This window comes from Brevundimonas sp. FG8 (assembly GCF_057808845.1).
Window position 1 is genome coordinate 56,533 of sequence record NZ_JBMDIU010000002.1, and the last position, 56,082, is coordinate 112,614.

Here is a 56,082-nt window from a genome sequence, read left to right on the forward strand (position 1 = left end):
ACCGAGTTTGAGGGTCCGGGCGAGCCCGGCACGATCTTCAACTCCGACGGTCAGGAAGGCCGGATCGATCTGGTCCAGCGTGAGCGGAACGGCTGGAACGGGGCGATCGGCGTACAGGCGCTGTCGCGCACCTTCGAGGCGATCGGCGATGAGGCCTTCGTGCCCTCCAGCAAGATCGAGGAGACGGGCATCTATACGGTCCAGCGTCTGGACAGGGACGGTTGGGGGCTGGAGGGCGGCCTGCGTTATGATCGCCGCACCCTCGCCGCCGATCCGTTGGACGGCAGCGCCCGCGTGGATCGCAGCTTTGACAACTGGTCCGGCTCGGCGGCCGCCTTCATCCGCCCGACCCACAATCTGTTCCTGGGCCTGAGCCTGGCGCACAATGAGCGCGCGCCGTCCGAAGTCGAACTGTTCGCCGACGGCCTGCACGTCGCCACCGCTGTCTACGAGACAGGCGATGTGACGCTGGACAACGAAAAGGTCACCACCCTCGAAGGCACCATCCACTTCGACGCGGGCCGCTTCCGCGGCGACCTGCACGTGTATGCGTCGAAGTATGACGGCTTCATCGATGAACGCCCGACCGGCGCGACCTTCGTCGACGACGGCGAGGAATTCCCGATCTTCCAGTTCACCCAGACAGACGCGGAGTTCCGGGGTTTCGAGGCCGAAGCCTCGTATGAGCTGTGGAGCTCGGGTGATCGCGCGCTGTCACTTGAAGGCGCCGCCGACTACGTCCATGCCGATACCGATCTGGGGCCCGCGGCCCGGATCCCGCCGTACAGCGTGACCGGCCGTCTGGCCTGGACCTCGACGCCGTTCGACGCGACCTTCGAAGTTCGCCACGTCGGCGAGCAGGATCGTCTGGCCGACTACGAACTGGGCACCGACAGTTACACGCTGGTGAACCTGTCGGGCGCCTGGCGGCCCTTCGCCGACAGGAACGTCTCGGTCTTCGCCGAGGCGCACAACCTGACCGATGAGGAAGCGCGGGAGCACGTCAGCTTCCTCAAGGATGTGGCCCCGCTCCCGGGCCGCAACCTGCGCGTGGGCGTCAGCTACCGCTTCTAGGACACAAGAGGAAGGCGAGCCCGTTTGCCGCCCGCTGATCTGTGGGCTAGAACGCCCGCCTTCCTCTTTTTTACAGAGCCTGACCGCGTCCATGACCGACACTATCGCCCAGAATGCCGGCCTGTCCGGAAACGTCCTCTTCTACAGCCAACCGGAGCCGCTGTCGGTCGAAGCCCACGGCACGCTGGGCGTCGATGCCGTCGCGAAGCCCTATGCGTTCGCCGGCTCGTCGAACCTGGTTCCGCTGACGGTCACCGAGTTCGCGCCCGCCGCCCTGTCCTACCCGGTCATCTTCGCCGGTGAATCCAAGCAACCCGTCGCCGTGATGGGCCTGCGTCAGGGCGAGAACCTGTTCGTGAGCGACGAAGGCGACTTCCGTCCGGAAGCCTACATCCCGGCCTACGTCCGCCGCTATCCGTTCGTCTTCGCCAATGACGACGTCCAGAAGCGTCTTATCCTGTGCGTTGATCGCGCCGCGTCCTTCATCTCGGAAGGCGGCCAGACGCCACTGTTCGTCGACGGCCAGCCGTCGCCCTACACCCAGCAGGCGATGGAGTTCTGCAACAATTTCGAGCAGGAGCGTCAACGCACCGACGCCTTCGTAAAGCTGCTGACCGATCTCGACCTGTTCGAAAGCAAGGAAGCGGTCTTCACGCCGCGCAACCCGGACGGCACCGCCGGCACGCCGCAGAAGCTGGCCGAGTACTTCGCCATCTCGGAAGACAAGCTGAAGGCCCTGTCGCCCGAGAAGCTCGTCGAACTGCGTGACAACGGCGCCCTGGGCCAGATCTACGCCCACCTCGTGTCGCTCCTGGGCTGGGACCGCCTGATCGCCATGGCCTTCCAGAAGGCCGCGACGCAACCGGCCGCCGCCAACGCCTGATCCGTCCGGACCGGATGAGAAAAGCCCCGCCGTCACCGGCGGGGCTTTTTGTTATCTGCGGGCGAGCAAGGACCGGGTGAGGCAGGAGAAAACCAGTCGCCCCGCCTCGTCCAACAGGTCCTGCTGGGCGATGACGATGCCTTTCTCATCTCCGACCGGATCCTTGCCCATGATGGTCACGCGCCCGCGCAACAACTCGCCGGCGGGTGGATTTCGCATGTAGCGCAGCCCATCGACCGCCAGCACCTTTGATTGGGCCCAGCCCGCGGCCTTGTCGGCGTAAAGCCGGCTCCACAGGGCGTAGACCATGGCGTCCGGAGCCCCGTAGGCGACGTCCCAGCCGGGGAGAAAGCGCTCAACAAACACCTCCAGCGCCGCCTGATCGACCATGCAGGCCCCCAGCGGCACCACCTCGCCCACGCCCAGATCCTCGAAATGGACGTGCAGGGGTTCGGTCATGCGATGCGCTCCGTCAGGCGGCCGGCTCTTCCGACACCCTGACCAGCAGCTTGCCGTCATGGTCGCCGGTGAACAAGCGGTTCAGCGAGTCCAGCGCGACCTCCAGTCCGTCATCGACGTGGACCTTCCATTGCACCCGACCGTCGGCCAGCATCGGCCCCACCTCGGCCACCATTTCCTTCGCCCGATGACCGTAGTCCAGAACCAGGAAGCCCTTCACGTCGAGGCGGTGGGTGATGATCCGGCTGAAGTTCGGCGATGGCGGCGCCTTGGTCGCATTGTACGAGGAGATCAGGCCGCAGACGGCCATGCGACCGTGCACCTTCAGGCGATTGAAGACGGCCATCATGATGTCGCCACCGACATTCTCGAAATTCATCTCGAACCCGTCGGGAGCCAGACGGTCCAGCGCCTCGCCGACGTCTTCATTCTTGTAGTCGATGGCGGCGTCGAACCCGAGGTCGTCCGTCAGCCAGCGGCATTTTTCGGGACCGCCCGCGATGCCAATAACGCGCGCGCCGTGGGCCTTGGCGATCTGGCCCGCGATGGAGCCGACAGCGCCCGCGGCGGCGGAAATGACGATGGTTTCGCCGGCCTTGGCCTTCAGTACATCGGTGACACCCGCCCAGGCGGTCATGCCGGTCATGCCCAGCACGGACATGTTGGCGGTCAACGACAGGCCCGGCGCGCGATGAACGCGTGAGGCCGTGCTGTCCGGGATCACCGCATAATCGGCCCAGCCGCCCGCCGCTGTCGTGACCACGTCGCCGACCTTGAAGCGCTCGGACCGGCTTTCCTCGACCACGCCCAGGGTCAGGCCGCGCATGACCCCACCCAGCGGCACGGCGGGCAAATAGCCCTCCGCCTCGTTCATCCAGGTGCGGTTGGTCGGATCCAGCGACAGATAGATGGTCCGGACAAGAATTTCGGATTCGTTCAGCTCCGGCAGGGTCCCTTCGATCAGCTCGAGATCTCCGGGCTGGATCAAGCCGCTGGGACGCTGGCGGAGCACCCACTGACGATTGGTTCGAGCCATTGACGGTTCCTCCGGGTTTTCTTTCTGGACGCGCATAGTGGCTTGCCCCGCGCCGCTGTCCAGTCGCGCCAAAGAAAAAGGCGGACCGCATATGGTCCGCCTTGAAGTGGCATCATCGAGAATGAGGTGCGGAGGCGACAGACCGGCTGGCGCCGGTCTCAAGTCGGGGGGGCGTCGCCGCCTCCGCAGTCAGATAACGAGGCCTCCCCGCCCGGGTTCCTGCGGACGCTGAATATTTTCACGTCAGGCGAGAGTTCGGAACAGCGCCGCCGGGCGCAGCGTTGAGGCACCACATATTCTGGAAAACAACGGGAGGCCGTCATGAGCCCGCAATCCCCCCACGACAAGGTCGCCGACGCCGTACATGAGGGTCGGCCCGCCGACGCCCAACTGGTCCGGCAGGGCCGAAGCGGTAGACGCATCCTGCTTCTGCTGATCGTCTCTGCTGGCGCCGCTGCGGTCCTGTTGCTCGGGCTGTGGGCAGCGACCAACGGCCGCTTCGCGGACCTTGAGCCCAGCCGGGCCGAAAAGGCGGCCGAGGCGCAGACCTTTGATCAGGAACCGACGGCGACGGCTCCCGTCACGGCCGCCCCGGCGCGGTAGCGGACGAGAAAAGGCCCCGGCTACGCCACCGGGGCCTTCTCTTTTCAGACAGGGCGACAGCGGTCAGGCCGCTTCCTTCTGGCGCGACGGATGGAAGAACAGCGCCTGACTGATCGCCGCCTTCACCGTTTCGGGCTGGAAGGGCTTGGTGATCAGGAAGGTCGGCTCGGGCCGCTCTCCGGTCAGCAGACGTTCAGGGAAGGCGGTGATGAAGATCACCGGCACGTCGATCCGCTTAAGGATGTCCTTCACAGCGTCGATGCCCGAGGAACCGTCGGCCAGCTGGATATCGGCCAGCACCAGCCCCGGACGATGGCGCGCGACGGCGTCGACGGCTTCGTCATGGGTGGTCGCGATGCCGGTGACGTGGTGGCCCAACTCCTTCACCAGACTTTCGATGTCCGCGGAAATGATCGCCTCATCCTCGATGATCAGGACGTCCGTCGCGAGCTCCGCGTCGATGTCCGATTGCGCTTCCGAGATCAGTCGCTCGACGTCCAGCGCGTCGGCTTCCAGGATCTGGGCGGCTTCCGAGGGGGTGAACCCTTCGAGGGCGGTCAGCAGAAAAGCCTGACGCGACTTGGGCGCGATCCGCATCAGACGGCCCGCGGCGTCATCGCGGCCTTCGATGCCGCTCTTGTCTTCCAGCTGTGCGCCCGTCGAGGCCCAGATGGCGTGGAACACATGATACAACGCCACGCGCGGCGTCATATCGGTCGGCAGTTGCCGCTCTCCGGCGGCCAGGGCCTCAAGGGCGACACGGACGTAATTATCGCCCGTCGTCTGATCGCCGGTAAGCGCGCGAGCGTAACGGCGAACATAGGGCAGGTGCGGCGCAAGGCGGGCCAGCAGGCTCATACTCGAAATCCCCGACAGGTTCGCAGCCCGGAAAACAGGCCGCAGCAGTCACCCGAAACGTATCAAATCAGCCACGGTTCCCTTCGTCGCCCGAAAGCTTGAGCATATTTTGGTTTCCCGCCCGGAACCCCAAGGCCGGCGTGGCGTTCCGGCCTTCTACAATAGCGTCTGGGTGGCGACCTTATTCAATGACAGACAACTCCAACCCTCCGGGGAAACCGGCCAAGGGCGGCGCCGGCCTCGAAGAGGCCCGCCTGCGTCAACAGGCCATCGGCGTGAAGCTGAGGCATATGTTCGACGAGGTGGTGAACGAGCCCGTTCCCGATGAATTCCTCGACATTTTGCGTCGCGCTGACGAGCGGTCCGAGGGAGGCGGCGCATGAATGCCGCCCCCAAGCCTCCGTCGGCTGATGACAACGCCTTCAAAAAGGAACTCGTCACCCTGATCCCGCATCTGCGGGCCTTCGCGCGCACCCTGACGGGAGACCCTACGGCCGCCGACGATCTGGCGCAGGACGCGATGATGAAGGCGTGGGACGCCCGCGCGAGCTATCAGATGGGCACCAACATGAAGGCCTGGACCTTCATGATCCTGCGCAACCAGTTCTATTCCGAGAAGCGTCGGTCGTGGCGGCAGTCGCAACTGGATCAGGAGGCCGCCGAACGGACTCTGGTCGCGGTGGACGATCCGGAATCGCCCGTCGCTCTGGACGAGTTGCGTCTGGCCCTCGCCACCCTGCCCGAGGAACAGCGTGAAGCGTTGATCCTGGTCGGCGCCGGGGGGTTCGCCTATGAGGAGGCTGCCGAAATCTGCCAATGCGCGGTCGGCACCGTGAAGAGCCGGGTCTCCAGAGCCCGCAAGGCGCTGCAGGCGACGCTCGAGAAAGGCGGGTATGCCCGCGACGGCCGCTCCGCCGGCGACGCCATGCGTTCCATCCTTGCAGACGCCGACCGCCTGAGCAGCGTCCGGAACTGATCGGGTGGTGCGACTGGGGCGCGCATTCGGCCGGGGCCTGTCCCAGCCGAAATTCCAGGGCATCCGCTTCCGGCTGGGTGTCGCCCTTGCGCTCGCCCTGTTGCCGATCCTTCTGCTCGGCGCCTTTCAGGCGCAGCAGCAGTTTCGTGCTCAGGATCTGGAACGTCGCCAGGATCTGCAACTGGCCGCCGAACGCACGGCCGCCAGCGCCAAGTCCCGTCTGGACAGCACCAGTGTCCTCCTTCAGGCCCTGCGCCCCGAAGCGCTGGAGGTCTTCTGCGAGCCAAGGTTGACGGCTCTGGTCAGCCGGCTGGATGGTCTGGACGGATTGGCCCGCGTCACCGCGACCGGCTACACCACCTGCGCCTCCCGTGGTCTGGTGGACGACACGCCGCCATGGCTTGCGCAAGCCCGCCAGAGCGCCTGGTTCCAGCGGCTGCGGGCGGGAGAAGGCACCGTCCTCGCACGCGCCCCTGCGGCGCCCGGCCAGGAACCGGGCCTGATTGTAGCGCTGCGGCTGGAACGTCCGCTGGGCGCCTTTGACGGCGCCATGATCGCGGTCATTCCGCTGGCCTCTCTTCAACCCGATGTCGCCGATGCCGCCCTGCCTGAAGGCTCACAGGCCGCACTGACCGACTCCGCCGGACGCATCCTGACCGCCACCGACACCACCGCCTTCACCCTCAAAGGCGATATGTCCCTGACCGGTTGGGTGGAAAGGGCGCGCACGGAAGGCTCGTCCATCTTCGAAGCGGACTCCACCGACAACCGCCACCGGGTTTTCGCCGGCGCCGCGCTGGCGGGCCGGGACGTTTACGCCCTGCTGTCGGCGCCCTCGCCCGGCCTGCTGTCCTGGGCCCGTCTGAACCCGGTCGGTCTGCTGTTCATGCCGCTGGCGGCCTGGCTGGCCGCCTTCGCGTCGGTCATGCTGTTCAGCGAACGGATCGTGGTCCGCTGGCTGGACTATCTGGAGCGGATCGCCGCCATCTACGCCCGGGGTCGCTTCTCGGTCCGGGCGGTGCAGGCGGTGAACGCCCCGTCCGAAATTCGGGTGCTGGCGCGAACCTTGGACGAGCTGGCCGACACCATCACCACCCGCGACGCCGCTCTTCTGGCCTCGGTCGATGAGAAAGACGCGCTGATGCGCGAGATCCATCACCGGGTGAAGAACAATCTGCAGATCATCTCATCCCTGCTGTCGATGCAGCAGCGGGCGCTGACCGATGAACCCGCCAAGGCGGCCGTCGGCGACACCCGGCAGCGGATCGCCGCCCTGGCCCTGATCTATCGGACACTCTACCAGAGCGACGACCTGCGCTACGCCGACGCCCGCATCTTCCTGACCGAGTTGGTCGGGCAGCTGATCGCCAGCGAAAGCGGGCGCGGCCATCTCGTGACCTCATCGGTCGAGGCGGATTCGCTGGTGGTGGACCCCGACAAGCTGGCCCCGCTGGCGCTTTGGCTCGTGGAGGCCGTAACCAATGCGCAGAAGCACGCCTTCGCCGGACGCGGCGGCGACCTCAAGGTCCGATTCAGAGTGCAGGGCGACCGTAGCGTACTTGAGGTTCAGGACAACGGACCGGGGGTCAGCGAGACCGAACGCGCCGGTGTCGGGCGAACCCTGATGGGCGCCTTCGCCAAACAGCTCCGAGGCGAGGCGGAGATGATCCCCGCCGAAGGGGGGGGAACCATCGCCCGCATGACCTTCGCCACGCCTGAAGCCGTCATTCCGGCCGACCCCGCGGATCTGGGAACCGCACCCGCGCCGCGACGTTGATACGCCACAGCCTCCCCAAGGGCCTCAAGGAGTAGAAACCATGCGCAAGATTTTCATTCTGGTCGCCGCCGCCGCCGCCCTGACCACCGCCGCCTGCAACACCGTCGCCGGCGCAGGTCGTGACGCTTCCGCCGCCGGCAGCGCCGTCACCGAGGCCGCCGAAGACGCCAAGAACTAAACCGCTTTCACCGGTTCCCGACTGCGACATCCCCCCGACGCGCAGTTCGGTTGAAGAAGGCCCGTTCGCTTCCCCGCGGACGGGCCTTCGCCTTGTCGGAACACCGGTTGCCGCTTGCGCCTGACGCAGGCCGCTCTAGCATCCCTGCGGGAGGCGTCCGCAGATGACGTCCACGATGCGGGGAGGCGTTGAATGACGGAAGTGGCTGAGCACCGGGACGGACCGGGCCTGAAAACAGTTGTCGGCGCCTCGGCGGCAGGCACGGCCTTCGAGTGGTACGACTTCTTCGTCTTCGGATCGCTGGCGACCGTGATCGCCAAACACTTCTTCGCCGACGCCGGGGAGACCGTCAGCTATATTCTGGCGTTGTTGACTTTTGGTCTGGGCTTCGTGGTCCGTCCGCTGGGCGCGCTGGTGTTCGGCTGGTTCGGCGACAGGACCGGACGCAAGACCACTTTCCTTGTGACCATCACCATGATGGGGCTGGCGACCGTGGCCATCGGCTTGCTGCCGGACTTCAACGCCATTGGTCTGGCCGCGCCAATCCTGTTGCTGATCATGCGAATGCTGCAGGGCTTCGCGCTGGGCGGTGAGTATGGGGGGGCGGCGATCTATGTGGCCGAGCACTCCCCGCCGAGGAAGCGCGGCCTGCTGACCGGCTGGATTCAGACGACGGCGGCCACGGGATTGATCGGTGCGCTGGCGGTCATCCTGATCACCCGCGCCATTCTCGGGAGCGAGGCATTCGACGAATGGGGCTGGCGCATTCCCTTCCTGCTGTCGGCCCTGCTTCTGGCGGTGTCGCTGTGGATCCGGCTGAAGCTGAACGAGAGCCCCGCCTATCAGCGCATGGAGGCCGAAGCCGGTGAGAACCGCGCCCCCTATCGCGAGGCCTTCCTGACGTGGAAGAACGGCCGCTTCGTCCTGATCGCCCTGTTCGGCATCATGATCGCCCAGGGGGCGGTCTGGTATTGTGGGTATTTTTATACCCGGTTTTTCATGGAGAAGGTGCTCAAGGTCGATACGAACACCGTGGACCAACTGGTTCTGATGGTCACCGTGGCCTCGGCCTTCCTCTACATCTTCTTCGGCTGGCTATCGGATCGGCTGGGACGCAAGCCGGTCATGCTGTTCGGCATGATTCTGGCCCTGATCGCCTTCTTCCCCGGCTTCCACGCCCTGACCCGCGCCGCCAATCCGGCGCTGGCCGAGGCGCAGGCCGTCAGCCCGGTGACCGTCATCGCCGACCCGGCGGATTGCAGCCTGCTGTTCGATCCCATCGGCAAGGCGGTGTTCACAAGCTCCTGCGACATCGCCAGAATCGCCCTGTCCAACGCGGGCATCCCCTACGAGACGACGAAGGCCGTCGCCGGATCGGCGACCGCGATCCGGGTGGGCGGGGTGGATGTCGCCTCGGTTGACGGCGGCGGTCTGGACGCGGCCGCGCTTAAGGCCGCCCGGACGGATGTCGAAACCCGCGCCCGCGCCGCCCTCACCGCCGCCGGCTATCCGCAGAAGGCGGATCCGGCACGGATCAACATGCCGCTGACCTTCGGCATCCTGATGATCTTCATGGTGGCGGCCTGCGCCCTGTACGGTCCGCAGGCCGCGGCTCTGGTCGAGTTGTTCCCGACGCGGGTGCGCTACACCGCGATGAGCCTGCCCTACAACATCGGCACCGGCTGGGTCGGCGGGCTGTTGCCGGCGGCCAGCTTCGCTCTGGTGGCGGCGTCCGGGAATATCTATTTCGGACTCTGGTACTCGGTCGCCTTCACGGTCGTGGCCGTCATCGTCAGCCTGATCTGGCTGCCGGAGACCAAGGGCCGCGACCTGGACACGATCGGCGACTGACGCGTTCCTGACGTTCCTCCCCAGAACCGGACGAAGACCATGACGATTTCTCCCCGCGACGCCGGACTGAAGCTCCTGCGCGAGCATGCCTTGATCGCGGGGGAGGTCGTGACCGGCGCCGCCCGGATCGCGGTCGATGACCCCGCCACCGGGGAGATCATCGGCCATATCCCCGACCTCGGCGTCGCCGAGACACAGAAGGCCATCGCGGCGGCGGTCAAGGCCTTTCCCGACTGGTCGCGATCCGACCCGCACAAACGCGCCGCCTTCCTGCGAGAATGGGCGCGGCTGATCGATGAGAACACCGAGGGACTGGGAGCCCTGATGGCGCTGGAGAACGGCAAGCCGTTCGAGGAGGCCAAGGGCGAGGTCGCCTACGCCAACGGCTTCATCAAATGGTTCGCGGGACAAGCCGAGCGCCTGATTGGCGAGACGCAGGACAGCCCGCTGGGCCACGTTATCCTGACCTTCCGCGAAGCGGTCGGGCCATGCGCCCTGATCACGCCCTGGAATTTCCCGGCGGCCATGCTGACCCGCAAGCTGGGGCCGGCCTTCGCGGCGGGCTGCACGGCCGTGGTCAAGCCGGCCAGCCAGACGCCGTTCACGGCTCTCGCGCTGGCGGAGTTGGCTTATCAGGCAGGCCTGCCCAAGGGCGCGCTGAGCGTCATCACCGGGGATGCGGCGACAATCGGCGGCGCGCTGACCGCCTCACCGGATATCCGGAAGCTGAGCTTTACCGGGTCCACTCCCGTGGGCCGCAAGCTGGCCGAGCAGTCCGCTCCGACCCTGAAGCGGGTGTCGATGGAATTGGGCGGCGCGGCCCCCCTGATCGTCTTCGCCGACGCTGACCTCGATCTGGCGGTGGCAGAGACCATCAAGGGCAAGTTCCGCAACTCGGGCCAGACCTGCGTTTGCCCGAACCGGGTGTATGTCGAGGCGTCGGTTGCGGACGAATACGCGACGAAGCTGGCCGCCGAGGTGGCGAAGATTCCGGTCGGCGCAGCCTTCGAGCCCGGCGTGAAGGTCGGCCCGCTGATCGAGGACAAGGCGCTCGACAAGGTCGAGGATCACCTGAAGAGGGTGCGGGCGGCGGGTGGCAAGGTGCTGACCGGCGGCGCCCGCCATGAACGCGGCGGGCGTTTCTTCCAGCCCACGGTGACCTTGGGCGGGGACGACACCCTGTTCCGCGAGGAAGAGACCTTCGGGCCTCTGATTCCGGTCTTCCCGTTTGAGACCGAAGACGAGGTGCTGACCAAGGCCAACGACAGCGAGTTCGGCTTGGCCTCCTATCTGTTCACCCGCGATCTGGACCGCGCCTTCCGTATCGGTCGCCGGATCGAGGCGGGGATGTGCGGTGTGAACACCGGTCTGATCTCAACCGCTGTGGCGCCGTTCGGCGGCGTTAAATCCTCCGGCTACGGCAAGGAGGGTTCGATCCACGGGATCGACGAATACGTGGACATCAAAGCCGTGACGCTGGCGCTGAAGTAGGCGTCATACCGGCAACGCCCCGCGCTTGACCACCGTGCGCATGGCGACGCTGGACGAGACGCGGGTGACGCCGGGGATGCGGGTCAGTTCGCGGGAGTGGATGCGTTCGAGGTCATCGACGTCGCGGACGACGAGGCGCAGCAGGTAGTCGGAACCGCCGGTCATCAGATAGCACTCGACCACCTCAGGCACGGTGGCGATGGCGGTCTCGAAGGCGGTCAGGGAGGCCTCGGCCTGTGAGGACAGGGTGACTGTGACGAAGACGCTGATCGGCAGGCCGACAGCGCGCTCGTTGATAATGGCGGCGTAACGGCTGATGACGCCCTCCGTCTCCAGCGCGCGCAGACGACGCAGGCAGGCGCTTTCAGACAGGTTCACCGCGCGGGCCAGATCGGCGTTGGTCATGCGCCCGTCGCCCTGAAGCGCGCGAAGCATCTTTCGATCCGTCTCGTCCAGGGCGACGGCGGAAATTGTCTTCATTTGGCACCTCGTTCGCAGATTCTGCGACTGTACGCCGTTCATTCAGCGAAAAGAACAGGAACCTGCGCGGAAAGCGCCGCTAGATTGCGTGCCAGGCGCGACCGGCACAGGGCGGCGCGTTCACCGGTTCAGGCGAGGAAATCCCATGCGCGTTGGCGTCCCCAAGGAAATCAAGAAGAACGAGCACCGCATCGGCCTTACGCCGACCGCCGTGCGCGAATATGTGGCCCACGGCCACGCGGTCTCGATCGAAAAGGGCGCCGGTCTGGGCGCCGGCTTCACCGACGCCGACTACGTCAAGGCGGGCGCGAAGATCGTCGACACCGCCGCTGAAATCTTCGCCGCCAACGACATGATCGTTAAGGTGAAGGAGCCGCAGAAGGTCGAGTGGGAGATGCTCCGCGAAGACCAGATCCTGTTCACCTACCTGCACCTGGCGCCCGATCCCGAGCAGACCAAGGGCCTGATCGCGTCGAAATGCGCCGCCGTGGCTTATGAGACCGTGACCGACGCCCGTGGCGGCCTGCCGCTGCTGGCCCCGATGTCGGAAGTCGCCGGCCGGATCGCCGTCTTCTCCGCCGCCGAAACCCTGCTGAAGCACAACGGCGGCATGGGCCTGCTGTTCTGCGGCGTGCCGGGCGTGGCTCCCGCCCGCGTGCTGGTGCTGGGCGGCGGCGTCGTCGGCCTGAACGCAGCCCGCATGGCCATGGGTCTCGGCGCCGAAGTGGTGGTTATGGAACGCTCTATCCCGCGCATGGCCTACATCGACGAGGTCACCAACGGCCGCGTCATCACCCGCTACTCCTCGATCGGCGCGATCGAGGAAGAACTGGTCAAGGCCGACGTCGTTATCGGCGCCGTGCTGGTGCCGGGCGCCGAGGCGCCGACACTGGTCAGCAAGGCTCAGCTGAAGTCGATGAAGCCGGGCTCGGTCCTGATCGACGTCGCCATCGACCAGGGCGGTTGCTTCGAAACCAGCCACGCCACGACCCACGAAGACCCGACCTATGTCATCGACGGCGTCGTCCACTACTGCGTCGCCAACATGCCCGGCGCCGCCCCGCGCACTTCGTCCGAAGCCCTGAACAACGCCACCCTTCCCTTTGGCCTGGCGCTGGCCAACAAGGGTCTGGACGCGCTGAAGGACAATGCGCACCTCGCGCGCGGCCTGAACGTTCTGAAGGGCGAGCTGACCTATCCCGCGGTCGCCGAGGCGCTGAACATGCCGTGGAGCGACCCCTACGGCGTCTGGGCGAAGTAAGGCTTCGACCTCGGTGGAAAAGACAGGGCGGAATCGGAAGCGGTCCCGCTCTTTTCACATCCGGCTAAACGATCAGCGACACCAGCCCGCCGCCGAGATCGGTTCCCGCCTGCTGGATCGCGCGATCAAGATCGACGGCGGCGTCATCCAGTTCGCGCGCCTCATGGGATGAGAGCGAGTCGTCTTCCCCTGCCCCGGCCTGTTCCGTCGCCCGGCGGATCATCCCTTTCAGCTCGGCGGCCATGCGGCGGACGTCGGCCATGAACTCGCTGTCGGCGCGCTTTTCGCCATTCCGGCGAGACATCTCGGCGGCCTGTGACTTCTGCTCGTCGATGGCGTGCTGATAGGGGTTGGCCGACTTCGCCTCCCCACCTGCCGTCGCCTCCCCCCCGGACCCGGCGTCGCCAGACACGCCGGCCTCAGCGGATTGAGCCTGAGCCTGCCCAGCCTGCGCCTGCGCTCCCGCGTCTGCCGAAGCCGCCGCCGCCGCATCGCCCGAAGCGATGGGCGCCGCGCCCGTCGCGCTCATGCCCGCCGTGTTTCCGCCCGCCGAAGCATAGGCCTTCACCGCCGCGCCGAGTTCACGCGCCAGCTGGGCCGCCAGACGGGCGATGCCTTCCGGATCCATGCCCGCCATGGAGCGGAGCATCTGCAACCGGGCCTTCAACCGCTCGATGGTCTGGCGAGCGGCGGCCTTGCGGGATTCCGAAGCCTCATCAGAGCGCGTTTTCAGCGCCTCCGACGCCGCCTTCGCCTTGCGCAGCGTCTCGTCAGACGCCGCCTTCAGCCGATCCGCGCGCGTGTCAGCCGACACCTGCAGCGGCTTCATCAGATTCATCAGGGTGTCGGACGAAATCTTCACGACCCGGGAGGGTGAGGTGAGCCGCGGAATCCGGCAAGAGCGCGCGGAACCGGACCTTTCCGGCGTCGGCCTGTAAATCGCCGCTCTCTTGGGGTATATGCCCGGCGCTCAAACAGCGAGCGACCGCGTCGCGAGCGGCAGCGTCCCAAGAAGTCCCGCGATGAAGTTTCTCGACCAGGCCAAGATCTATATCCGCAGCGGCAACGGCGGCGGCGGAGCTGTCTCGTTCCGGCGCGAGAAATTCATCCCCAACGGCGGGCCGGACGGTGGTGACGGCGGTCATGGCGGGAACGTCTGGATCACGGCCGTCGATGGCCTGAACACCCTGATCGACTATCGCTATCAGCAACATTTCAAGGCCCAGACCGGCCATCACGGCCAAGGCCGCCAGATGCATGGCGGCAAGGGCGAGGACATCGTCCTGCGCGTTCCCGTCGGCACCCAGGTGCTGGACGAGGACAAGGAGACCGTCCTGCTGGATATGGATCGCGCCGGCATGACCGAGATGCTGCTGAAGGGCGGTAACGGCGGCTGGGGCAACACCCGGTTCAAGGGCCCGCAGAATCAGGCCCCCACCTACGCCAATCCCGGTCAGGAAGGTCAGGAGCGCTGGATCTGGCTGCGCCTGAAGCTGATCGCCGACATCGGCCTGGCGGGCCTGCCGAACGCGGGCAAGTCGACCTTCCTGTCGGCGGCCTCGGCGGCCAAGCCGAAGATCGCCGACTATCCTTTCACGACCTTGGCGCCCAATCTCGGCATGGTGGACCTGAGCCCGACCGAACGGTTCGTCATCGCCGACATTCCCGGGCTGATCGAAGGCGCATCGGAAGGCGCGGGCCTCGGCACGCGATTCCTAGGGCACGTCGAACGCTCCGCCTCGCTGATCCATCTGATCGACGGAACGCAGGAGGATGTGGTCGAGGCGTGGCGCATCATTCGCGGCGAACTGGACGCCTATGGCGAGGGGCTGGCGGACAAGACCGAGCTGCTGGCGTTGAACAAGATCGACGCCTTGTCGGAAGAAGAACGCGAAGAGAAGGCCGCCGCCCTGAAGGAAGCCTCGGGCAAGACGCCTTATCTGGTGTCGGGCGTGTCGGGCGAGGGTGTGAAGGAACTGCTTCGGGCCGCCTGGAACGAGGTCCGCAAGACGCGGGGCGAACTGACGCGCGTGGATGAGGAAGACGAAGGCGTCATCGAAACGCCCGGCGGCTGGCAGCCTTAATCTTGCCGCGAAACGCGGCTGCCCTTCCCGCCGAACGTGAGGGCTTCCGATGTTTCGCTTCGCCATAGTTGCTGTCGCAGCGCATGTGATGGCCTTCCAGGCCGCGCCGGCGGAACGGCCCCGGCTAACCCCGCAACTGGAGGCCTTGGCTGGAGACGCGTCCGCGGCGCGGACTTTTGACTACATGACGCTCAAGGCCGAAGCCGCGGACCTCGCGAGTTTGTCCGCTGCGGTCTACATGCGGACCATGCCGGTCGCTGGCGGCGCCCGGCGTTGCCTGACCGAGGCCGAGGCTGAGGTCCACATGGGCCTCGCCGCGGCCATGGTCGCCCCGGATGCCGTCACCTTCGAAAACGACCGCGCAGCCGCCTCCGAAGCTTGGGGAAAATGGAGCCTGTTCATTAAGGGCCTGGCCAGCGGCCAGATCGCGACCGATCCGCCATTCTCTTATATTTCGACCCGCTATGCCGAAGCCGAAGCAGCGGCCGATCCGCGCGTGCGCGAGCTACTGGCGCGCAGCGGCAAGGACCAGCTCGTCCGGAGAGGCTTTGAGGGCGGCGTACAAGTCTGGGGAGAGCTTTCGCCCGGCGCCAAGGGGCGGATCGACACCCTTCTGAACCGGCAGATGTGCGAGACTGACGGCGACAACACCGCGTGGCTGAAGGCGGATCTTGAAGCGAACGGCTGGTACCGGATTTCTGCCTTCGGAGACCTGCCGAGCCGGGCGGCGTGGGTCATGATCCAGCATGCGGACCGTGACCCCGCATTTCAGCAACAGATGCTGGCGCTGCTGCAGCCGCTTGCGCTCGAGAAAGAGGTCGAACCGTGGGATGTCGCCCTGCTGTATGATCGTGTCGCGATCAACGCCGGTCGCCCCCAGCGCTACGGCAGCCAGGGGCGCTGCGTTGCCCGTAATGTCTGGGGCCCTCAACCGTTGGAGGACGAGGCGCGCGTGGACGAGTACCGCGCTTCGGTAGAGCTCCCGCCCCTCGCCGAATACGCCGCGCACATGCACCGCTATTGCGTCGACTTCACGGGTTAAAGAAGCCACGGGTGGCCCGATGACCCGACGTCCCGGGCTGCAGTGATGCTTGTCCGCGAGGCCTCGCCCCGCACAGCTGGCCCGGACGATCCGAATGGGGCCGGGGTCGCGATGCCTTCAAGCGCCCTCCGCATTCATCAGACGCGACACGGACGATCCGGCGTGTTAGGGCGCGGGTGAGCATAAGTCGCGCGAGCCCGCCTTGACCTTCTTCCACGCCGGTCCCGCGCCGCAAAAAACCGGTCCTCGCCCGGGAGCGCTGCGCGACGGTCTGGACCTGACGCCCGGTATGGCCGTCGGCCTGTTCGGCGGTTCGTTCAATCCCGCCCACGACGGGCACGCCCACGTCGCCGAGACCGCCCTGCGTCGTCTGGGGCTGGATCGGGTGGTCTGGCTGGTCTCGCCGCAAAACCCTTTAAAAGACGCGCGTGACAGCGCGCCTCTGGCCGACCGGATGACCTCCGCCGCCGAGGCCGCGAAACTGGCGGCCAGCGGACCGTCGATGATCATTTCGGATGTCGAGACCCGCATGGGCACCCAGTGGACCGTCGATACCCTGCGCGCGCTGGTCGCGCGGCATCCGGGCGTGCGGTTCGTGTGGTTGATGGGATCGGACAATCTGGCGAGCTTCCACAAATGGCGCGGCTGGACCGACATCATGCGCCTGATGCCCATGGCGGTGATCTCCCGGCCGGGTTCCCTGCTGGACAGCCGGACCGCCCCCGCCGCATCTCGTTTCGCGGGCGCGCGGGTCGCTGCGGAGAAGGCCCGCCTCCTGCCTGATCTGGAGGCTCCGGCCTGGACCTATCTGACGGCGCCGCTCAATCCGCGGTCGTCCACGGCCCTGCGCGCGGCGGCGCAAGGCCGGGGCGGGTGACGCCCGGCGGGGTTTGTGCTAGACTGCCGCTTTAGTAACCACCCCCGGAGCCCTCCGCTGACCCCCTCTACCGCGTATGACGCGCACGACGACGCCGTTTCCAACACGGCGCACGAGATGGACGAGATCGAACCCGTCCACTCCGAAGATGGTCACGAGACGCCCCTTCCCGTCGGCCTGACCGAGCTCGAGAACGCCATTGTGGCCAAGCTTGACGAGGACAAGGCGCAGGACATCGTGCTGATCGACCTGCGCGGTAAAAGTCCCATGTCGGACGCGATGATCGTGGCCTCGGGCCGTTCGCACCGCCACGTCGGCGCGCTGGCGGACCATCTGCAGCGCCTGATGAAGGAAATGGGTCTGGGCCGGGTCAAGGTCTCGGGCCTGCCGCACTGCGACTGGGTTCTGCTGGATGCAGGCGACGTGATCGTCCACCTGTTCCGCCCCGAGGTGCGTACCTTCTACAACATCGAGAAGATCTGGTCGGTCGACAGCGGCCACCGCACCGACAGCCGCGTCTGATCGGTCGAATACTTCATGAAGCTGGGCGTCATCGCGATCGGCAAGCCGGGGCGCGGCCCTGAAGCCATGCTGGCGGATGACTACGCCCAGCGCGCGACCCTGGCGGGGCGGGCGCTGGGGCTTGGCCCGCTGGAGCTGATCGACCTTGAGCCCCGCAAGCCCGGCAAGGCGCCGGAGGCTGAACTGATCCTCAAGGCCGCCGAGGGCGCATGCCTGATCGCCTGTGACGAGCGGGGCAAGACCTACTCCAGCCGCGCCTTCGCCGATCATATCGCCATGCTGCGAGACCGTGGCGAACGACGGCTGGTCTTCGCCATCGGCGGGGCGGACGGGCTGGACGCCAGCGTGCGCGCGGCCGCGAGTTCGACCCTTGCGTTCGGCCCCCAGACCTGGCCGCACGCATTAGCGCGGGCCATGCTGGCGGAACAGCTGTATCGGGCCGTGACCATTCTGGCCGGCTCGCCCTATCATCGGGACTAGGCGAAATCGGCCCGGATGCTTCGCATCCGGGCTCAGATTTCGCTCAAGTTTAATCCGGACCATTTTTTGGATTCGGATTGGGATTCAATCCGAAGCAAAAATGATCTGATGCGTCCCGTCCTTCCTATCCTGCTGGCGAGCCTGATCGCCCTGCCCGTCGCCGCCGCGGCCCCGCAGGAGCAGGGCGAGGTCGCGCGCCTGCAGACTGAGTATCGGGATGAATTGGCGCGGGCGCGCCGCCTGCGGGCCGAGGCCGATGAAGCGGCGGCCGAGATCGCCGGGCTGGAGCGCGAACTGTCACGCCTGACCGCCGCCGTGAACGCCGACGATCAATTGATCAGCGCCCAGCGGACGCGGTTGCGTGAACTGGGTCAGCGGGAGGCCGCTCTGGTGGCGAAGCTGTCGGCGGCGCGCGGACGACAGGCCCGGCTGCTGTCGGCGCTTCAGATGATGAGCCGCAAGCCGCCGCCCCCTCTGCTGGTCCCGGCGGACGAAGCCGTCGACGCCGTTCGCGCCTCCATCCTGATGCGCGCCATCGCGCCGGAACTGCGGGCGCGGACACAGGCTCTGATGGACGAACAGTCGGAACTGACCCGGGTCCGACGGCTGGCCGCGCTGAACAGCGAGCAACTGTTCACGACCGAGAGCCAGCGCGGCGACCGCCGGGCCGAGATTGAGACGCTGAGCGCACGCAAGGCCGCGCTGCGGGCTGTACTGCGTGCGGAAGCGACCCAGGCCGAACGCTCAGGTCGGGCGCTGGAAGCCCGACTGAACACCCTCGGAGCCACCGTTCCGACCATCGACGCGGACGCGCCCGCGACGGTGGCGCGCTTGCCCGCGGGTCGAAACCGTCTGACCGCGCCCGTCGATGGCGCGCCCTCGATCAGGTTCGGCCCGGGCGCGGCAGGATGGCGCTGGCGAGCGGACAGACAGGAGGCGCGCGCTCCGGCTGCGGGTCGGGTGGTCTTCGCGGGACCGCTGTCAGGATGGGGCGAGGTGGTTATCGTCGATCTGGGCCCCGGCTGGCGCGCGGTGATCGCAGGCATGGAGGAGCTTTCGGTCACGACCGGCGCCCGCGTCGCGGACGGGCAGGCCCTGGGCCGAACCGGCGCCGACGGCGAGGTCTGGTTCCAGTTGCGTCGCGACGAACGCGCCATCGACCCGGCGCCCTGGCTGGATTGAGCGCGCCTTCTCCGCGAATCCGCTTTCCAACCGACGATGACGCTGATTTTATCCACCGTGCCCGGACAGGCCACGATTTGGTCGCGCGCCGGTATGTTACTGCCGCCCACAAGGTCGCCTCCCCGGCCCGCTGAAGAAGAAGACGAATGCGTAAGCTGCTGATGATCGGCGCCGCCGCCGCCACCGTGATCGGCCTGGGGGCCGCCACCGCCGCAGGGCAGACGCCGCGCAACGAGGCCTTCCGCATGATCGGCCTCTTCGGCGACGTGCTGGGCATCGTTGAGCAGGCCTATGTGGTGCCGGTCGATGACAAGAAGCTGATCGAAGCCGCCCTTCAGGGGATGATGGGCGCGCTGGACCCGCATTCCAACTACCTGCCGCCGGACGGCTATGGCGAACTGCGGGAGCGTACCGAGGGCCAGTACTCCGGCGTCGGCCTGACCATTTCGTCGGAAGGCGGGCTGGTGAAGATCATTTCGCCGATGGACGGCGGCCCGGCGGCGCGCGCGGGCGTTAACGCCGGCGACGTCATCTCGGCCATCGACGGCCAGAGCGCTTCGGGCCTGACGGTGAGCCAGGTGTCCGACAAGCTGCGCGGCGCGGTCGGCACTTCGGTCAAGGTCACCTTCCTGCGCGACGGCGAGGAGCCCCGCGAGGTCACCCTGACCCGGGAGATCATCCGCATCGATTCCGTCACCGGACGGGTCGAGGGCGAGTTCGGCTATCTGCGTATCTCGACGTTCAACGAGAACACCGGCCGCGAACTGACCGACACCATCAACCGCCTGAAGCGCGAGAACCCGGCCATCAAGGGCTATGTTCTGGACCTGCGGAATAACGGCGGCGGCCTGCTGGACGCGGCCATCGCGGTGTCCGACGCCTTCCTGGAGCGCGGTGAGATCGTCAGCCAACGTGGTCGCAAGCCGGATCAGATCCAGCGCTACGCCGCGCGCCCGGGCGACCTGACGGGCGGCCTGCCGCTGGTGGTGCTGATCAACTATGGGTCGGCTTCGGCGTCGGAGATCGTGGCGGGGGCCCTGAAGGACCACCAGCGCGCTACCGTTGTCGGCCTGACCAGCTTCGGCAAGGGTTCGGTGCAGACGGTCATCCCGCTGCGCAACGGCGCGGACGGCGCCCTGTCGATCACCACGGCGCGCTACTTCACGCCGTCGGGCGCCTCCATCCAGAAGATAGGCATCGAGCCCGATCTGGAAGTCGCCCGCTCGGAAGCCGAGGCCCGGATCGTGTCGCGGTCCAGTTTCATCTACTCCGAAGCCGCCTACGCCACGGCGCTGGACGCCTCCATCGGCGCCGAGCGCAAGGGCGCCCACGTGCCGCACGAGGCGCCGGGCGAGTCCTACGACAAGGACAAGGACTACCAGCTGGAGCGCGCCTTCGACGTGCTGCGCGCCGGTGGCGTCCTGACCCGACTGGCGGCGGCTCCGGAAGGGATCGTCATCTCGGCCCCCGGCACGGTTCTGGCCGACAACGGATCAACGGAAACCCCGGCGCAATAACAGCTTGCATGGCTAACGCGCCGTTAGGATTTCTTAACCGGCGCCCGGCAATGTGAGCCTCGAAGGGGTCCGCGTGGGCCCCACCCTCGAGCGCGCTCATTGTCCATGTTCGCCAAGCGTCAGTCCGCCCTCGCCGCCACCGCCGGAGCCCCGCCGGTGAAGGTCCCCCTGCGTGATCGCCTCGCACCGGTCGGCCGCATTCTGAAGAAGCCGCCGATCGCCGTGGCCGGCGCCGGCCTGCTGCTGATGGGCGCCGCGGCCCTGTTCATCACTGTGTTGGGCGATCCTCGCGCAGGCGCGCCGTCAGCCCGCGCCACCCTGCACCGCCAACCTGAAGCGCCCGCCGCCGCACCCTCGGGCATGGAAGCCTTCTCCATGGGGGCCTATCAGGACCTGACCGGCGACGGAACGCTGGACCCGGCCCTGATGGGTCAGGCCGTGATCACCCTGCCGGACGGCGCCACGGTTTCGGGCGACGGCGCCCCTGTGACGGCTCCGCGCATCCCGGCCCAGCCCCTGACACCGGCCCCCATCGCCGCCCTGCATCAGCCGGGCCCGGACGGTCAGCTGCCGCGCATCGCGCCGGATGGCCGCGTTCCCGCCCAAGCCTACGCCCGCCCCTTCCGCTCGAACGGCAAACCCCGCGTGTCGGTGATCGTCGGCGGTCTGGGCCTGAACGCCGTGACCACCCGCGCCGCCATCGAACGCCTGCCCCCGGAAGTGACCCTGAGCTTCGTCCCCTACGCCGAAGGGCTGCAGGGCTGGATCGACGCCGCCCGCGCTCAGGGGCACGAGGTCATGATCGAGATGCCGATGGAGCCCACCGGCTACCCGGCCAATGATCCCGGCCCCTACACCCTGCTGTCGTCGGCGGACGACGCGGAGATCACCGCCCGGATGAACTGGCTGCTGAGCCGGGCCACCGGCTATTTCGCGGTGACCAACTATCTGGGCGACCGCTTCGCCACCTCGGATCAGGGCATGAACACCTTCCTTGGCCTGCTGCGGTCGCGCGGTATCGCCTTCATCGATGACGGCTCCATGAGCCGTAAGCCGGGCGCCTGGGCCCGCGCCAGCGCCAATCGTGTCATCGACGAGGAACAATCCCCCGCCGCCATCGTCGGCCAGTTGAACGCGCTGGAAGCCCTCGCCAAGGCGCGTGGCTCAGCCATGGGCTCGGGCTTCAGCTATCCGGTCACGGTCGAGGCGGTGGCCCGCTGGACCGCCGGTCTGGATGCTCGCGGCCTGCAACTGGCCCCCGCCAGCGCGATGGCGTCACGGCCGGGGCGTTGAGGCGCAGGAATTCGGGCTTAGGAATTAGGAATTAGCGGCGCAGACGGGCGACCTGATACCGTCCTCCCTAATTCCCAATTCCTAAGCCCCAAGCCCTCCTCCCATGACCGACCTGTCCCAGTACCGTCCCAACGTCGGCGTCGTGCTGTTCCATCCGGACGGGCGCGTCTGGTACGGGCGGCGCGCCGGAACGCCGGGGCCGCATAATTGGCAGTTCCCGCAAGGCGGCGTGGATGAAGGCGAGGATTATCTGACCGCCGCCCGCCGCGAGCTGGCCGAGGAGACGGGCGTCTCTTCCGCCGAGCTGATCGGCGAAATCAGCCAATGGATCGCCTACGACTTCCCCGAAGGCTACGGCGGAACCAAGCAGGCGCGCGGCTGGAAGGGCCAGAAGCAGAAATGGTTCGCCTTCCGCTTCACCGGCGAGGACTCCGAGATCGACCTCGAACAGCACGAGGAGATCGAGTTCGACGCTTGGCGCTGGGGCCGTCTGGACGAGGCCCCTGACCTGATCGTGCCGTTCAAGCGCGAGGCCTATCAAGCGGTGGTGTCGACGTTCAGCGCGCTGCTGATCTGACTGCCGAACGGAAGATCGCTGGCCCCCGGACGTGACGACGGGCCAGGTTGATCAAACGGCCACACATCCCTGCCGGATGATCCGCTTCGTCGACGGTGGATATTTCGCCAACCTGTCCGCCGGACGTATCGGGCGAGGCGTGAAGCCGCCGCCGCAGTTGGGGCAAACATCCTTCAGTACGCCCTCCACGCAGTCAGCGCAGAAGGTGCATTCAAAGGTGCAGATACGGGCGTCCGCGCTCTCGGGCGGCAGGTCGCGGTCACAGCATTCGCAGTTCGGGCGCAGTTCGAGCATCAGGGCCTCCCTGCGGAGACCCTGACACCCGCTCTGGCTCACCGCAACGTCAGTGCGCGCCACCACCCGGGGCCAGACGGAACAGCACCAGTCCCGACACCACCAGAACCGCTGCCAGAATGCGCAGCGGGTTGATCTCCTCGCCCAACAGGACGACGCCGACGATGAAGGCTCCCACCGCACCGATGCCGGTCCACATGACGTAGGCCGTGCCCATGGGCAGGGTCTTCATCGAGAAAGACAGCAGGGCGAAGCTGACGCCCATGAAGCCGAGCGTGGCGACGCTGGGCCACAGGCGGGTGAAGCCGTGGGACTGTTTCATGAAGTAGGCCCAGACGATCTCGAGAACGCCGGCGATGAGAAGTGAAATCCAGGCCATCGGAATACGGCCCTCCTTGCAAAGGGCCGGGCCGTCCCGGACTTGGTCCACACCCGAAGGCGCGGAGCGAGGACGTGGCCTCGTCTTGCAGGGCTATCTAGGGCGCCCTGCCCGGGGGTCAAGGGATGGCATGCACGACCAATCACCGCGCGCCGGCCAAAGAAAACCCCGGCCAGCAAGGCTGACCGGGGCTTTTCATATGCGATACGTCAGCCTCAGGCCGAGGCCACTTCCGCGGCCTGTTCGGCCAGGATGGTGAGGCCGGCAGGGGTCACGTCGGCGAAGCCGCCGTGAACCTCGAACTGACGACGGTTCGAACCGTCGATGATGGTCACCACGCCTTCGCGCAGGGCCGTCATGAAGGGCGCGTGATGGGCCAGGACGCCGAAGTCGCCCTCGACGCCCGGCGCGTCAACCTGGTCCACGAGGCCCGAGAAGACCTCGCGTTCCGGCGAGACGAGGGAGAAGTTCAGCTTGTCGGCCATATCGATCAGGCTTCCGAAGCCATCTTCTCGGCCTTGGCGACGGCCTCCTCGATCGGGCCGACCATGTAGAAGGCGGCTTCCGGGAGGTGGTCGTATTCACCGGCCACGATGCCCTTGAACGAGCGGATGGTGTCTTCCAGCGAGACGAACTTGCCCGGCGAGTTGGTGAACTGCTCGGCGACGAAGAACGGCTGCGACAGGAAGCGCGAGATCTTCCGGGCGCGCGAGACGATCAGCTTGTCCTCTTCCGACAGCTCGTCCATGCCCAGGATGGCGATGATGTCCTTCAGGGCCTTGTACTGCTGCAGCACTTCCTGGACCGAACGGGCGACGCGGTAGTGCTCCTCACCGATGACCAGCGGGTCCATGATCCGCGAGGTCGAGTCCAGCGGGTCCACGGCCGGGAAGATGGCCTGGGCGGCGATGTCACGCGACAGAACGGTCTTGGCGTCCAGGTGGGCGAACGAAGCGGCTGGGGCCGGGTCGGTCAGGTCGTCGGCCGGGACGTAGATGGCTTGGATCGACGTGATCGAGCCCTTCTTGGTCGAGGTGATGCGCTCCTGCAGGTTGCCCATCTCGGTCGCCAGGGTCGGCTGATAGCCCACCGCCGACGGGATACGGCCCAGCAGAGCCGACATTTCCGAACCGGCCTGCGTGAAGCGGAAGATGTTGTCGACGAACAGCAGCACGTCCTTCCCTTCCTCGTCGCGGAAGTACTCGGCCTGGGCCAGGCCGGTCAGGGCGACGCGGGCGCGGGCGCCGGGCGGCTCGTTCATCTGGCCGTAAACGAGGGCGCATTTGGAGCCTTCGGTCGAGCCGTTGTTCTTGGTCGGGTCCACGTTCACGTTGGACTCGATCATCTCGTGATACAGGTCGTTGCCTTCGCGAGTGCGTTCACCCACGCCGGCCAGAACCGAGTAACCGCCGTAAGCCTTGGCGATGTTGTTGATCAGTTCCTGCATGGTCACGGTCTTGCCGACGCCGGCGCCGCCGAACAGGCCGGTCTTGCCGCCCTTGGTGTAGGGGCACATCAGGTCGATGACCTTGATGCCCGTGACCAGGATTTCCGACGAGGTCGACTGCTCTTCGAACGAAGGCGCCTCGCGGTGAATCGGGCGGTACATGTCGGTCTTGATCGGGCCCTGCTCGTCGATCGGCTGGCCGACGACGTTCATGATGCGGCCAAGGGTGCCCGGTCCGACCGGCGCCATGATCGACGTGCCGGTGTCAGTGACCGGCTGACCGCGGGTCAGGCCTTCGGTGGTGTCCATGGCGATGGTGCGGACCATGTTCTCGCCGAGGTGCTGGGCGACTTCCAGAACCAGGGTGAAGGGTTCGCCCGTCTTCTGGTCAGTGTTCTGCGTGTGCAGGGCGTTCAGGATCGCCGGCAGCTGGCCGTCGAACTCAACGTCGACGACGGCGCCGATGACCTGGGCGATGCGACCCGCGCCGGCGGCTGCGACAGCCTTCGGAGCGGCGGGCTTCTTCGCCACAGCCGGCGCCTTCGGGGCGGCGGGCTTCTTGGCGGCGGGTTTCTTCGGGGCGGCGGTGTCGGTCATCGGTTCGTTCCGTTCGGAAGGTCTTGTCTGTGCGGGGTCGGGATCAGAGCGCTTCAGCGCCGGCGATGATCTCGATCAGTTCGGTGGTGATCTGGGCCTGGCGCTTGCGGTTGTACTGCAGGGTCAGGCTGTTGATCAGGTCACCGGCGTTGCGGGTGGCGTTGTCCATGGCGCCCATCTGGGCCCCGAAGAAGCTGGCCTGGTTCTCGTAGAGGGCGGCCAGCACCTGGGTCGTGATGTTGCGCGGCAGGAGCGTCTCGAGGATTTCCTCCTCCGAGGGCTCGTATTCATAGACGGCGCCGTTCAGATCGATCGGGGCGGCGTCGCCGTCCACCACGGCCGGGATCAGCTGGCGCGGGGTCGGAACCTGCGAGATCACCGACTGGAAGCGGCTGTAGAACAGGGTCACGACGTCGGCGTGGCCGGCTTCGAACTCTTCCGCGATCAGGGCGGCGATCGGTTCGGCCGCAGCCATGCCGATGACCTTGTGTTCGCTCAGCTCGAAGGTGCGGATCAGCTTGTCGCCGTACAGGCGGGTCAAGCCGTCACGAACCTTGCGGCCCACGGCGACGATGCGGACATCCTTGCCGTTGGCGATCAGGCTGTTGATCCGCTCACGCGCGGCGCGGATGACGTTCGAGTTGAAGCCGCCCGCCAGACCCTTGTCGCCGGTTGCGACGACGATCAGGTGCTTCTGATCCGCGCCCGTGCCGGCCAGCAACTTGGGCGCACTGTCGCCCGAGACGCCGGCGGCCAGGTTGGCGATGACCGCGGCCATCTTCTTCGCATAGGGACGGGCGCTTTCGGCCTGATCCTGGGCGCGCTTCAGCTTGGCCGCGGCGACCATGTTCAGGGCTTTCGTGATCTTCTGCGTGGACTTCACGCTGTCGATCCGATTGCGCATTTCCTTGAGGCTGGCCATCGGGCGCTACTCTTTCAGCTTCCGGGGGTCAGACTTAGGCGAAGGTCTTGGTGAAGGCTTCCAGAACGCCCTTCAGCTCAGCTTCGAGCTCGGCGGTCAGGTCCTTCTTGGTGCGGATGCCTTCCAGCAGGCCCGGGTTCGACGACTTGATACGGGCCAGAAGTTCCGACTCGTAACGGCCGATGTCCGAGACGGCGATGCCGTCCAGGTAGCCGCGGGTGCCGGCGTAAACCGACACGACCTGCTCTTCCATGGTCAGCGGCGAATACTGCGGCTGCTTCAGCAGCTCGGTCAGGCGGGCGCCGCGGGCCAGCAGCTTCTGGGTCGAGGCGTCCAGGTCCGAGCCGAACTTCGCGAAGGCGGCCATTTCCCGGTACTGGGCCAGTTCGCCCTTGATGGTGCCGGCGACCTTCTTCATCGCCTTGGTCTGGGCCGACGACCCCACGCGCGACACCGAGATACCGACGTTCACGGCCGGACGGATGCCCTGGTAGAACAGGTCCGATTCCAGGAAGATCTGGCCGTCGGTGATCGAGATCACATTGGTCGGGATGTAGGCCGACACGTCGTTGGCCTGGGTTTCAATCAGCGGCAGGGCGGTCATCGAGCCCGAGCCGTAGTCGGCGTTCAGCTTGGCCGAACGTTCCAGCAGGCGCGAGTGCAGATAGAAGACGTCGCCCGGATAGGCTTCACGGCCCGGCGGGCGGCGCAGCAGCAGCGACATCTGGCGGTAGGCCACGGCCTGCTTCGACAGATCGTCATAGACGATGAGGGCGTGCATGCCGTTGTCGCGGAAGAATTCGCCCATGGCGGTGCCGGCGAACGGAGCCAGGAACTGCAGCGGGGCCGGTTCCGACGCGGTCGAGGCGACCACGATGGTGTATTCCAGAGCGCCCGACTCCTCGAGGGTCTTCACGATCTGGGCCACGGTCGAACGCTTTTGACCGATGGCGACGTAGATGCAGTAAAGCTTGGCGGACTCGTCGTCCGTGGCGTTGACCGACTTCTGGTTCAGGATGGTGTCGATGGCGACGGCGGTCTTGCCGACCTGACGGTCACCGATGATCAGTTCGCGCTGACCACGGCCGACGGGGATCAGGGTGTCGATCGCCTTCAGGCCGGTCTGCATCGGCTCGTGCACCGACTTCCGCGGGATGATGCCCGGAGCCTTGACGTCCACGCGGCGGCGTTCGGTGGCGACGATCGGGCCCTTGCCGTCGATCGGCTCGCCCAGCGGGTTCACGACGCGACCCAGCAGACCCTTGCCGACCGGCACGTCCACGATTTCGCCGAGGCGACGGACTTCATCGCCTTCCGCGATGGCGGTGTCCGCGCCGAAGATCACGGCGCCGACGTTGTCGCGCTCGAGGTTCAGGGCCATGCCCTTCACGCCGGCCTTGGGGAACTCCAGCATTTCGCCGGCCTGAACATTGTCCAGACCGTGGATGCGGGCCACGCCGTCGCCGATCGACAGCACCTGACCGACGTCGGAAACGTCGGCTTCAACGCCGAAGTTGGCGATCTGCGACTTGAGGATGGCCGAGATTTCGGCGGCGCGGATGTCCATTTGGATCTCTCTGTCTTCGTCTCTTGGTGCGCGGTGAGGCGCCGTATTGGGTTAGGCGCGCTTCAGCGCAAACTTCATCTGGTCGAGCTTGGTCTTCAGCGAGGCGTCGAAGAGCTTCGAGCCCACCTTGACCTTCAGGCCGCCCAGGATCGCCGGGTCGACACGGGTCGTCAGTTCCGGATCCTTGCCCAGCGAAGCGCGGAGCGTGGTCTGGATGGTCTTGAGTTGCGCGACGGTCAGCGCCTGGGCCGACACGACCTCGGCGGCGACCAGACCGGTCTTCTTCGCGTACAGCGCCTCGAAGGCGGCGATCACGGCGGTCAGATCACGGGCGCGGCCGTTCTGGGCCAACAGGCCGAGGAAATTCGCGGTCACGCCGTTGAACTTCGCCTTGGCGGCGATGGCGACGAGACCCTTGACCTGATCCTCGGCGGCCAGCACCGGCGAGGTCGCCAGGCGGCGCAGGTCAGCGCTCTCAACCCAGGCGGCGCGCAGGGACTTCAGGTCCGCGCGCACGGCGTCCAGCGCGCCCTTTTCGTCTGCCAGGTCGAACAGCGCTTGTGCATAGCGCTCGCCGACTTCCGTCGTTCTGAAATCGTCAGCCACTTATAAGGTCCACGCGAGTTAGCGTTCGGGTCGTGGCCGACAGCGCGCCCGCGCCGACCAAAGGCTTGAAATGCTTTGAGAAAGCACTTTGGGGACGCGTTCACTAACGCGCCCTCCGGCTCAGCCGGGCGCCTGATAGCACCCCTGCCCTTCCGTCGCAACCGGGACAGGCCGCCACATTGGGCCGCATTGCCGCACCCGCAACCGCAACGCTACACAGGCATTTCAGCCCAAACCTCACAGGATGATACGCCCCCGATGTTCGACTTCTCCGTCTTCTTCACCGATCCGACCGTATGGGCGGCGCTCATCACCTTGGTGGTGATGGAGGTGGTGCTGGGCATCGACAACCTCATCTTCATCTCGATCCTGTCGAACAAGCTTCCCCCCGAGCATCGTCAGCGCACCCGCCGGATCGGCATCGGCCTGGCGCTGGTCATGCGCCTTGGCCTGCTGGCCACCATCGGCTGGATCGTGGGCCTGACCGCGCCGGTCTTCGATCTGGGCATCCAGGGCGCCGTCAACAGTCATGGCGAAACCAGCTTCGACACCGCCTTCAGCTGGCGCGACCTGATCCTGATCGCCGGCGGCCTCTTCCTGATCTGGAAGGCCACCAAGGAAATCCACCACGCCACGGACACCACCCCGTCCCATGACCTTCTCGAGAAGGACAAGAAGGACGTCGTCATCAACAACGTCGGCTCCGCGATTTTCCAGATCATCCTGCTGGACCTGGTGTTCTCGATCGACTCGATCCTGACCGCCGTCGGCATGACCGACCACGTCGTCGTCATGATGATCGCCGTCGTCGTCGCCGTCCTGACCATGCTGCTGGCCGCCGACCCGCTGGCCGAGTTCATCGACAAGAACCCGACCGTGGTCATGCTGGCGCTGGGCTTCCTGCTGATGATCGGCGCGGTTCTGATCGCCGATGGTTTCGGCGTGCACGTGCCGAAGGGTTACATCTATGCAGCGATGGCGTTCTCGGCGATGGTCGAGGGCCTGAACATGCTGTCCCGTCGGTCCTCCGCGCGGAAGGCAGCCGCTGAGCAGGCCCATCAGGACAAGCTCAACAAGGCCGAGACGGCCGAACCCGGAGTGTGAGCATGAGGCGGCTGTTTCTTCTCGCGGCCGCCCTTCTCCTCCCCACCGCTGCACTGGCGCAGACCCCTGCGTCGGCGGCGCCCCCGGCCGCCCAGGCGGCTCCCGCGCGTGCAGCGGTCCCGGTCTATGGCGTCGAGGTGGTACGGACCTATCCCCACGACCCCCACGCCTTCACCCAGGGCCTGATCTGGCGAAACGGCGTCCTGTACGAGAGCACGGGCCGGTCTCCCTCGACCATTCGGAAGGTTCGGCTCGAGGATGGGGCCGTCCTGCAACGCCGCGAGCTGGATTCAGCCCTCTTCGGCGAGGGCCTGACCGAACTGAACGGGCGCCTGATCAGCCTGACATGGACCACCGGCAAGGGCTATCTCTGGAACCCCGCCGACCTGCGCCTGATGGGTGAGTTCGACTACGAGGGCGAAGGCTGGGGCCTGACCACCGACGGAACCCGGCTGATCCTGTCCGACGGCGCCCCGCATCTCCGCTTCCTGGACGGGCAGACGCTGCAGCCCGTCGGGACGGTGCCGGTCACGCTGGACGGTCGCCGCGTCGGTCAGTTGAATGAGCTGGAATGGATCGACGGAGAGGTCTGGGCCAACATCTGGCAGACCAACTTCATCGTCCGGATCGATCCGCGGACCGGAAACGTCGTCGGCATCATAGACCTGACCGACCTGCTGCCTGACCGGACCGGCATGGACCCTCGCGACGATGTCCTGAACGGCATTGCATGGGACGCGGAAGGTCGCCGCCTGTTCGTGACCGGCAAGAACTGGCCCAGCCTGTTCGAGATCAGACTGACCGGAGCGCGCTGATCTCGCTTCGCAAATTCAGCGCACTTATGTGGGGCCGCAGTCAAAAGGCTCCGCCTTTTCGACCCGGCGCGGCCTGGCGCTTCGCGCGCCGCCAGTCCCTGAAGGTTGGCCGATCTGCGCTCGAGCAGCGAGCCGCCGCGCGGCGAGCGATAGCGCCCTAAAGGAATGAATACGGATCCACGTCCACGTTCAGACGCACCGAGGCCGGCACCTTCACCCGACTGAGCCAGACGCGCAGGAAGCCCTGCAGGTCCACGTCCCGGTCGGCGCGCACCAGCAGGCGCTTACGGCGACGCCCCCGGACCAGGGCCAGCGGAGCGTCGGCGGGGCCATAAACTTCCAGCCGCTCGGCGTTGGGAATGGCCTCGGCAAGATCGCGGGCGACTTTCTCGACTGCTTGCGCGTTCTCGCCGGACAGGATCAGGGCGGCCAGCCTGCCGTAGGGCGGCAGGGAAGCCGCCTCGCGCTCGGCCATCTCGGCGTCAACGAAGGCGTCCCGGTCACCGGCCGCCAGAGCCATCAGCACCGGATGTTCAGGCGTCCAGGTCTGTAGAAGCGCCCGCCCCGGCTTGTCTGCCCGCCCGGCCCGGCCCGTCGCCTGCGTCAACAGTTGAAACGTCCGCTCGGCCGCCCGCAGATCACCGCCGCGCAAACCGAGATCGGCGTCCACCACCCCGACCAGCGTCAGATGGGGGAAGTTATGCCCCTTCGCCGCCGCCTGGGTGGCGACCAGGATATCGATCTCCCCCTCCGCCATCGACTGGATCAGGGCGCGGGCGGACTTGCCGTCCGGGACAGTGTCCGAGCTGAACACGGCGGTCCGGGCTTGGGGGAACAACTGGCGCACCTCTTCCTCGACCCGCTCCACACCCGGCCCGACCGGCACGAGGCTGTCCTCGGCGCCGCAGGATGGACAGGCCTTCGGTTTGGGCATGGAGAAGCCCGTCAGGTGGCAGACCAGCCGTCCGGTGTAGCGATGCTCGACCAGCCAGCTGTCAGTGTCGGGCGCGGTCAGACGGTGGCCGCACACGCGGCAAAGGACCACCGGAGCATAGCCGCGCCGGTTGAGGAACAGCAGCGTCTGCTCTTTGCGCGCCAGCGTCTGGCCGATCGCCTCACGCAGGGGCTGGGACAGCCAGGTCTGGGGGTCCGGCGGCGCGGCCCGCAAATCCAGCAACCCGATATCCGGCAACACCGCCGCGCCGTGGCGCGCGCCCAGCTTCAGCCAGCGATACCGGCCCTGATGAGCGTTCCAAAGCGTCTCCAGCGACGGCGTCGCCGAGGCCAGCACCACTGTCGCGCCCTCGATCCGGGCGCGGGCCACGGCGAGGTCCCGGCCATGGTAGACCAGCCCCTCCTCCTGCTTGAACGAGCCGTCGTGCTCCTCATCAACAATGATCAGGCGCAAATTCGCATAGGGCAGGAACAGGGCCGAACGCGCGCCGACCACGATATTGCAGCGCCCCGCCTGAACGGCCTCCCAGACCTGACGTCGGCGCGGCGGCGCCACCCCCGAATGCCATTCGGCGGGCGCGGTCCCGAAGCGAGCGCTGATCCGCTCGATCAGGGCCTGCGTAAGGGCGATCTCGGGCAGCAGGATCAGAATCTGGGCGTTGGGATCCGCTCCCAGCGCGCGGGCGGCGGCCTCCAGATAGGCCTCGGTCTTGCCGGACCCTGTGACCCCGTCCAGCAGCATCGGTACGAAGCGGCGTGAGCCGACCGCCTCTGCGACGGCTTCGGCGGCGGCGGCCTGATCCGGGTTCAGGGTCGCGGGCGCATGATCCGGATCGGGAGGATCGAAGGCCGCGACGGCCTCAATCTCGATGATCTCCAGCACACCCTCATCCAGAAGGCCTTTCACCACGCCGGACGATACATTGGCGGCGCGGGCCAGATCGGGGCCCGGCATGGACTTCTGACCCAGAAGCTCCAACACCGCGGTCCGGGCGACAGTCGGTCTGGCGGGCAGACGATCGCCCACCCGGCGTACCCGGCGTTCAGGACGCGGACGCGGCGCCCGCAGCCCCTTCAGCGCCGCCGACGCCATCTCGCCCGGCGCGCTCAGCGTCCAGCGCGCGGCCCATTCAACGAAATCGACAGTGCGCCCGGGCAGGCGCGGATCGTCCAGGACGTGATCCAGCGCCTTCAGTCGCCGGTTCGAGCCGGTCGTCTCACGCACCTCCGATACGATGCCCCGGATCAGGCGCGGTCCCAGCGGCACGGCGACCTGATCGCCGCGCGCGACCTCGACCCCGTCGGGAACTTCGTAGTCGAAGGCTTCAGGCACCGGCAGAGGAATCAGGACGGATGCGACTTTCACCCTTGCCCCCTCTCCGCTAGAAGCCCCGACATGAAACTCTTCCTCGACACCGCCGAAGTCGCCGTCATCAAGGACCTGCTGCCGACCGGCATGGTCGACGGCGTGACCACCAATCCGAGTCTGATCGCGAAGTCCGGGCGCAACATCGCCGAGGTCATCGCTGAAATCTGCGCCCTGGTCGAGGGTCCGATTTCGGCCGAGGCCGTCGCGACCGACTACGAGACCATGGTCAAGGAGGGCGACAAGCTGGCCGCCATCGCCCCGAACGTGGTGGTGAAGCTGCCCCTGACCTGGGACGGGCTGCGGGCGGCGCGGAACTTCTCGGACAAGGGCATCAAGACCAACGTCACCCTGTGCTTCTCTGCCGCCCAGGCCATGCTGGCCGCCAAGGCGGGCGCGACCTTCATCTCGCCCTTCGTCGGGCGCCTGGAAGACCACGGTGCGGACGGGATTGGCCTGTTGGAAGAGATCCGCACCCTGTACGACATCCACGGCTTCGAAACCGAAATCCTGGCCGCCAGCCTGCGCAATCCGGGCCACGTCTCGGCCGCCGCCCTCGCCGGCGCCGACGCCGCGACCCTCCCGGCCGACACTTTCAAGGCCCTGGTCAAACACCCGTTAACCGACAAGGGGCTTGATGCCTTCCTGGCGGACTGGGGCAAGACCGGTCAGTCCATCCTTTAGAACTGGCGCCTCGGGGAGAGGTTAGTGAGCGTTTCGCCTGACCTCTTTTCGAAGCAAGACGAGCTTCACTGGCCGGATGTCCGCGTCTGGCTTCAGGCGCACGCCCAGACCCTGCTGGACGATCGCTCCCTGCTGGAAGAGATCGGGCTGAAGCCGCACGGGCGCAATGTGGTCGAGTTCGGCCGCGCCGCCCTGACCAAGCTGGAAGAAGCCGTTGAGCGCGAAGCCGACGCCCGCAAGCGGATCGAGGCCGTCGCCCGCGCCAATTTCGCCGCCCAAACCCAGACCCATGTTGCGGCTCTGGACCTGATGGAGTCCCGCAATCCTTCCGATCTGGCCCGCCGCCTGGACGCAGTGGCGCAGGGACGGTTCGGCCTGGCCGGCGCGGCCATCGCCATGGAGAAGCCCGGCGGCGTTCCGTTCGGCTGGAAAGCGCTGGACGCGGGCGGCGTCGATGGCCTGCTGGGCGAGCATGGCCTGACCTGGCTGGGCCCGAATTTCGATGGGCTGAATCTGTTCGGCGCGACGGACGGAGAGGTAAAGTCGGTCGCCCTCATCCGCATGGCCCCGCACTTCCCCGGCGACGACACCCCCGGCCGCCACGCCGTCTGCGCCTTCGGATCACCTGAAGAAGACGGCTTCACCCCGACCATGGGCTGCGAACTGGTGGCCTTCATCGCCCGGGTGGTCGAGCGCACGGCCGAACGATGGCCCATTCTGAACTAACGGCTGACGAGGCGCTCGCCGCCTGGCTGGAGCATCTGGCGCACGAGCGGCGCCTGTCACCCCGCACGCTGGAAGCTTACGGCCACATCGGGCGGCTCTATCTGGCCTTCCTGGAGCGGCACCGGGGTGAGCCCCAGCGCCTGAAGGGCCTCGGCGCGATCACGGCTGCGGAAGTGCGCGCCCATCTGGCCGAGCGTCGCTCGGGCGACCACCCCCTGAACGCGCGCTCGATCAGCCAGACCCTGTCCGCCATACGCGCCTTTCACGGCTTCCTGGACCGGAGACTGGACACGCCCGCGCCTCAACTGGCTCTGGTGCACGGACCGAAGGTGAAGCCTTCCCTGCCCCGCCCGATCAGCGAGGATCAGGCGCGCGGCCTGCTGGAGGAAAGCGAGGCCGATCCGGATATGGAGCCTTGGGAAGCGGCGCGGGACCGGGCCGTTCTGACCCTGCTGTACGGCTGCGGTCTGCGGATTTCCGAGGGCCTGTCGCTGATCCGGGCCGACGCTCCCTTGCCCGAAACCCTGCGGATCACCGGCAAGGGCGGCAAGACGCGGATGGCGCCGGTCCTGCCCGCCGTGCGCGAGGCGGTTGACGCCTATCTCGCGCTTCAACCCCACCCCCTTGAGCCGTCGGACGCCCTGTTCCGGGCGAAGCGCGGCGGACCGCTGGGACCGCGTCAGGTGCAGGCGGCCATGCAGCGCCTGCGCGGGCGGCTGGGTTTGCCCGCCAGCGCCACGCCCCACGCCCTGCGCCACAGCTTCGCGACCCACCTGCTGGGCGCGGGCGCCGACTTGCGCTCGATCCAGCAACTGCTGGGCCACTCCAGCCTGTCGACGACGCAGAAATACACCGCCGTCGATGCCGCCTACCTGCTGGACGTCTATGCGGCGGCGCATCCGAGGGCGTGAGCGAACACGGACTCGCCAGCGTGCGAGATCGGCGTAAAGTGCCCTGAAAAGACAGAGGGAAACGCCGTTGCCCCTGTATCGCTTACCGGGTCCGGATCGCCGACTGCTTCTGACTGGATTGGCCGCCACCCTGGCGTGGGGCAGGTCCTCTGGCGCCCCCGCGCAGGCGCCGGACGAACCGGCCGCAATCCCGCTTCTGGCCAATCTGTTCACTCGCGTGGCTGCGTCCGTGACCATCAATGATCACGGACCCTTCACCTTCGTCATCGACACGGGCGCAGGCCGGACGTCGATCGCCGACACCCTTGCCGGGCGACTGCGTCTACCGGTGATGGAGCCGGTGACCGTTCACGGGATCACCGCCGCGACCCGGACCGACAGCGTCCACGTGAACCGGATTTTTCTGAGCGGTCTGGGCTTCCGCGATCTGCGCTGCCCGATCTTGCCGGCAGACCAATTGGGGGCCGATGGTCTGCTGGGACTGGACGTTCTGGGACGCTACCGACTGGGCTTCAATGTGGACCGCCGCTCGGCCACCCTGAACGGGCGAGGCGCCCGCATACTGATGGGCGGCGCCGATATGAACACCGGCACGAGGCTCCAGAGAAACGGCGTGCGTTCCGTCCGCGGTCGCTTCGGGCAACTGCTTCTGACCCGGACTCTGGTCGACGGCGTGGAGACCGCCGCCTTTATCGATAGCGGCGCCCAGTACTCCATCGGGAATGAGGCCCTGCGGCAGGCCATCACGACACGGCGCGCGAACGTCCCCCGCCCGTATCGCCAGATCCTGCTCTATGGCGTCACCGGCCAGAGTCTGCCGGCCGATATCGCACGTGTGGAAGATATTCGTCTGGGCTGGTCAAGACTCGGCCAGACGCCCCTGCTGTTCGCCGACCTGCATTGCTTCCGGACGCTGGAACTGGCCGACCGGCCCGCCCTGCTGGTGGGGGCGGACCTTCTGGGTCGGTTCCGGCGAGTCACACTCGACTTCCCCGGCAACACCATCGCCTTCGAGGGCCTTCGCCGTCAGACGACGCGGACTATCGAGGACGAACTCGGGGCCTGATCAGGCCTGCATGGTCCAGTTGTCGACGCCCATGGCCGCCTGTTTGACGGCTTCCGAACGGGTCGGGTGCGCATGACAGATGCGGGCGATGTCTTCCGCCGCGCCGCCGAAGGCCATGGCCACACAGGCTTCACCGATCAGTTCGCCGGCCTGCGGGCCATAGATGTGGACACCCAGAATCTTGTCGGTCGCGGCGTCAGCCAGAACCTTGGCGAAGCCTTCGGTCTCGTGATTGATCTTGGCCCGGCTGTTGGCGGTGAAGGGGAATTTGCCCTTCTTGAATGCGACGCCCGCCGCCTTCAGCTGCTCCTCGGTCTTGCCGACCCAGGCCACTTCCGGGCCGGTGTAGATGACGCTGGGGACCAGATCGTAGTCGACGTGACCCGCCTTGCCGGCGATGTATTCAATGACGGCGACGGCTTCTTCTTCCGCCTTGTGCGCCAGCATCGGGCCGGTCGTGACGTCGCCGATCACCCAGACGCCGGCCTTGCCCGTCTTCAGATGATCGTTGGCCAGGAAGCCGCGCTTGTCGGTCTCGATGCCGACCGTCTCCAGACCCAGACCAGCCGTGTAGGGCCGGCGGCCGATGGCGACGAGAACCACGTCGCCCTTCAGGGTTTCGGCGGCGCCGCCGGCGGCAGGCTCCAGCGTCAGCTCGACGCCGTCCTTGCCCGTCTTCGCGGCGGTGACCTTGGTGCCCATCCTGAAGGTCATGCCCTGCTTGGTCAGGCCGCGCTGGAAGGCGGTGGCGACCTCGGCGTCCATGCCTGCGCCGACTTTGTCCAGGAACTCGACCACGGTGACCTGGGCGCCCAGACGACGCCAGACCGAGCCGAGCTCGAGGCCGATCACGCCCGCTCCGACCACGATCAGGTGCTTCGGCACGGCCCGCAGCGACAGGGCGCCGGTCGAGTCGATGACCTTGCCTTCGACGAAGTCGACGCCCGGCAGCGGGGTCGGCTCCGAACCGGTGGCGATGACGATGTCCTTGGCGGTCAGCCGGGTCACGGTTCCGTCGGCGGCGGTGACTTCAACCGCGCCGGGGCCGGTGATCTTTCCCTTTCCCTTGATCCAGTCGGCCTTGTTTTTCTTGAACAGGAACTCGATGCCCTTGGTCAGGGCGCCGACACTGTCGGCCTTCTGCTTCATCATTTGCGGCAGGTTGACCTTGGCCTCGCCCACCTCGATGCCGAGGGTCGAGAACTCCTTGGTCGCGACTTCGAACAGTTCCGAAGCATGCAGCAGGGCCTTCGACGGCATGCAGCCGACATTCAGGCAGGTGCCGCCGAGGGTGTCGCGCATCTCGACACAGGCCACCTTCAGACCCAACTGACCCGCGCGGATCGCGGCGTTGTAGCCGCCCGGCCCGCCCCCGATGATGACGACGTCATACGCGGTGCTGGGGGAAGCGGCTTCGGCCATGGGGGTCTCTCTGATGCTCTGTCTGGGCGCGGGGAAGGCGCGCGGAACCTAACGGCAAGACCGCGGGGGTCAACCATCCACAGGCATATGGTGATGATCCGTCCGGATCAGAAGGACAGCTGCCCCGGAATGCGGTGCTTGCGCTGGCGGCGGGCGACCACGATCACCAGAACGCCGAGCACCAGCAATCCGCCGAGGATCAACCACAGCGGATCGAACGGCAGGCCGCCCGCGGACGGCGCCGAACGGGCGGCGATGTCGGCGGAGCCACCGTTCCGGTCCATGGCCAGTCGCAGGACCGCGTCGGCGATGAAACCCAGGAAATAGGCGATGGAAGCCCGGGCGTTCCCCGCCCCCAGCATCAGGGCCGCGATGAGATAGAGAACCACCGCGCCCGCCCACAGCGCCCAGGCCGGGATCACGCCGAACAGGTTGCCCCCGGTCGCGGCTTCCGCCTCTGCCCGCATGGCGCCGACGTCCGGCGCGCCGCCGCTGACCAGCGGCGACAGGAACGGCCAGGCCAGCCAGCCGACATAGCCGAGGATCGCAAGGGCGACGAGGAAGCGCAGAACCTTCATGACCGGTCTCCGTAGGGGGCGTTAACCACCCTACACCTCACTCACAGAACGTCGATAGACGGGCCAGACGTGGCCGCGCTTCGGGTCAGGCGCTCTGGCGTTCGGGCTGGCGCACCGGTTGAGGCAGGGTGATGGACACCTCGGCGCCGCCGTCCGGCACGTCGTCGATGGACAGGACGCCGCCCGACTGGCGCGCGAAAGCATAGGCCTGTGACAGGCCCAGCCCCGCCGCCCCCTCACGCGTGGTGAAGAACGGCTCGACCGCGCGGGCCGCCAGATCGCGATCCATGCCCGGTCCGGTGTCCCGGACACTCAGACGAAGACCGCCTTCAAGCAGGGCCTCCAGACGCACCGCGACCGAGCCCTTGGCGCCCACCGCCTCGACCGCGTTCTGGGTCAGCGCGCGCACCGCGCCTTCGAAGGCGACCGGATCCAGCCGGGCGGGCGCATCTCCCGACGGCCCCTCGATCATCAGATCAATATCCGGCCCAGCCATGGCGCGAAGTCGGGTCTCCATTCCGCGCAGCAGAACTCCGGCGTCCAAGGTCTGGAACACCGGCGCGTCGTCGCCTTGGGAGAAGGCGGTCAGGCGACGGGTCAGTTGCTCACCGCGCTGCCCGGCGGCCAGTGCGGCCTGTCCCAGACGACGCACGCGGGCGGGGTCATCCGCCTGACGCAGCATCATGTCGAGCGCACCGGTCATGACGCCCAGTAGGGCGTTGAAATCATGCGCCAGACCGCCGGTCAGACGGCCGACGCTCTCCATGCGGCGTCCGCCCTGAAGCTCGGCCTCGGCGTCCTCCCTGGCCTTGCGCGCGATGGCGCGGGCGGCCTCGGCCTCCTCGCGCGCGACCGCCGCGGCGGTCAGGGCTTCCTCGGCCTGCAAGCGAGCGGCCTCGGCTTGCTCGCGCAGGGTCTGGACTTCTTCCTCGTAGATCGCGGGCGCGCTCGGCTCGCTCTCGATGATCGTCTCGGGCAGCGGGCTGAAGACGATGGTCTCGACCGGCGCCTCGACAGACGGCTCGACCGGAACGTCCTCGACCACCGGCTCGGCGCGTTCGCCGGCCAGCAGCAGGGCGTCGACCTGACCGTTCGCATCCGTCAGCGGCAGCATCGACCAGCGAATACCCTCCGGCGCCCCATTTCGGGACGTGAAGGCGTCCGCCTCACCGGAGGGGGCCGACAGAGCCGCGCGCAGGGCCTGACGACCTTCCACGCGCTCGTCCTCCGCCAGGAACAGGTCCGCGAAATCGCCTTCGGCGACATCCCGGCCCAGCACCAGCAGGGCGGTGCGGTTGGCCTCGCGCACAACACCGTTGGCGGCGACCACCACGAGCGCGCTGGAGGCGGCGTCAAAGACCCGGCGGGTCAGATCGCTTTCAATCACCACCGTTTCCGGCACGAGGACTTCCGGCGTCTGCAGCCCTTCGGTCTCGACAATGGCTGCGGTGGAGCCGGTGATCTGGCCCAGGTCATTCTCGATCGGCATGGCGGTCACCGAGACCAGCATCTTCCGACGGGTCGCGGGGTTGGACATCATGTGGTGGAAGCCCTTGACCGTCTGGCCCCGCAGGGCGCGAGCGCTGGGCAGGAGGTCCGGCGGCACCGGACGCCCGTCCGGGAAGGTGATTCCCCATGTCGCCGAGTGGAAGCGAAGGCCGATCAGTTCTGCGTCGCGACGCCCGAGCAGCTGGTGCGCGGCGCGGTTGGCGAAGACAAATTTACCCTGCTTGTCGGTCTCGACCAGAGCGACGGGTATGGCGTTCAGGGTCTCGAACAGCCGCTTCTGGGAATCCTCCGCCACGCGCTGGACCAGATCCAGCTGGCCCGAGGCGTCGACATGCTGACCCCGCTTCTTGAAGGCGAACCCCAGAGCGATCAGCCCGACGAGCCAGCCGACCACCGCAACAGCGCCCAGCACCCACATCCAATTGATCTGGCCTTCGAGAAACATTCGACCTGACTGTCCCGTTCTGGCGCCTCTGCGCCGGTTCGGGAGACACCTTGCAAACGGCGAACCGCAACGGCCGCCTTTCGCCCCCAAGGCGACCTAGCGGGGGATGATCCGACGGTCCACCCCGGTCGGTTAACCTTGTTGTGTGCAGGCAAGAAAAGGGGCCGGACGTCGCCGTCCGGCCCCTCATCTTCTGTCGCTATGCTCGGCTCGCGGAGCCTCGCCACCTGAGCGAGGGCAGCTAAACCGCGCTCAGAAAGAGAGCGGCCGCGCCGCAAACGTTGGCGCCCTTAAAGCTTGAAGCGAACGCCGACGAAGACGTTGTAGCCGAACTTCTCGTACTCATAGGTCCGCTCACGCGAGCCGTAATATTTGATGCCCGCCGAGTCTGTCAGGTTCTTCGCTTCACCGAACAGCTCGATACCGTTGCCGAAGTCATAGCTGGCGGTGAAGTCCAGTTGCTCGCGACCTTCGACCCACAGGTCGAGGTCAGCCGTATCGGCGTTGATCTCTTCCAGATAGTCGCTGCGCTTGGTGTACGACAGACGGGCCGAGAAGCCGTCCATCTCGTAGAAGAGCGCGGCGTTGTAGTTGGTCTCTGACTGACCCGGCAGGGCGAAGGTGTCGCGACCGCCGTAGCTCTGGGCCGTCTTGATCTCGGCGTCCGTGACCGTGAAGTTCGCGAACACGCCGAAGCCCGACATCCAGCCCGGCAGGAAGCCGAACTTCTGCTGCCAGTTCAGTTCCAGACCCATCAGGTGACCGTCAGGCGCGTTGATCGGCGTCTCGAAGTCGGCGTCGAAGGTCGAGCCGCCGATGGTGACGGTGTCCTCATACTTCAGAATGTAACGGTAGTCCGTCAGGTCTTTGTAGAAGGCGTTGGCCGACACGACGCCCAGCGAGGCGAAATAGTACTCCAGACCGACGTCGATGTTGTTCGACAGGGTGGGCTGCAGGTCCGGGTTGCCGATCTCGTAGGAGATGTTGGTGCCGTCCGTTTCCTCGATACGACGCGGAACGATCTGGCTGAACTCCGGACGCGAGATCGAGCGTGTCAGGGCGAAACGGCCGATCAGGTTGTCGTTGAAGGCGTGGCGGACGGTCAGGTTCGGGAAGAACTCGGTGTCGTCACGGCTGACCGCAGCGGTCGACAGGGCGCCTTCGATCACGGTCGGGGCCGAGCCGTCGAAATTGGTCTGCTCAACCCGCAGGCCGACGATGATGTTGGTCGAGCCGATGTCGAAGCGGGCCTGGCCGTAACCGGCGATGATGTCTTCCTGGGCCTCATAATCCGCGACCACCGAGTCAGGCATCCGGCGCGGCGAGGCGGCGCGGGCGGCGGCCAGATAGGCGTCGACCAGGCTGTTATCAAACTGGGTGCCCAGATGGTAACCGAAGTTCCGGCCCTGCTCGGTCCCCCAAAGCGAGGCCAGCGTGCCCGGGTTGGCCGAAGCGTCGCGGTTGCGTTGACGCTCTTCATCCGCGGAGACGTCGCGGGTGCTGAATTTCAGGCCGAACTTCCAATTCACATCGAGACCGCCGAACTGGCTCGGGAGTTCCAGGTTCGTGCGGAAGGCGACGTCTTCCTGCTGGGTCGTATTTGAACGGAAGCTGTTCTCACGGAACGAGAAGCTCGCCGGGTTGGCGAAGAAACCGGTGGCGGTATCGCCAAAGATCGGGTTGCCCGGCGCATAGAAATAGGTCGGGGCGTAGTGGTTGGTCGTGTCGTAGCTCAGCGTGGTCGAGCTCGAGCGGTAGACCAGCTCGTCACGGTGCGGATAGGTCTGTTCGCTGTTGGCCCAGGCGAGATCGGCGTCCCAGGTCATGCCGTTGTCGAACGTATGCTCGGCGCCGGCGACCACGGTGTAGATTTCGTTGTTCTGGGTCCGGTGACGCAGGCCCCGGTAAATACGCGCACCGGTGTAGGTCGCGGTCGTGTCCGTCGCGCCGGCCTGTAGCGTGCCGTCGGCATAGGCGAGGATCAGGGTGTTCCGGTACTCGTCATCCTCGAAGTCAGCGTACGAACCCCGGACGAACAGACGGGTCTGGTCGGTTGGGCGCCATTCCAGGGCGGTCGTCAGGGCCTGACGCGTGCGCTGGGTTTCGTACTGCTTGAACAGGGTCTCCTCGAGCACGAAGACGTCAGCGCCGCCCTGCTCCTCGATGACCCAGGCGTTCTCGATGTTCTCGGGACGGCGGTTGGTTTCCGAATAGCTCAACGACAGCAGGGCGCCGAAAGTCCCGTTCGGGCCGAACACGTTCGATACGGTCGCGCCGGCGCGGGTGTCCGAACCGCCGTAGTCGTTATAGCTGCCGCCGGCGTAACCGTTCACGACCAGACGACGACGGTCGAAAGGCGACCGGGTGCGGATGTTGACGGCGCCGGCGATCGAGTCGGCTTCCTGGCTCGGCAGCAGGGTCTTGGAGACCTCGATGTTGGAGACGATGTCGCTGGGCAGGGTGTCCAGATCGACGGCGCGGGTGCCCGGATCGACGGCGGGGACGGTCACGCCGTCCACCGACACGGCGGTGAAGGCCGACGGGGCCCCGCGGACGTTGATGTAACGGCCCTCGCCCTGGTCGCGCTGGATGGCGATACCGGCTACGCGCTGCAGCGATTCGGCGACGTTCGGGTCCGGGTAGCGACCGATGGCGTCGGCCGACAGGACGTTGATGGTGCCGTCAGCGTTACGCTGCTGGTTCAGCGAGCGGGCGACGCCGTCGGTGATCACGCCGGTGACGACGATGTCTTCCAGGTTGGCCGCGTCGGCGACGCCCAGGGTGATCGACAGGCTGACCGCTTCACCGCCCGTGGCCGTGATCGTCTGGGCGACGGTCGGCAGGCCGATGTAGCGCACGTCGAAGGTGGTCTGGCCTTCCGGCACGGTCAGGATGAACTGGCCGTTGGCGTCCGAAACCACGCGGCTTCCCGAACCGCGCACGATGACCTCGGCTCCGGCCAGCGGCGCGCCTTCAGCGTTGATGACGCGACCGTAGACGGTCGGGGCGGCGGCCACCATGGCGGCGTCGTCGCTGGCGGCCATAGCCGGGTTGGCGGCGGCGAACGTCAGGACGCTCGCGCTCATGAGCAGGTGCAGCTTCATTTCGATGATCCCCATCCCCGGCGTTTCGCCGTGGGCTTGGGAGCCGCGCATAGCGCCGGGCGACAACGGCAAAGCGACGGAACGAAGACGCTGACCTCTCGAATTTTGAACGCCGTTATGACGATTGATCGCCCCACGGAAGGTTCGTCACGAATGTGCCTCCGGACCGTCATGGTGCGTTGCTTGACGGTTTCCCGGCAGGCGTGGTCTGGCGCGCGCGTTCAGATGCCTTGGAGGGCGCGATGACTGTCCGGACCCTGCTTACCGCCGTCGTCGCCACGGCCCTGCTGGCGGCCTGCGCCATCCACGAGGTCGACTACCAGGGCGAAGGCGCGGGCGTCGTCGGGGCCGGCGCTCCCGTTCATGCCGTGCTGGAAACACCGTCAGTCGGCACCGCAGGCGAGGACGCCGCCGATGATCCGGCCGTCTGGGCCTCGGCCACGCCGGTCAATGTGAAGGGCGCCCGGGTCGGCGGCTGGGTCGCCGGAACCGACAAGAAAGCCGGTCTCTATATCTACGGTCTCGACGGCGCGATACTTCAGTTCCTGCCGGAGGGTCTGCTGAACAATGTCGACGTGGTCGAGGGCCTGAGCCTCGGCGGCCGTCCGCAGGTGCTTCTGGGCGCCAGCGACCGCACGCCGGGCAAGACCGGCATCGCGCTTTACGCCTTCGACCCCGCCGGAACCGGCGACAACGGCGTGCGCCTGTGGGGAAACATCGCCACCGATGTGGTCGAGCCCTACGGATTCTGCTTCGCCCGCCGCGGCGCCGAGGTTCATGCCATTCTGGTGGGTCATGAGGGGGAGCTGCGCCAGTTCGTCCTGACCGTCGGCAGCGATGGCCAACCCTCGGCCCGTCTGGTGCGCCGCGCGGAGGTCGGCTCGATCTCGGAAGGCTGCGCCGCCGACGAGGCCACCGACGCCCTCTACATCGCCGAGGAAAACGTCGGCGTCTGGCGCTACGGACTGGACCCGGCCTCGGGCGCGGCCCGAACCCTGGTCCAGGCCATCGCGCCCGGCGTTCTGGTCGCCGACGCGGAGGGCCTGACCATTCTGGCGGATGGAGCCGCGCGCTATCTGATCGGCTCCAGTCAGGGCGACTCCACCTTCCCGGTCTGGCGCATCGACGGCGCGGCGCCCGAGTACAAGGGCCGCTTCGTGGTCACGGACGGAAACGGCGTTGACGGGATCACCGGCACCGACGGTCTGGACGCGCTCGGCGGGCGGGTCAGTGACCGCTTCCCGGAAGGCGTGGTCGTCATTCAGGACGACGTGAACGACGTCGGGACCCAGAACTTCAAATACGTCGACTGGCGCGAGATCCGGACGGCGTTGGGTCTCTAGGCAGCGACCGCCCGGCGCTTGCGCAGGGTGATCACCGCCACGCCCAGCGGGATCAGATTGTAGATCACCCCCGGCAGCCATGGCGCGAGGCGCAGGAGCGGCGTCGCCGCGATCAGGGCTGAAATCAGCCCCGTCGCCGTGGCGATGGTCCAGGTGCCCGCCCATTGCAGGCCGGCGCGACGCGCCGCCGGATCGCCGTCCCGCAAGGCGCAGGCGGCGTGCGCGAACAGGGCCGCGTTAAGCCCCGACAGGATGGCGAAGCCTGCGCCATAGATCACATAGGTCCACCGCAGGTCAGTCAGGCCCGACATCAGCCGTCCGCCCGGCAGAAGTCCGCCCGAAATGTAATGGGTCGCCGTCTCGGTGAGCAGGCGCAGCGGGAAGACGAAGACCAGAACCGCGAACACCACCGCCAGACTGAGGAAGGTGGTCCAGCCGGTGCGCACCGGCGTCAGCCGCGACCATGTCCGGTGGGCCAGCCAGAACAAGGCGATCAGGGCGAAACCGCAGGCGAAGGCCGGAATTCGCGCCAAAGCCCGCGCGAGGTCGGCGAACGACTGGAGCGGCTCCGCCCCCGCGATGATCAGCAGGGACACGGCGAAGGCGAAGGCGGCGTCGACGAAGGCGTCGAGCCGCTGGATTTCCGGCGTCCGGAACGATCTCACCCCCGCCGATCCGTCCACCGCCCCCTCCCCCGTTCTGGTCTAGTGGCCGCCGCTTGGATAGGGCGTCGTCACCCCGGAGCTGATCATGCCCGGAATAGCCTCGCCCAGCCCCATCAGGATGAATTGGATCGCCAGCGCGCACAGGATCAGGCCCAGCACACGCACCACGATGGCCAGACCCACATCGCCCAGTACACGGCTGATGGGGCCGGTCAGGGCGAAGCTGACGAAGGAGACGATGCAGGCCGCCGCGATGGCCACCAGCGCCGCCGCCGTCCCCGTCGGGCCGATCTTTTGCGCCTCACCCGCCTGAATAATGATGGCCGAGATGGCGCCCGGCCCGATCATCAGCGGAATTGCGAAGGGCACGACAAGCCGCTGGAACCGCCGACGGGCATAGCCGCGCACATCCTTCAGATCATTGGCCGCGTCCTTGTCGGCGAAAGTCGCCAGAAAGTCCTCCCGCGCCATGTCGAGGCCCAGCAAAAGCAACAGGATGCCGCCCGCGATCCGGAAGGCGGCCAGCGAGATGCCGAAGAACTGCAGCAGCCCCAGACCCGTGAACAGGAAGAAGGCCAGGAAGGCCGCGGCGAAGGCGCAGATCAGGGCCGAAACCGAAATGCGTTGGCGCAGGGTCGCGCCCGCCGTCGCCGCCGCGAAGATCGGCAGGTTCCCCACCGGATCCAGCAACGCGAACAGCGTCACGAACAGGTTGACCCCCAGTTCGACCGCGTCCATGACCTGCCCTCGCCCCTAATTCACCAAGCCGCCCATTTGGGCTGAGCCGCCCGCGCGCGTCCACCCCCGGCGGGCAAGGAGATCGACGAATGACGCCCGTGCTCACCGACCCGCGCCTGATCGTCGGCCTGGACCTGCCCTCGCTGGACGCCGCCCGCGCCATGGTCGAGCGGCTGGGCGCGACGGTGACCTCCTACAAGATCGGCCTCACCCTGCTGGCCCGTCCCGGCGGTGTCGTCTTCGCTCACGAGCTCAGGGCGGCTGGCAAGATGGTGTTTCAGGACTGGAAACTGCACGATATCGGCGCCCAGGTCGAAGGCGCGGCCCGCGCGGTGGCCGAGGGCGGATGCGATCTGCTGACGGTCCACGCCGAGCCGCAGGTGATGACCGGTGCGGTCAAGGGCCGCGACGCCGCCGGATCGGGCACCAAGCTTCTGGCGGTGACGGTGATGACCAGCCTGTCGGACGGCGATCTGACCGACATCGGCTACGGCCACACCGCAGCCCAGCTCGTCGAGCGGCGGGTGCGGCAGGCGCTGGACTGCGGCGTGGACGGCGTGGTCTCCAGCCCGCTGGAGGCTGCCCGTGTGCGCGAGATCGCGCTTGAGGCCGGTCGTCCCGACTTCCTGATCGTCACCCCCGGCGTTCGCCCTGAAGGCGCGGACAAGGGCGACCAGCAGCGCGTCGCCACCCCGCGCGCGGCGCTGGAAGCCGGCGCGACCCATCTGGTCGTCGCCCGTCCGGTCGTCGGAGCCGGGAATCCGCTTCTGGCGGCCTCGGCCATCGTCGAATCGATCGACGGTGTCGCGATCGGGGCCTAACCCCGCTCGCCGGGCTCCTGACGGTATTCCTGACGCGGCAGGCGACGGCGTTGCGGCTGGGCCGGACGCTCGATGCGCGGCTCGATCCGGGCCGGCGGGTCGTAGCGCTGCGGTTCAGGCAGGTAGGCGGGCGGATAGGGCGCGGCGGGACGGTCGCGATCACAGCCGCAATCGCGACGCTCGTACCGGTCGTCGTCGCGGCGATTGTAATCGTCACGGGCCTCATACCGGCGGGCGTCCTCTCGGACATAGCCGCCCTCGTACGCCTCGTACTCGCTGTAGCTCTCGCGGACCTCGTAGCGGGCTTCCTCTCGGCTCTCATAGCGATCGTGGCGCTCGCTGTACCCATAGCGGCCGCCCCGGTCGCGGTCGTAGCCAGCGTCGTCATAGCGGTAGCCGCAGCGCGACGGGCGATAGTCGTCCCGGCCCATGCCGGTGACCACATAGCCGAACGGCGCCGAGGGGCAGGCCGGGCGCGAAAGCACGCGCTCATCATAGATCGCCGGGCCGCCGGAGTAGTAGCCGCCTGCGTCTCCGCCATAGCCGCCACCGACATAGAAGGTTCCGCCACCGGCATAGCCGCCCCGGGCGCCGCCGACGTCATAGGTCCGGGCGTTCAGATAACCGCGCGCCGAAGCCCCGGCCGAGGCATAGGCCTGCGCCGAAGCATTGACGTTCACATTGATGTTCGTATTGCCGCCGCCATGCGCGGGCGGACGATGACCGCCGCCTCCGCCGCCATGACAGCAGGGCGTCGGCGGCTGGGGCTGATGTCCGCCGCCGCCTCGACGATCACCGGCGAAGGCGGGCGAAGCGGCGAGGATCAACAGGGCGGCTCCGGCCGCGGCGGTAAGCATACGCATGTCACGGACTCCGTTTCAGGAGCCGTTATGGCGCGCACAGGACAGGGGCCGCCCGACCTTGCACCGTCAGGGGGAGCCTTCGGCCGCGCATTCGCCCGACAGGGTGCAAATTAACCCTGCCCGCATCGGGTCAGCCTTCGCCGTCAGAAGTCGACCGCGATGCCCTTCTTCTCCCAATCGCCGAAACGGGTCGGCTCGGGCCCGCGCGGACCGCCATGCTCGGTCGCCAATTCCGTCGCTTCCGATGCGGCGCGACGATCCGCCGCCTCCAGCAGGGCGCGGCGCGCGGCCTCGCTCAAGGGCCGCTCAGGCGTGGCGTGCGGGACATCTTCGTTGAAGACGGGGGCGGATTCGGTCTCGGGGGTGGGATGATCGGTCACAGCGTTCTCGCCTTGAGCCAATGCGTTGCAATTCGCAAATTGGAAGTCTCCCCAACCGGCGCCATCCGCCCCTCTGTCGAACCCCGATGAACCACCTGAAGACCTTTGCCCTTCTGGCCGTGCTGACCGCCCTGTTCATGGGCGTCGGCTACATGATCGGCCGCGTGCCGGGCATGCTGATCGCGCTGGCGGTCGCCGGAGGCATGAATATCTTCAGCTACTGGAATGCCGACAAGATCGTGCTGAAGATGTACCGCGCCCAGCCGGTGGACGAGAGCCATCCGAACGCCGTGGTCCGCACCTATGTCGCCGACACCCTGCAGATGGCGCGAGACGCGGGCATGCCTCGCCCGATGATCGCCATCATCCCCAACGATCAGCCGAACGCCTTCGCCACGGGCCGCAATCCGGAAAACGCCGCCGTCTGCGCCACCACCGGCCTGCTGGACATGCTGACCCGCGAGGAGATTCGCGGCGTGATGGCGCACGAGCTGGCTCACGTGAAGAACCGCGACACCCTGACGATGACGGTCACCGCGACCATCGCGGGCGCCATCGCGGCGCTGGCCAATTTCGCCCTCTTCTTCGGTGGAGGGGATGACCGCGAACGTCCCGGCGGTATCATCGGGACGCTCGCTCTGATGATCCTGGCGCCGATGGCCGCCGGTCTGGTGCAGATGGCCATCAGCCGCTCGCGCGAGTACGAGGCTGACCGCGTCGGCGCGGAGATCGCGGGCGATCCGAACGCCCTCGCCTCCGCCCTGCAGAAGATCGAGGCCTACGCCCACCGCATCCACAACCCGACCGCCGAGCGCAATCCCGCCTCGGGCCAGCTGTTCATCATCAACCCGCTGGCGGGCAAGGGGGCGGACAACCTGTTCTCGACCCACCCGGCCACCGGCAACCGCGTCCACGCCCTGATGGAGCTGGCGGTGAAGATGGGCCGTCGTCCGGCCCCGCCCCGCCCCGCTGTGGTTGAACCCGCCGCGACCCGGCCGGTGACCACCTCCGTCCCGACCTCCGGCGAACCGCCGGTCCGCCGGGGTCCCTGGAGCTGATCTAGGCTGCGGCCGACAGCGCCTCGAGCACACCCTTGCCGTACCGGTCCAGCTTGGACTGGCCGACACCGGGAATGTGTTCAAGCGCCCGCAGATCGCCCGGCTCCGCCAGGGCGATCTCCAGAAGGGTCTTGTCCTGGAAGATGACATAGGGCGGCACCCGCTGCTCCGCCGCCCGCTCGCGTCGCCAATTGCGCAGCACTTCGAACCGGGCCCGCACGTCGGCGTCCATGTTTTCCAGCGCGGCGTTCCGACCATTGCGGACCCGTTCTCGCGGAGCCGAAACACGCGCCGGGGACAGCCGCACCTCAATCACCCGCTCGCCGCGATAGACGGCGCGCACCGCCTCCGGATCACCCAACCGAACCAGCGGCTTGCCCTCGTTCGGATCCTCGACCAGCAGGCCCTCGAACATCAGGTGGTCGATCACATCCCTCAGGGTATGCGAGGCGATATCCGCACCGATGCCCCAAGTGGACAGGGCCGTCTCCCAAGGCTGAACATCCTTTGTCTTGCCCTGCAGGTGATCGACGATGCGTGTCTTGCCGAAGCGCTCGCCCAGCCGCTGAACCGCCGCCAGAGCCTTCTGGGCCGGGACAGTGGCGTCGAACAGGGCGGGTGGATCACCGCAGATGTCGCAGACTCCACAGCGATCCGCACCGACTTCGCCGAAATAGCGCCGCACCGTCTGCGGACGACAGGTCGCGCCGTCCAGCATGGCGAAGAGTTGACGAACCTTGCGGGTCTGGACCTGTTTGACTTCTTCCGCCATCGGCCGACCCTCAAGGCGGCGCAGGCTCCAGGCGATATCGGACGGACCGTACAGGGTGATGCCCTCGGCGGGCTCTCCATCCCGGCCGCCCCGGCCGATCTCCTGCCAATAGGCTTCCAGCGAACCGGGCGGGTCAGCGTGGATCACGAAGCGGACGTCCGCCTTGTCGACCCCCATGCCGAAGGCGATGGTCGCCACCATCACAGCCCCGTCCTCGGCCAGGAACCGCTCGAGCCGCCTGTCCCGCTCTTTGGTTTCCATGCCTGCGTGATAGGCGATGGCGTTGGTTCCGGCGTCCCTCAAGGCCTGCGCCACACGCTCGCAGCCGTCGCGGCTGCCGCAATAGACGACCCCCGACCTGCCTCGCCTCTGACGTACAAGATCAATCACCGCCGCGTCGGTCTTGGCGCGCGAACCATTTTCCTTGCGGATGGCCGAAAGCTGCAGGTTCGGGCGAGCGAAACTGTCGACGATGACCTTCGCCCCCTCGAGCCGCAAGGACCGGACGATGTCCTCCCGCGTCCGCGCGTCCGCGGTGGCTGTGACGGCGATACGCGGCACGCCGGGGAACAGTTCCGCCAGCTTGCCCAGCGTCCGGTAGTCGGGGCGGAAATCATGCCCCCATTGCGAGACACAGTGTGCTTCATCAATCGCGATAAGGCTCAGGGGCAGTTCATGCAGCCGGTCGATCAGATGTGGCTGCGCGAGTCCCTCAGGCGAGACATAAAGAAGGTCCAGTTCACCGGCCCGCACGGCCCTCCAGATGGCCGAGCGGTCGTCCATCGACACGCCCGAATCCAGTCTCGCTGCCGAGACACCTTGTTGTTTCAGGGCTTCGACCTGATCGGTCATGAGGGCGATCAGGGGCGAAACCACCAGCCCCAGACCGGGACGCAGCATGGCCGGGATCTGATAGCAGACCGACTTGCCCCCACCGGTCGGCAGTACCGCCAACACATCGCGGCCCGAAAGGATTTCCTCGACCACCCCGGCCTGCATGCCGCGAAAGTCGGCGTGGCCCCAGACGCGCTCCAGCGTGGCGCGCGCATCGGCCAAGGTCGGAGCGGAGACTGAGTCGGGGAGCATGGCGGCGTTGTGCCCGATCTGTTCCGGGGTGTCACCGGCAGGCGTGGTCCGCTAGAGGAGCCAGATGACCACGCTCCTCTATGGCCGCCCCCCGGCGGTGTTCGATCCGCCCGGCGCCGCGACCCAGACCTCGCCCCTGATTCCAGGTGCGATGGCGCTGGAATCCCTGCCCGAAAGCAGCGCGGACTCGATCATGATCTACGCCCCGCCCGGTGTGCTGGAACGGCGCTACACCCTCGCCGTCGCCCTCAAGGCCCTGAAACCCGGCGGACGGCTGGACGTCATGGCCCCCAAGGACAAGGGTGGCTCGCGCCTGAAGAAGGAGCTGGAAGCCTTCGGCGCCGAGGTCGGTGAAAGCGCCAAGGCCCACCACCGCCGCTGTCTGGTGATCAAGGGTGACGGCCTGACCGGACTGGACGCCGCCATCGACGCCGGCGCACCCCGCATCGTTCCGGGTTTGGACGCATGGTCCCAACCCGGCGTCTTCGCCTGGGACAGGATCGATCCGGGCTCGGCTCTGCTGGCCCATACCTTGCCGGCCCTGAAGGGCGCGGGAGCCGATCTGGGTTGCGGCTATGGCGCATTGGCCACCGTGGTGCTCCGCTCATCCGCGGTGACCGCCCTGCGCCTGTATGATCTCGACCGGCGGGCCGTCGAGGCGGCGCGCAGGAATGTCGACGACAGCCGCGCCGTCATCGAACAGGCCGACGTGCGCACCCTCCCGACGAACGGCGATCTGGACTTCATCGTCACCAATCCGCCCTTCCACGACGGCGGCGCCGAGGACAAGCGACTGGGTCAGACCTTCATCCGGCAGGCCGCCGGAATGCTGAAGAAGGGCGGAACCCTCTGGCTGGTCGCCAACCGGCACCTTCCCTACGAGGCCGAGCTGAACGAGGCCTTCAAACGGGTCCGGATGGTGGCCGACACGGGCGGCTACAAGGTCTTCGAGGCGGTGAAGTGAGCCGCCCTCAAGTAGCCCGACGGGCGATAGGGCAATGAAAAAGACCCCGACCAGCCGCGTGGACAAGCTGCTGGGCTCGCTGGGCTACGGCTCACGGGCCGAGATGGCGCGCATGGGCAAGGCCGGCGGCATCGTGCTGGACGGCGTCGACATCACCGATGTGTCAAAGCGCATCGCAGTGACGCCCGACCTGCCGACGCGGATGGAGATCGACGGCGAGCCGCTGGACCCGCCGCAGGGCGTGGTCATCCTTCTGCACAAGCCGCTGGGCATGACCTGTTCGCACAAGGAGGACGGGGCGCTGGTCTATGACGTCCTGCCCGACCGCTGGCGGCGGCGCGACCCGGCCATTTCGACCATAGGACGGCTGGACAAGGAGACCTCCGGCCTGCTGCTGATGACCGACGACGGCGACCTGCTGCACCGGGTCATTTCGCCGAAGAAGAACGTCGCCAAAATCTATCGCGCCCGGCTGGCCCGCCCGCTGGACGGCTCCGAGGCCGCCCTGTTCGCCTCGGGTGAGCTGCTGCTCGAGAACGACGACCGCCCGCTGAAGCCCGCCGGGCTTGAGATCGTCTCCCCGACCGAAGCCCTCGTCTCCGTGACCGAGGGCCGCTACCACATGGTCCGCCGGATGTTCGCCGCCGTCGGCAACCACGTCGAGGCCCTGCACCGCGAACGGCTGGGCGGTCTGTCCCTGCCCGACGACCTGCCCCCCGGGCAGTGGCGACTGCTGACCGAAGACGAGATCGACGCCATCTTCACCGGCTGACGGAACTCCGTCCCCGTCTGTCCGCTAAGGCTCAGCTTCGACGGAGAACCGATGACCGGCGCCACCCTCAAACGTGACCTCAGGACCGGGCGGTCTCTCTGGGCTGACAGTCCGGGGCTGGGCGTCCACACGCGTACGCTCGGCAAGGCTATCTCCGTCGACGTCGCTATCGTCGGCGCGGGGATCAGCGCGGCCTTCATGGCCCGCGAGCTGTCGCGCGATCATTCCGTGGCGGTGCTGGACCGGCGCCCGCCGCTTTCCGGCTCGACCATCGCCTCGACGGCCCTGTTGCAGTGGGAGATCGACCTTCCCCTGACCGCCCTGTCCCAGCGGATCGGCGCGGCCAGCGCGAAGCGGGCCTACCTGCGATCCCGGCGCGCAATAAAAGACCTGAAGCGGATCGTGGTGGAGGAGCGGATCGTCTGCGGCCTGTATGACAAGGACACCCTTTATCTGGCCGGAGACGCGTATGGGCATCGCGCGCTGGAGGCGGAGGCGGACGCTCGCGCCGCCTTGGGGCTGGAGAGTCGATACATCAGGCCTGCGGACCTTCGCGACCGGTTCGGCATCGACCGCACCGGCGCCATCCTGAGCCGGGGCTCGGCGAGCGGCGACCCTGCCCGTCTGGCTGCAGGGTTGCTCCGACGGGCCGCGGCGGACGGCGCCGGAATTTATTCTCCGGTTGAGGTGCTCGAGGCCGTCAGCGACCCGGACGGCGTCACCCTGCTGACCGACGCCGGACAACCGGTTCGCGCCGGCGCCGTCATCTTCTGCTGCGGATATGAGTTTCCCAAGGCGGTGCCGACCCCCGGCGCCGAGGTGATCTCGACCTGGGCGCTGGCCTCAAAGCCCCGGACGCCCTGTCCCCGCTGGCTGAAGGACACTCTCCTCTGGGAAGCGGCGGACCCGTACCTCTATCTGCGCATGAGCCGCGACGGTCGGCTGATCGTCGGCGGCGAGGATGAGGCATCATCCACCGCCCACGCCGACAGGGCGAAGCTGAAGCGCAAATGCGCCACCATCGCCGAAAAGCTTAAGCGCCTGCTGCCGATGGTCGAGTTTGACATCGACTACAGCTGGGCCGGCGCCTTTGGAGAAAGCAGCACAGGCCTGCCGTCCATCGGCCCCGTGCCGGGCATGGAGCATGCCTGGGCCGTTATGGGGTTCGGCGGCAACGGCATCACCTATTCGGTGATCGCCAGCCAGATCGTGTCCTCGGCGCTACGTGGAAAGCCTGATACGGACGCGGATCTGTACCGATCTTGACCCGGTCGCCCGAGGGGCGCACCGCCATTGCCATGACCCGGGCGAAGATTTGCGGACTGACGACGCCGGATACGCTGGACGCGGCCCTTGGCGGCGGCGCGGCCTTCGTCGGCGCGGTGGTGTTCCCGAAAAGCCCTCGCCACATCGCACCCCTGCACGCCGCCACCCTGTTCGAGCGCGCGCGGGGCAAGGCGAAGATCGTCGCCGTCACGGTTGATGCCGACGATGCCCTGCTGACCGAGATCGCCCTGATACTGAAGCCCGACCTAATCCAGCTGCACGGATCGGAGCCCCCGGAACGGGCCGCACAGGTCCGGAGCCTGACCGATGCGGGCATCATCCGCGCCCTGTCCGTCCGCAACGCGGCCGACATCGACGCCGCGAAGGCCTGGGAGCCCGAAGTGGAGCACCTGATGTTCGACGCGAAGCCGCCCGAGGGCTCATTCCTGCCCGGCGGTGTCGGCGCCTCCTTCGACTGGACCCTGCTGGCCGGCCGATCCTTCGCAAAGCCCTGGTTCCTCGCCGGCGGCCTCACCCCCGACAACGTCGCGGACGCGGTCCGCATCGCGAGCGCGCCCCTGGTGGACGTGTCCTCTGGCGTGGAAAGCGCCCCGGGTGTTAAGGACCCTGCCCGGATCGCGGCGTTTCTGAACGCCGTATCCACCGCCTGATTTCCGCCGCCTGCCCGCGTGAGTTTGCCCTCGTGAACGCCATCATACCCAACGACTACAGCTTCCCCGACGCGGAGGGCCGGTTCGGTCCCTATGGCGGACGGTTCGTGGCCGAAACCCTTATGCCGCTGATCCACGAGCTGAATGACGCCTACGATGCGGCCAAGGCAGATCCGGCGTTCCAGGCCGAACTGGACAGCTTCCTGACCGACTATGTCGGTCGCCCCAGCCCGATGTATTTCGCCGAGCGTCTGACGGCCCATCACGGCGGCGCCGACATCTGGTTCAAGCGGGACGAGCTGAACCACACAGGCGCCCACAAGGTGAACAACTGCATGGGCCAGATTCTTCTGGCCATGCGGATGGGCAAGACCCGGATCATCGCCGAGACCGGCGCAGGCCAGCACGGCGTGGCCACCGCCACCGTCTGCGCCCGCTTCGGGCTGAAATGCATCGTCTACATGGGCGCCACCGACGTGGAGCGTCAGGCCCCGAACGTCTTCCGCATGAAGCTGCTCGGCGCCGAGGTGGTCCCGGTGACCTCGGGTCGCGGCACGCTGAAGGATGCGATGAACGAGGCGATGCGGGACTGGGTGACCAATGTCGAGGACACCTACTACCTTATCGGCACCGCCGCCGGACCGCATCCCTATCCGGCCATGGTGCGGGACTTCCAGTCGGTGATCGGCCGCGAGACCCGCGCCTCCATGCTGGCTCGCAAGGAGAAGCTGCCGGACGCCTGCGTGGCGGCCATCGGCGGCGGCTCGAACGCCATCGGCCTGTTCTACCCCTTTATCGGTGACGCCGGCGTGCGTCTGATCGGGGTTGAGGCCGCCGGTCGCGGACTGGACGGCCCGGATCACGCCGCCTCCATCCAGGGCGGCCGCCCCGGCGTCCTGCATGGCAACCGCACCTATCTGCTGCAGGATGACGACGGCCAGATCCTGGAGGGCCACTCCATCTCGGCCGGTCTGGACTACCCCGGCATCGGTCCCGAGCACGCCTGGCTGAAAGACATCGGCCGCGCCGAGTACCGCGCCGCCACCGACGCCGAGGCCCTTGAGGCCTTCCAGCTGTGTTCCAGGCTGGAGGGGATCATCCCGGCCCTGGAGCCCAGCCATGCCCTCGCCCGCATCGGCGAGATCGCGAAAGAAGTAGGCAAGGGCGGCGATGTGGTGCTGAATATGTGCGGGCGGGGCGACAAGGACATCTTCGCCGTGGCGAAGCATCTGGGCGTGGAGCTCTAGGACACCATGAAGACCCTCATTCTGGCCGCCACGGCGGCCCTGATCGCGGCGCCGGCTCTGGCCCAGACCGCGCCGACGCCCCGACTGAACGTGGAGATCCCCGAGGTCGCCTCCGTCAGCGCCGATCCGACCTGCGGCGGGAACGCCGGTCTGGCGCAACAGGCCTTCTGTGTGACGACGACGCAGGCGGCGATCACGACCGTGGTCGACACCTTTACCGCCGACTTCAGCCGTCAGGGGTGGATCGCCGCCGGTGGAAGCGACAATCGGGTCGTCTACGTGAAGCGCAAGGAAGGCGGCGGCTGCGACGGTTTCCAGATGCTGGCCTTCGCCGATGAATCCCGCGTACAGGCGCCCGGCGCTCCGGCCTGGCTGGCGTTCGCGGCCATTCCCGGCGATGTCTGCGCGGCTCACCCCGCACCGACGCCCGCCAACCCCT

The 56,082-nt window shown here is 67.1% G+C and carries 56 protein-coding genes (2 of these 56 cut by a window edge); 34 read left to right on the top strand and 22 right to left on the bottom strand.

Annotated features, from left to right (window positions below):
• On the top strand, positions 1-1,074 hold the 3' portion of the coding sequence (locus tag ACODRV_RS03895; protein WP_488907489.1) for a TonB-dependent receptor. Its footprint begins 951 nt before the window's first position; only the last 1,074 of its 2,025 coding nucleotides appear in the window; its start codon lies beyond the left edge, outside the window; the stop codon is at positions 1,072-1,074.
• Between the two features lie 91 nt (positions 1,075-1,165).
• Positions 1,166-1,957, top strand: coding sequence for a SapC family protein (locus tag ACODRV_RS03900; RefSeq protein WP_141628020.1), 792 nt, complete (start codon positions 1,166-1,168; stop codon positions 1,955-1,957).
• Between the two features lie 51 nt (positions 1,958-2,008).
• Here the strand turns inward: ACODRV_RS03900 and ACODRV_RS03905 are convergent, their stop codons facing one another.
• Together ACODRV_RS03905 and ACODRV_RS03910 are read right to left on the bottom strand one after the other, a co-directional pair.
• Positions 2,009-2,416, bottom strand: a complete 408-nt coding sequence (locus ACODRV_RS03905) for a hotdog family protein (RefSeq protein ID WP_141628021.1) — start codon at positions 2,414-2,416, stop codon at positions 2,009-2,011.
• 13 nt (positions 2,417-2,429) lie between these two features.
• The gene (locus tag ACODRV_RS03910) at positions 2,430-3,452 is read right to left on the bottom strand and encodes an NADP-dependent oxidoreductase (RefSeq protein ID WP_488907490.1); all 1,023 of its coding nucleotides are present in this window, start codon (positions 3,450-3,452) and stop codon (positions 2,430-2,432) included.
• A gap of 321 nt (positions 3,453-3,773) precedes the next feature.
• Here ACODRV_RS03910 and ACODRV_RS03915 point away from each other — a divergent pair, with 321 nt between their 5' ends.
• A complete protein-coding gene (locus ACODRV_RS03915; RefSeq protein ID WP_141628023.1) occupies positions 3,774-4,055 on the top strand; it encodes a hypothetical protein in 282 nt (93 codons plus the stop codon).
• Positions 4,056-4,118: 63 nt separating this feature from the next.
• Here the strand turns inward: ACODRV_RS03915 and phyR are convergent, their stop codons facing one another.
• The gene (phyR, locus tag ACODRV_RS03920; RefSeq protein ID WP_141628024.1) at positions 4,119-4,913 is read right to left on the bottom strand and encodes an anti-anti sigma factor/receiver protein PhyR; all 795 of its coding nucleotides are present in this window, start codon (positions 4,911-4,913) and stop codon (positions 4,119-4,121) included.
• A gap of 188 nt (positions 4,914-5,101) precedes the next feature.
• Between phyR and nepR the strand changes: the two genes are divergently transcribed.
• From nepR to ACODRV_RS03950, 6 genes are all read left to right on the top strand, one after another.
• Complete coding sequence (nepR, locus tag ACODRV_RS03925; protein WP_141628025.1) at positions 5,102-5,296, top strand: anti-sigma T factor NepR; 195 nt, start codon at positions 5,102-5,104, stop codon at positions 5,294-5,296.
• The gene (locus ACODRV_RS03930; protein ID WP_488907491.1) at positions 5,293-5,889 is read left to right on the top strand and encodes a sigma-70 family RNA polymerase sigma factor; all 597 of its coding nucleotides are present in this window, start codon (positions 5,293-5,295) and stop codon (positions 5,887-5,889) included. Before nepR ends, ACODRV_RS03930 begins: the two co-directional genes overlap by 4 nt.
• A 7-nt stretch (positions 5,890-5,896) precedes the next feature.
• Positions 5,897-7,666 (top strand): sensor histidine kinase PhyK, encoded by a 1,770-nt coding sequence (phyK, locus tag ACODRV_RS03935; RefSeq protein WP_141628027.1) that lies wholly within the window; start codon positions 5,897-5,899, stop codon positions 7,664-7,666.
• 40 nt (positions 7,667-7,706) lie between these two features.
• The gene (locus ACODRV_RS03940) at positions 7,707-7,844 is read left to right on the top strand and encodes an entericidin A/B family lipoprotein (protein ID WP_141628028.1); all 138 of its coding nucleotides are present in this window, start codon (positions 7,707-7,709) and stop codon (positions 7,842-7,844) included.
• 192 nt (positions 7,845-8,036) lie between these two features.
• A complete protein-coding gene (locus ACODRV_RS03945) occupies positions 8,037-9,695 on the top strand; it encodes an MFS transporter (protein ID WP_488907492.1) in 1,659 nt (552 codons plus the stop codon).
• Between the two features lie 39 nt (positions 9,696-9,734).
• On the top strand, positions 9,735-11,186 hold the full coding sequence (locus ACODRV_RS03950) for an NAD-dependent succinate-semialdehyde dehydrogenase (RefSeq protein WP_488907493.1): 1,452 nt from the start codon (positions 9,735-9,737) through the stop codon (positions 11,184-11,186).
• A gap of 3 nt (positions 11,187-11,189) precedes the next feature.
• Here ACODRV_RS03950 and ACODRV_RS03955 read toward each other — a convergent pair whose 3' ends face one another.
• On the bottom strand, positions 11,190-11,666 hold the full coding sequence (locus ACODRV_RS03955; RefSeq protein ID WP_141628031.1) for an Lrp/AsnC family transcriptional regulator: 477 nt from the start codon (positions 11,664-11,666) through the stop codon (positions 11,190-11,192).
• A 145-nt stretch (positions 11,667-11,811) separates the two neighbouring features.
• On the opposite strand from ACODRV_RS03955, the gene ald reads away from it, so the two are divergent.
• The gene (gene ald, locus ACODRV_RS03960; protein WP_141628032.1) at positions 11,812-12,927 is read left to right on the top strand and encodes an alanine dehydrogenase; all 1,116 of its coding nucleotides are present in this window, start codon (positions 11,812-11,814) and stop codon (positions 12,925-12,927) included.
• Between the two features lie 64 nt (positions 12,928-12,991).
• On the opposite strand, the gene ACODRV_RS03965 is transcribed toward ald, so the two are convergent.
• On the bottom strand, positions 12,992-13,765 hold the full coding sequence (locus tag ACODRV_RS03965; RefSeq protein ID WP_488907494.1) for a hypothetical protein: 774 nt from the start codon (positions 13,763-13,765) through the stop codon (positions 12,992-12,994).
• A 184-nt stretch (positions 13,766-13,949) separates the two neighbouring features.
• Here ACODRV_RS03965 and obgE point away from each other — a divergent pair, with 184 nt between their 5' ends.
• The 9 genes from obgE (at position 13,950) to ACODRV_RS04010 (ending at position 22,501) form a co-directional block, all read left to right on the top strand.
• On the top strand, positions 13,950-15,011 hold the full coding sequence (obgE, locus tag ACODRV_RS03970) for a GTPase ObgE (RefSeq protein WP_488907495.1): 1,062 nt from the start codon (positions 13,950-13,952) through the stop codon (positions 15,009-15,011).
• Between the two features lie 49 nt (positions 15,012-15,060).
• Positions 15,061-16,053, top strand: a complete 993-nt coding sequence (locus ACODRV_RS03975) for a DUF6624 domain-containing protein (protein WP_488907496.1) — start codon at positions 15,061-15,063, stop codon at positions 16,051-16,053.
• Between the two features lie 202 nt (positions 16,054-16,255).
• A complete protein-coding gene (locus ACODRV_RS03980; protein WP_488907497.1) occupies positions 16,256-16,930 on the top strand; it encodes a nicotinate-nucleotide adenylyltransferase in 675 nt (224 codons plus the stop codon).
• A gap of 117 nt (positions 16,931-17,047) precedes the next feature.
• On the top strand, positions 17,048-17,452 hold the full coding sequence (gene rsfS / locus ACODRV_RS03985) for a ribosome silencing factor (protein ID WP_488907498.1): 405 nt from the start codon (positions 17,048-17,050) through the stop codon (positions 17,450-17,452).
• Positions 17,453-17,467: 15 nt separating this feature from the next.
• Entirely contained in the window at positions 17,468-17,932 is a 465-nt protein-coding gene (rlmH, locus tag ACODRV_RS03990) for a 23S rRNA (pseudouridine(1915)-N(3))-methyltransferase RlmH (RefSeq protein WP_141628039.1), read from the top strand.
• 108 nt (positions 17,933-18,040) lie between these two features.
• Entirely contained in the window at positions 18,041-19,114 is a 1,074-nt protein-coding gene (locus ACODRV_RS03995; protein WP_488907499.1) for a murein hydrolase activator EnvC family protein, read from the top strand.
• Positions 19,115-19,260: 146 nt separating this feature from the next.
• Positions 19,261-20,631, top strand: a complete 1,371-nt coding sequence (locus tag ACODRV_RS04000) for a S41 family peptidase (protein ID WP_488907500.1) — start codon at positions 19,261-19,263, stop codon at positions 20,629-20,631.
• A 105-nt stretch (positions 20,632-20,736) separates the two neighbouring features.
• On the top strand, positions 20,737-21,924 hold the full coding sequence (locus ACODRV_RS04005) for a divergent polysaccharide deacetylase family protein (protein WP_488907753.1): 1,188 nt from the start codon (positions 20,737-20,739) through the stop codon (positions 21,922-21,924).
• A 103-nt stretch (positions 21,925-22,027) separates the two neighbouring features.
• Complete coding sequence (locus ACODRV_RS04010) at positions 22,028-22,501, top strand: RNA pyrophosphohydrolase (RefSeq protein ID WP_488907501.1); 474 nt, start codon at positions 22,028-22,030, stop codon at positions 22,499-22,501.
• Positions 22,502-22,552: 51 nt separating this feature from the next.
• Here the strand turns inward: ACODRV_RS04010 and ACODRV_RS04015 are convergent, their stop codons facing one another.
• From ACODRV_RS04015 to ACODRV_RS04045, 7 genes are all read right to left on the bottom strand, one after another.
• A complete protein-coding gene (locus ACODRV_RS04015; protein WP_488907502.1) occupies positions 22,553-22,795 on the bottom strand; it encodes a DUF1272 domain-containing protein in 243 nt (80 codons plus the stop codon).
• Positions 22,796-22,844: 49 nt separating this feature from the next.
• Positions 22,845-23,225 carry a DMT family transporter gene (locus tag ACODRV_RS04020; RefSeq protein WP_304580235.1) on the bottom strand — a complete coding sequence of 127 codons (381 nt, stop codon included), beginning with the start codon at positions 23,223-23,225 and terminating at the stop codon, positions 22,845-22,847.
• Positions 23,226-23,389: 164 nt separating this feature from the next.
• Positions 23,390-23,659 carry an ATP synthase F1 subunit epsilon gene (locus tag ACODRV_RS04025; RefSeq protein WP_141628046.1) on the bottom strand — a complete coding sequence of 90 codons (270 nt, stop codon included), beginning with the start codon at positions 23,657-23,659 and terminating at the stop codon, positions 23,390-23,392.
• Positions 23,660-23,664: 5 nt separating this feature from the next.
• Positions 23,665-25,218: a F0F1 ATP synthase subunit beta gene (atpD, locus tag ACODRV_RS04030; RefSeq protein ID WP_488907503.1), complete on the bottom strand. Its 1,554-nt coding sequence runs from the start codon at positions 25,216-25,218 to the stop codon at positions 23,665-23,667.
• A 43-nt stretch (positions 25,219-25,261) separates the two neighbouring features.
• Positions 25,262-26,140: a F0F1 ATP synthase subunit gamma gene (locus ACODRV_RS04035; protein ID WP_488907504.1), complete on the bottom strand. Its 879-nt coding sequence runs from the start codon at positions 26,138-26,140 to the stop codon at positions 25,262-25,264.
• A 34-nt stretch (positions 26,141-26,174) separates the two neighbouring features.
• Positions 26,175-27,707, bottom strand: a complete 1,533-nt coding sequence (gene atpA, locus ACODRV_RS04040; protein ID WP_141628049.1) for a F0F1 ATP synthase subunit alpha — start codon at positions 27,705-27,707, stop codon at positions 26,175-26,177.
• Positions 27,708-27,758: 51 nt separating this feature from the next.
• Positions 27,759-28,313, bottom strand: coding sequence for a F0F1 ATP synthase subunit delta (locus ACODRV_RS04045; protein WP_141628050.1), 555 nt, complete (start codon positions 28,311-28,313; stop codon positions 27,759-27,761).
• 258 nt (positions 28,314-28,571) lie between these two features.
• On the opposite strand from ACODRV_RS04045, the gene ACODRV_RS04050 reads away from it, so the two are divergent.
• Positions 28,572-29,417: a TerC family protein gene (locus tag ACODRV_RS04050; RefSeq protein ID WP_141628051.1), complete on the top strand. Its 846-nt coding sequence runs from the start codon at positions 28,572-28,574 to the stop codon at positions 29,415-29,417.
• Positions 29,418-29,419: 2 nt separating this feature from the next.
• Entirely contained in the window at positions 29,420-30,232 is an 813-nt protein-coding gene (locus tag ACODRV_RS04055; protein WP_488907505.1) for a glutaminyl-peptide cyclotransferase, read from the top strand.
• Positions 30,233-30,389: 157 nt separating this feature from the next.
• On the opposite strand, the gene ACODRV_RS04060 is transcribed toward ACODRV_RS04055, so the two are convergent.
• Positions 30,390-32,552 carry a primosomal protein N' gene (locus ACODRV_RS04060; protein ID WP_488907506.1) on the bottom strand — a complete coding sequence of 721 codons (2,163 nt, stop codon included), beginning with the start codon at positions 32,550-32,552 and terminating at the stop codon, positions 30,390-30,392.
• A 30-nt stretch (positions 32,553-32,582) separates the two neighbouring features.
• Here ACODRV_RS04060 and fsa point away from each other — a divergent pair, with 30 nt between their 5' ends.
• From fsa to ACODRV_RS04080, 4 genes are all read left to right on the top strand, one after another.
• Positions 32,583-33,236 carry a fructose-6-phosphate aldolase gene (gene fsa / locus ACODRV_RS04065; protein ID WP_141628054.1) on the top strand — a complete coding sequence of 218 codons (654 nt, stop codon included), beginning with the start codon at positions 32,583-32,585 and terminating at the stop codon, positions 33,234-33,236.
• 24 nt (positions 33,237-33,260) lie between these two features.
• Positions 33,261-33,962, top strand: a complete 702-nt coding sequence (locus tag ACODRV_RS04070) for a DUF484 family protein (protein ID WP_141628055.1) — start codon at positions 33,261-33,263, stop codon at positions 33,960-33,962.
• Entirely contained in the window at positions 33,944-34,873 is a 930-nt protein-coding gene (locus tag ACODRV_RS04075; RefSeq protein ID WP_488907507.1) for a tyrosine recombinase XerC, read from the top strand. Before ACODRV_RS04070 ends, ACODRV_RS04075 begins: the two co-directional genes overlap by 19 nt.
• A 229-nt stretch (positions 34,874-35,102) precedes the next feature.
• On the top strand, positions 35,103-35,939 hold the full coding sequence (locus tag ACODRV_RS04080; protein WP_488907508.1) for a retropepsin-like aspartic protease: 837 nt from the start codon (positions 35,103-35,105) through the stop codon (positions 35,937-35,939).
• On the opposite strand, the gene lpdA is transcribed toward ACODRV_RS04080, so the two are convergent.
• The 4 genes from lpdA to ACODRV_RS04100 all read right to left on the bottom strand — a co-directional run bounded on the left by lpdA (position 35,940) and on the right by ACODRV_RS04100 (position 43,012).
• Positions 35,940-37,361: a dihydrolipoyl dehydrogenase gene (gene lpdA, locus ACODRV_RS04085; protein ID WP_488907509.1), complete on the bottom strand. Its 1,422-nt coding sequence runs from the start codon at positions 37,359-37,361 to the stop codon at positions 35,940-35,942.
• 107 nt (positions 37,362-37,468) lie between these two features.
• Entirely contained in the window at positions 37,469-37,939 is a 471-nt protein-coding gene (locus ACODRV_RS04090; RefSeq protein WP_488907510.1) for a hypothetical protein, read from the bottom strand.
• Between the two features lie 85 nt (positions 37,940-38,024).
• Positions 38,025-39,893 carry an ATP-binding protein gene (locus ACODRV_RS04095; RefSeq protein WP_488907511.1) on the bottom strand — a complete coding sequence of 623 codons (1,869 nt, stop codon included), beginning with the start codon at positions 39,891-39,893 and terminating at the stop codon, positions 38,025-38,027.
• A 290-nt stretch (positions 39,894-40,183) separates the two neighbouring features.
• Complete coding sequence (locus ACODRV_RS04100) at positions 40,184-43,012, bottom strand: TonB-dependent receptor (protein WP_488907512.1); 2,829 nt, start codon at positions 43,010-43,012, stop codon at positions 40,184-40,186.
• A gap of 227 nt (positions 43,013-43,239) precedes the next feature.
• Between ACODRV_RS04100 and ACODRV_RS04105 the strand changes: the two genes are divergently transcribed.
• Positions 43,240-44,340: a phytase gene (locus ACODRV_RS04105; protein WP_488907513.1), complete on the top strand. Its 1,101-nt coding sequence runs from the start codon at positions 43,240-43,242 to the stop codon at positions 44,338-44,340.
• On the opposite strand, the gene ACODRV_RS04110 is transcribed toward ACODRV_RS04105, so the two are convergent.
• On the bottom strand, positions 44,337-45,005 hold the full coding sequence (locus ACODRV_RS04110; RefSeq protein ID WP_488907514.1) for a TMEM175 family protein: 669 nt from the start codon (positions 45,003-45,005) through the stop codon (positions 44,337-44,339). The genes ACODRV_RS04105 and ACODRV_RS04110 overlap by 4 nt on opposite strands.
• A gap of 39 nt (positions 45,006-45,044) precedes the next feature.
• Positions 45,045-45,743 (bottom strand): MarC family protein, encoded by a 699-nt coding sequence (locus ACODRV_RS04115; protein ID WP_141628063.1) that lies wholly within the window; start codon positions 45,741-45,743, stop codon positions 45,045-45,047.
• Positions 45,744-45,841: 98 nt separating this feature from the next.
• Between ACODRV_RS04115 and pyrF the strand changes: the two genes are divergently transcribed.
• On the top strand, positions 45,842-46,564 hold the full coding sequence (gene pyrF / locus ACODRV_RS04120; protein ID WP_488907754.1) for an orotidine-5'-phosphate decarboxylase: 723 nt from the start codon (positions 45,842-45,844) through the stop codon (positions 46,562-46,564).
• Here the strand turns inward: pyrF and ACODRV_RS04125 are convergent.
• Both ACODRV_RS04125 and ACODRV_RS04130 read right to left on the bottom strand, forming a co-directional pair.
• The gene (locus ACODRV_RS04125) at positions 46,561-47,427 is read right to left on the bottom strand and encodes a hypothetical protein (RefSeq protein WP_488907515.1); all 867 of its coding nucleotides are present in this window, start codon (positions 47,425-47,427) and stop codon (positions 46,561-46,563) included. The genes pyrF and ACODRV_RS04125 overlap by 4 nt on opposite strands.
• Before the next feature lie 143 nt (positions 47,428-47,570).
• Positions 47,571-47,807: a DUF1674 domain-containing protein gene (locus tag ACODRV_RS04130; RefSeq protein ID WP_141628066.1), complete on the bottom strand. Its 237-nt coding sequence runs from the start codon at positions 47,805-47,807 to the stop codon at positions 47,571-47,573.
• Between the two features lie 86 nt (positions 47,808-47,893).
• Between ACODRV_RS04130 and htpX the strand changes: the two genes are divergently transcribed.
• Positions 47,894-48,865, top strand: a complete 972-nt coding sequence (gene htpX, locus ACODRV_RS04135; protein ID WP_141628067.1) for a zinc metalloprotease HtpX — start codon at positions 47,894-47,896, stop codon at positions 48,863-48,865.
• Between the two features lies 1 nt (position 48,866).
• Here the strand turns inward: htpX and recQ are convergent, their stop codons facing one another.
• Positions 48,867-50,723: a DNA helicase RecQ gene (recQ, locus tag ACODRV_RS04140; RefSeq protein WP_488907516.1), complete on the bottom strand. Its 1,857-nt coding sequence runs from the start codon at positions 50,721-50,723 to the stop codon at positions 48,867-48,869.
• Positions 50,724-50,787: 64 nt separating this feature from the next.
• On the opposite strand from recQ, the gene ACODRV_RS04145 reads away from it, so the two are divergent.
• The 6 genes in view from ACODRV_RS04145 to ACODRV_RS04170 are tightly spaced (at most 51 nt apart) and all read left to right on the top strand, a layout consistent with a single transcriptional unit that may run on beyond the window.
• Positions 50,788-51,687: a class I SAM-dependent methyltransferase gene (locus ACODRV_RS04145; RefSeq protein WP_488907517.1), complete on the top strand. Its 900-nt coding sequence runs from the start codon at positions 50,788-50,790 to the stop codon at positions 51,685-51,687.
• Between the two features lie 34 nt (positions 51,688-51,721).
• Entirely contained in the window at positions 51,722-52,459 is a 738-nt protein-coding gene (locus ACODRV_RS04150) for a pseudouridine synthase (protein ID WP_488907518.1), read from the top strand.
• Between the two features lie 51 nt (positions 52,460-52,510).
• Positions 52,511-53,725 carry an NAD(P)/FAD-dependent oxidoreductase gene (locus tag ACODRV_RS04155; RefSeq protein WP_488907519.1) on the top strand — a complete coding sequence of 405 codons (1,215 nt, stop codon included), beginning with the start codon at positions 52,511-52,513 and terminating at the stop codon, positions 53,723-53,725.
• A gap of 32 nt (positions 53,726-53,757) precedes the next feature.
• A complete protein-coding gene (locus ACODRV_RS04160; RefSeq protein ID WP_141628414.1) occupies positions 53,758-54,396 on the top strand; it encodes a phosphoribosylanthranilate isomerase in 639 nt (212 codons plus the stop codon).
• A 32-nt stretch (positions 54,397-54,428) separates the two neighbouring features.
• Entirely contained in the window at positions 54,429-55,643 is a 1,215-nt protein-coding gene (trpB, locus tag ACODRV_RS04165; protein ID WP_141628072.1) for a tryptophan synthase subunit beta, read from the top strand.
• 6 nt (positions 55,644-55,649) lie between these two features.
• On the top strand, positions 55,650-56,082 hold the 5' portion of the coding sequence (locus ACODRV_RS04170; RefSeq protein ID WP_141628073.1) for a hypothetical protein. Its footprint extends 2 nt past the window's final position; only the first 433 of its 435 coding nucleotides appear in the window; its start codon is at positions 55,650-55,652; the stop codon is cut by the window's right edge — 1 of its three bases falls inside, at position 56,082.

What these genes read in the sequence shown, in the direction of transcription:
- ACODRV_RS04160 (WP_141628414.1), top strand. Translation starts at nt 53,758, where the DNA reads ATGACCCGGGCGAAGATTTGCGGACTGACGACGCCGGATACGCTGGAC.
- recQ (WP_488907516.1), bottom strand. Translation starts at nt 50,723, where the DNA reads ATGCTCCCCGACTCAGTCTCCGCTCCGACCTTGGCCGATGCGCGCGCC.
- ACODRV_RS03995 (WP_488907499.1), top strand. Translation starts at nt 18,041, where the DNA reads ATGCGTCCCGTCCTTCCTATCCTGCTGGCGAGCCTGATCGCCCTGCCC.
- ACODRV_RS03940 (WP_141628028.1), top strand. Translation starts at nt 7,707, where the DNA reads ATGCGCAAGATTTTCATTCTGGTCGCCGCCGCCGCCGCCCTGACCACC.
- atpD (WP_488907503.1), bottom strand. Translation starts at nt 25,218, where the DNA reads ATGACCGACACCGCCGCCCCGAAGAAACCCGCCGCCAAGAAGCCCGCC.
- ACODRV_RS04055 (WP_488907505.1), top strand. Translation starts at nt 29,420, where the DNA reads ATGAGGCGGCTGTTTCTTCTCGCGGCCGCCCTTCTCCTCCCCACCGCT.
- ACODRV_RS04005 (WP_488907753.1), top strand. Translation starts at nt 20,737, where the DNA reads ATGTTCGCCAAGCGTCAGTCCGCCCTCGCCGCCACCGCCGGAGCCCCG.
- ACODRV_RS04150 (WP_488907518.1), top strand. Translation starts at nt 51,722, where the DNA reads ATGAAAAAGACCCCGACCAGCCGCGTGGACAAGCTGCTGGGCTCGCTG.
- ACODRV_RS04115 (WP_141628063.1), bottom strand. Translation starts at nt 45,743, where the DNA reads ATGGACGCGGTCGAACTGGGGGTCAACCTGTTCGTGACGCTGTTCGCG.
- ald (WP_141628032.1), top strand. Translation starts at nt 11,812, where the DNA reads ATGCGCGTTGGCGTCCCCAAGGAAATCAAGAAGAACGAGCACCGCATC.
- ACODRV_RS03965 (WP_488907494.1), bottom strand. Translation starts at nt 13,765, where the DNA reads ATGAATCTGATGAAGCCGCTGCAGGTGTCGGCTGACACGCGCGCGGAT.
- ACODRV_RS04125 (WP_488907515.1), bottom strand. Translation starts at nt 47,427, where the DNA reads ATGCGTATGCTTACCGCCGCGGCCGGAGCCGCCCTGTTGATCCTCGCC.
- ACODRV_RS04145 (WP_488907517.1), top strand. Translation starts at nt 50,788, where the DNA reads ATGACCACGCTCCTCTATGGCCGCCCCCCGGCGGTGTTCGATCCGCCC.
- htpX (WP_141628067.1), top strand. Translation starts at nt 47,894, where the DNA reads ATGAACCACCTGAAGACCTTTGCCCTTCTGGCCGTGCTGACCGCCCTG.
- ACODRV_RS04025 (WP_141628046.1), bottom strand. Translation starts at nt 23,659, where the DNA reads ATGGCCGACAAGCTGAACTTCTCCCTCGTCTCGCCGGAACGCGAGGTC.
- ACODRV_RS03945 (WP_488907492.1), top strand. Translation starts at nt 8,037, where the DNA reads ATGACGGAAGTGGCTGAGCACCGGGACGGACCGGGCCTGAAAACAGTT.
- ACODRV_RS03900 (WP_141628020.1), top strand. Translation starts at nt 1,166, where the DNA reads ATGACCGACACTATCGCCCAGAATGCCGGCCTGTCCGGAAACGTCCTC.
- ACODRV_RS04075 (WP_488907507.1), top strand. Translation starts at nt 33,944, where the DNA reads ATGGCCCATTCTGAACTAACGGCTGACGAGGCGCTCGCCGCCTGGCTG.
- phyR (WP_141628024.1), bottom strand. Translation starts at nt 4,913, where the DNA reads ATGAGCCTGCTGGCCCGCCTTGCGCCGCACCTGCCCTATGTTCGCCGT.
- ACODRV_RS04000 (WP_488907500.1), top strand. Translation starts at nt 19,261, where the DNA reads ATGCGTAAGCTGCTGATGATCGGCGCCGCCGCCGCCACCGTGATCGGC.
- atpA (WP_141628049.1), bottom strand. Translation starts at nt 27,707, where the DNA reads ATGGACATCCGCGCCGCCGAAATCTCGGCCATCCTCAAGTCGCAGATC.
- rlmH (WP_141628039.1), top strand. Translation starts at nt 17,468, where the DNA reads ATGAAGCTGGGCGTCATCGCGATCGGCAAGCCGGGGCGCGGCCCTGAA.
- ACODRV_RS04105 (WP_488907513.1), top strand. Translation starts at nt 43,240, where the DNA reads ATGACTGTCCGGACCCTGCTTACCGCCGTCGTCGCCACGGCCCTGCTG.
- ACODRV_RS04155 (WP_488907519.1), top strand. Translation starts at nt 52,511, where the DNA reads ATGACCGGCGCCACCCTCAAACGTGACCTCAGGACCGGGCGGTCTCTC.
- nepR (WP_141628025.1), top strand. Translation starts at nt 5,102, where the DNA reads ATGACAGACAACTCCAACCCTCCGGGGAAACCGGCCAAGGGCGGCGCC.
- ACODRV_RS03955 (WP_141628031.1), bottom strand. Translation starts at nt 11,666, where the DNA reads ATGAAGACAATTTCCGCCGTCGCCCTGGACGAGACGGATCGAAAGATG.
- ACODRV_RS04095 (WP_488907511.1), bottom strand. Translation starts at nt 39,893, where the DNA reads ATGTTTCTCGAAGGCCAGATCAATTGGATGTGGGTGCTGGGCGCTGTT.
- rsfS (WP_488907498.1), top strand. Translation starts at nt 17,048, where the DNA reads ATGGACGAGATCGAACCCGTCCACTCCGAAGATGGTCACGAGACGCCC.
- ACODRV_RS04010 (WP_488907501.1), top strand. Translation starts at nt 22,028, where the DNA reads ATGACCGACCTGTCCCAGTACCGTCCCAACGTCGGCGTCGTGCTGTTC.
- obgE (WP_488907495.1), top strand. Translation starts at nt 13,950, where the DNA reads ATGAAGTTTCTCGACCAGGCCAAGATCTATATCCGCAGCGGCAACGGC.
- ACODRV_RS03910 (WP_488907490.1), bottom strand. Translation starts at nt 3,452, where the DNA reads ATGGCTCGAACCAATCGTCAGTGGGTGCTCCGCCAGCGTCCCAGCGGC.
- ACODRV_RS03950 (WP_488907493.1), top strand. Translation starts at nt 9,735, where the DNA reads ATGACGATTTCTCCCCGCGACGCCGGACTGAAGCTCCTGCGCGAGCAT.
- ACODRV_RS04015 (WP_488907502.1), bottom strand. Translation starts at nt 22,795, where the DNA reads ATGCTCGAACTGCGCCCGAACTGCGAATGCTGTGACCGCGACCTGCCG.
- ACODRV_RS03975 (WP_488907496.1), top strand. Translation starts at nt 15,061, where the DNA reads ATGTTTCGCTTCGCCATAGTTGCTGTCGCAGCGCATGTGATGGCCTTC.
- lpdA (WP_488907509.1), bottom strand. Translation starts at nt 37,361, where the DNA reads ATGGCCGAAGCCGCTTCCCCCAGCACCGCGTATGACGTCGTCATCATC.
- ACODRV_RS03915 (WP_141628023.1), top strand. Translation starts at nt 3,774, where the DNA reads ATGAGCCCGCAATCCCCCCACGACAAGGTCGCCGACGCCGTACATGAG.
- ACODRV_RS03930 (WP_488907491.1), top strand. Translation starts at nt 5,293, where the DNA reads ATGAATGCCGCCCCCAAGCCTCCGTCGGCTGATGACAACGCCTTCAAA.
- ACODRV_RS04035 (WP_488907504.1), bottom strand. Translation starts at nt 26,140, where the DNA reads ATGGCCAGCCTCAAGGAAATGCGCAATCGGATCGACAGCGTGAAGTCC.
- ACODRV_RS04050 (WP_141628051.1), top strand. Translation starts at nt 28,572, where the DNA reads ATGTTCGACTTCTCCGTCTTCTTCACCGATCCGACCGTATGGGCGGCG.
- ACODRV_RS03905 (WP_141628021.1), bottom strand. Translation starts at nt 2,416, where the DNA reads ATGACCGAACCCCTGCACGTCCATTTCGAGGATCTGGGCGTGGGCGAG.
- fsa (WP_141628054.1), top strand. Translation starts at nt 32,583, where the DNA reads ATGAAACTCTTCCTCGACACCGCCGAAGTCGCCGTCATCAAGGACCTG.
- ACODRV_RS04090 (WP_488907510.1), bottom strand. Translation starts at nt 37,939, where the DNA reads ATGAAGGTTCTGCGCTTCCTCGTCGCCCTTGCGATCCTCGGCTATGTC.
- ACODRV_RS04100 (WP_488907512.1), bottom strand. Translation starts at nt 43,012, where the DNA reads ATGGGGATCATCGAAATGAAGCTGCACCTGCTCATGAGCGCGAGCGTC.